Raw genomic sequence first — 51,038 nt, 5'->3', positions numbered from 1 at the left:
GGCGATATGCCGTGGATTGAGCCCCTTCTCTCGGCACACGTCGGCCAGCCGTCTGTGGCCGTCCCATAAAACGTCGATGCCGTGCTTGTTGAAGACATGGTAAAGCTGAGATCGCGTCGCCCATTCTTTCACCGTCCTTTGCAGATCGACGTCCGTCACCGCCTGGGCCCCCTGTCCGCCATCGGGGGGAACTGGCCGGCCGCCATTGCTCGCCGTCGCATCGCCGACTGCATCGCGGTTGTCGATCGCTGGTGAAAGTCGAGGCGGGCGGTAGGCAATGACCGGGCAGTGAGCCGTACGAAGCAGCGTTTCCGCGACGCTTCCGCCCAGCAAGCTGGCAAGGCGCGAGCGGTAATGCGTGCCGACGATGATGGCATCGACGCGCTCTTGATCTGCCAATTTGACGATCTCTTCAGCCGGCTCACCGTGGAGCAAACGGTGCTCGCATGCAATGCGAGGATCGGGCGGTACAACGGCCCGCAACTTTGCCAATTCCTCGTCGGAAGTTTGCGGTTCTTCATCGAATAGCTCTCCAACGGGGTATTGCTCGAGCTGGGAGACATGAGCTACCACGAGCTTGGCGCCCATGTCGCGCGCCAGCGACGCCGCATAGGTCAAGACGTGACCGGTCGATTCCGAATAATCCGTCGCGAACAAAATCTTCTTTTGAGTCGGCATGGCAATCCTTCGGCGTGGATGTCAGGTAATGGTGCAACACGTCGAGGCTGGTGGATCGCTCGCCGGAAACGATTCTTCTGACGCCTCGTCGATCATCGCATCCCACAGCGCTGGCCGCGGACGGTGGGGCTGGTCACGCCTGCCGCTGCAGGACGAAGCGGCCCGCCATATCTCGGCCTCGGCCTGCCGCCAATCGTCAGTGGCTGTCCCTTCGGGACAATCATGACTTTGCCAGATTTGGTAGGCCCGGCGGGCAATGATCTCGAGATCTGGCTGTGCTGATAAGCCTTCCCGTCGTTCGAGATCTTCCGGATTACCGTTGTTCCACGAGTTCATGATTGCCTGTCTTTTTCTGCCGCTCGCATACGCCGTCTTGCAAAATATAGACCCACCGGCCATCTAATTTGCTTTTCGGCCCGATTTTCATCTTTTCGAGCGTGGAAAAGCCGGGTCCGAAGCGTAAAGAGGCGTGGCCAAGATGCGCGGTGCGCTCGGTTGTGCGGCGCGACAAATGCGCGCTGGGCGGATCTGACACACCCCCCCTCGCCGTTAGGAGCACGAGATTGCCGCCGATCATCGCCGTGACTTCTGGGTGCTTGCGGTGGCCCGGTCTGGATTTCGGTGCCGCACGACGCGCGGGCTGAACCTGGTCAGCCGCTGGCTCGCCGAATCCGCGAGACGAACTAGCGCACGGCATCGCAGTTGCAACGAGGGACGTTCGCACCAGCCATCCTTTTGAAAACGCTGACATGCCAAGAGGAGATCTCATGAAGCGCTTTGCAACGGCCTGCATCGTTATTGCTCTCTGCGGAAGCGGTTGTTCCGATTCGCCCCGTAACGGTGGATATATTGAAGAGCAGCCACACACGAATACCGCAACAGGCGGCATTGGCAGCGGAGCCACCGGAACCGGCGGCAGTGAGCCGGCCGATGTCCCGCCCACGGCGCCTTGATTTCAGGTGCGCCCAGCATGTTGTAAGGCGGCATTGTAAGTGAAATCGTACCGCTTCGACCTCACGCCCGTGCCGCCGTTTCGGCTCGATTTCACCGTCTGGGCGTTGCGGCGGAGAAAAGAAAACGCCGTCGACCGGTGGGACGGCGAAACGTATCGGCGGGTGTTGACGCTGGCGGATAAAGCGGTGGTTGTGGCGGTGCGGCAGGTTCGGCCTCCGCAACGGCCCAGGATCGAGGTGCAGGTGAGCGGCGCCGCTGCAAACGACTCGACGAAATCCGCCGTGACCGCCGCGCTCGAACGATTGCTCGGCCTGCGGACCGACCTGTCCGAGTTTTACCGTTTTGCCAAATCCGACCCCCGGCTCGATCGATTGGCGACAAGGTTTCGCGGCATGAAGCCGCCGCGGTTTCTCACGTTGTTCGAGGCGCTGGTGAACGCCATCGCCTGTCAACAGGTAACGCTGAGCTTGGGCATCCAACTTCTCAACAAGGTCGCCGCCCATTACGCGCTTTCGATCGACGGTGGTTCGACTTTTGCCTTCCCGCGTCCGGAGGATCTCGTTGACCGGCGCCCGGACGACTTCCGCCGGCTCGGTTTCAGCCGCCAGAAAGGCCGGGCGATGATTGAATTGGCGCGATCGATCGCATCGGGCGAATCCGACTTGGAAGCATTGGCTGACGAAGAGGACGATGCGGCGATCGAGCGACTGCAAGCGCATCGTGGCATCGGCCGCTGGAGCGCTGAATACGCGCTGCTGCGGGGCCTCGGACGAACGCATGTTTTTCCAGGCGACGACGTCGGTGCCCGCAACCGACTCCAGCGCATGCTCAGGCTACGACAGAAACTCGATTACCCCGCCGTGGCGCGCCGATTGCGACGCTGGCGGCCCTACGCGGGATTAGCTTATTTCCACATGCTGCTGGAGGGGCTGGACGAAGCCGGGCACCTGTCGGAGCCGTCCGACGTTGCGGCGTCAGCGAGCACGTGAGTGCGTAGGGTGGGACAAGCGAGCTTGCGAGCGCCGGCCCACCCTACAGCCCGCGACAAGAAGGAGACGGATACCAATGGCACACAACTTCAAAGTCGGCGACCACGTCGCGTGGAATTCGGAAGCAGGCCGCGTGCGAGGGACGATCCTCAAGAAGATTACTTCCGAGACCGAGTTCAAGGGCTATATCAGGCATGCGTCGAAAGACGAGCCGCAGTACCTGATCAAGAGCGACAAGACCGATCACGTCGCCATGCATAAAGGCTCGGCACTGAAGAAACTTCGCTCTCCGGCCAAGCGGTCTCCGCCGCGCAAAAAAGGCCGGTCAAGGTAGACAGGTGGCAGTCACCATGGCTCAGCTCGAACAAACCGCGATACTTCCGGATAGCGGCGATGCCGACCCGGCTGAAACGGCCGAATGGTTGGCATCGTTGCGATATATTCTCGACGCGGAAGGTCCCGAGCGCGCGCGTTGGCTCGTTTCCATGCTCAACCAGGTGCTCGCCCGCAAGGGGCTGGCGACGCACGGCCCCCTCAACACGCCTTACATCAACACGATTCCGCCTGACCGGCAGCCGCCCTATCCGGGCAACCGCTGGATCGAACACCGCATCGAGAGCATCCTCCGCTGGAATGCGATGGCCATGGTCTCGCGGGCCAATCACGAACATCACGGCATCGGCGGACACATCTCGACCTACGCCTCGACCGCCACGTTGTTCGAGGTCGGGTTGAACCACTTCTTCCGCGGAAAGGGCGACGGTTACTCCGGCGATCTCGTTTATTTCCAGGGCCATGCCTCGCCCGGCGTCTATGCCAGAGCGTTCCTCGAGGGGCGGCTGACGGAGCGGCAGATGACGAACTTTCGTCAAGAGCTCGCGCCGGAGGGCGGCCTGTCGAGTTATCCGCATCCCTGGCTGATGCCCGACTTTTGGGAGTTTTCGACCGTTTCAATGGGTTTGGGGCCGATCATGGCCATCTATCAGGCCCGCTTTAACCGATACCTGACGGACCGCGGCATTCTCGACACGAGCGGCCGTAAAGTGTGGGCCTTCGTGGGCGACGGCGAGTGCGACGAACCCGAAACGCTCGGTGAAATCACACTGGCGGCCCGCGAGCAGCTCGACGATTTGATCTTTGTCGTGAATTGCAACTTGCAGCGGCTCGACGGCCCGGTGCGCGGCAACGGGAAGATCATTCAAGAATTGGAAGGCATTTTCCGCGGAGCGGGCTGGAACGTCATCAAAGTGATCTGGGGCGGCGACTGGGACGCCTTGCTGGCCCGCGACCAATCGGGCCTGCTCATGCGCCGCATGGGCGAAGTCGTCGACGGCGAATTCCAGAAGTACAGCGTGGCGCCGGGCAGCTACATGCGAGAGCACTTTTTCGGCAGGCACCCCGAACTGCTCGAGCTGGCCGCTCACCTGTCTGACGACGAGCTTCACGGCCTGCTGCGCGGCGGGCACGACCCGGCCAAAGTCTACGCAGCTTACAAGGCAGCCGTCGAGACCATCGGCCAGCCCACGGTGATTCTGGCCCACACGATCAAGGGATATGGGTTGGGCGAAGCGGGCGAAGGCCGCAACGTCACCCACCAGCAGAAGCAGCTCAACGAGCAGGAGTATCGCGAGTTCCGTAGCCGGTTCGGCATCCCCATCTCCGACGAAGCGGTCTCGAAGGCGCCCTTCTACCGGCCGCCGGATGACAGCCCCGAAATGCAGTACCTCCGCCAGCGACGACAAGAACTGGGCGGATATGTGCCGACGCGGAGCACCAGGCCGGTGTCAACCAAGACGCCGCGGATCGAAGAATTCCCCGACTCGCTCGCCAGCAGCGGCGACCGCGAAGTCTCGACGACCATGGCTTTCACGCGGCATTTAGGGCATCTCTTGAAGCACAAGGAAGTCGGCCGCTATATCGTGCCGATCATCCCCGACGAATCTCGCACGTTTGGAATGGACGGCCTCTTCCGCCAGTTCGGCATTTACTCGCACGTCGGGCAGTTGTACGAGCCGGTCGATTCCGAGCAGTTCCTCTACTACCGCGAAGCCATCGACGGTCAGATCCTTGAAGAGGGACTGACCGAGGCCGGGGCGATGAGCAGTTTCATCGCCGCGGGCACCGCTTACGCGACGCACGGCGTCAACATGATGCCTTTCTTCATCTTCTACTCGATGTTTGGCTTCCAGCGGGTCGGCGACTTGATTTGGGCGGCGGCCGATATGCGGGCCAAAGGGTTTCTCGTCGGCGCCACTGCGGGCCGCACCACGCTGATGGGAGAAGGCCTGCAGCACGAAGACGGGCACAGCCACCTGCTGGCCATGGCCTACCCGACCATCCGTCCGTACGATCCGGCCTATGCCTACGAGACTTCGGTGATCGTGATGGACGGCATGCGTCGGATGTTCGAGGAAAACGAAACGGCGATCTACTACATCACATTGCACAACGAGAACTATCAAATGCCGGCCATGCCCGACGGCGCGCAGGAAGGCATCGTGCGGGGCATCTACCCGCTGACCTTGCTCGAGGCCGGACACGATCGCCCCAAGGTCCAATTGTTCGGATCGGGGGCGATTCTCCGCGAGGTGCTGCGCGCGCAACAGCTTCTGGCCGATCGCTATCAGGTGTCGAGCCACGTGTGGAGCGTCACCAGTTACACCCAACTGCGGCGCGAAGCGCAAGCAGCGGCGCATTGGAACCTGTTCCATCCCGACGAACCGCCGCGCACTTCCTACCTCGAGCAAACCTTGGCCGGCCACGAAGGACCGTACCTCGCCGCCACCGATTTTGTCCGCGCGGTGGCCGAGCAGATTGGGCCCTGGGTGCCGCGCGGCCTTTTCGCGTTGGGCACCGACGGCCTCGGCCGTAGCGACACACGCGAGCGGCTCCGCCGGCATTTCGAGGTCGATGCCGAGTGCGTTACACTGGCCGCATTGACGCAGCTTGCCGCGCGCGGGCAGTTCGAGAAACAACGGTTGCCTTCAGTGATCAGAGAGCTTGACATCGACCCCGACAAGATCGACCCGCTGCTGGCCTGATTGTCGATCGTCGAAAGAGGTTGAACGCCAACGTCTCGAAAGGTAGACTTGTTTGCACCGCGTCTTTCGCGGGTTTTGCGGGAACGGCAGTGGCTTGGTGCGCGAGCGCGCTGGCCGTGCTCAGATCCCGGCCGCGGAGCGGCCACGGAGTTTAGCCGTGGGTGCCAACCCACGGGAAGATGTCGCAGTGTGAGCGAAAGCCGCGTAGCGGCGGCGGAGTAGTCGGCCCTATTCTCCGCCGCCGCTACGCGGCTTACGACCATTGAGCGACCCGTGAACCGTGGGTTGGCACCCGCGGCTAAACTCCGTCGTCCGGGACGGAGAGCCACGGTCCGCGGAACAAAACTCCGGGGCGGGACTGTGCAAGCTTGTTCGGCGGCCAGGGCTTGTGCATTTTACCAGAAAGCAGCACGATCTCTAAAGCTGGTGACAAAGGATGCAAACGTTCACTCCTCGATGACGGGCATGCTGATGATCAGGCCGGCGAAACGCGGCGACTTCGGTGGCGCTTTGAAAAAGCCGGCATGGCAATTCACACATCCCGAGGTCAGCGGAATAGCGCCGGCGCGGCGGTAATAGCCGTCTTCAACAAGCTCATATTCTTCGTTGCCGTCGGCGGTTTCTTTGGCAGCGGCCTTCTCGAAATCGCTTTTCGGCTTGTGGCTTAAGCTCATAGCCCGAGTGTTCACAGAGATCCAATTGGCCTCGATCTCAGCAGATCATTCTATCGGCGAGCTCTCGACACCGCGCGAACCAATGGCATCGTCGGTGCAGGCCCAGGCCGTGCGCAGATCGCTCGCCACCGAGGCCAAGCTGAGCGTCAGTGCGGCCAACAGCAGGCCGGTACCTGGCTGCCCGAGCCATCGCGCCAACGCAAACAGGGAGAACATGACTGCCACGCCGATCATCAGCATGGATACTCGCCGGTGGAAGCGGCCGACGTCGGTCTCCGCCCAGGCTGCAAGCGGACGATAGAGATGCCGCCCCTCGTCGTGCGGCGTGCAGGATGCTTTCAAAAGGCAGCCGTTGCAACGCGACGCCGGAGCGCGGTACAGGGCCTGGCGGCTCTCGCGCTCGACCAAGTGCAACGTGAGACGCTCTCCCTGCGGACAGCGATAATGATCGGCGCCGGCGTCATATTCAAAGCCAGCCTCGGCATGCCGCCGGGCACGCTCGAAGTGCATCCGCGCCAGGGCCTCAGACAGCCGCGCGCCGGCGAGCACCACCGCCACGTAACCGAGCACCAGCCAAACTTCCAATTCAACCGGCAGACTCAGAAGCATGGGAATCGCGTTCACGCCACACCTCTCTTGCGAATCGGCCGTCACGAAACGGCCGGGCCAGGCGAAACCTCTGTGAATAGCGGGCTAACGACCGCCGTGTGCGAAATCGCCGACGGACCGCTCGGCCGCGAGCAGGAGTGCAGCGCGGCGCGACCCGTCAGACACACCAGCGGAACGACCCCAGCGATGAAAAGCACGTCGCCGGGCAGCCGCAACCACTCAATCATCGCATGATCGTTAAAGAACTCGATGGAACGCGCATGCCAGTAACCGTTCGCCACCGCGTCGCCAAGCTGCAGCACGCCAATGGGGAAGAGGTTGGCGAACACCATCCAGGCCAGGCCCAGATTGAGCGCCCAGAATGAGAAGCCGATCCACCGGTCGCTCCACTCGTCCGGTCGCAGTAGGTAGCGAAGGCAAAAGACGAGCAGCGCAATCGCTAACATGCCGTAGACCCCCATCATGGAGGCATGACCGTGATTGGCCGTCAACTGCGTGCCGATCTCGTAATAGCTGACGATGGGAAGATTAATGAGGAAGCCGAATACGCCCGCTCCCAGAAAGTTCCAGAAGCCAACCGCCGCCAGATATAGCACGGCCCAGCGGTGTGGAAACTCGGCCTCGCCTCCGAGGATCTCTTGCCGCGCTCCCATTTGCAGAAAGGTCCAGGCTTCGACGGTCAGGAAGGTCAGCGGAATCACCTCCGCCGCGGAGAAGAAGGCCCCCAGCGCCATATGTGCGGCGGGCGTGCCGCTGAAGTAAAGGTGGTGCATGGTGCCGACGACGCCGCCCACGGAGTACAGCAAGGCGTCGAAGTAAATGACCCGTGTGGCTGTTCGCTCCGAGACCACGCCCAGCAGGACGAAGACATAGGCGACCATGATGGTGGTAAACAGTTCCAGAAAATCTTCCACCCAGAGGTGAACCACCCAGAACCGCCAGAAATCGGCGATGGCAAAGTTGGTGTGCGGCCGATTGACAAGCCCAACGGCATAAAACAACGGAATGGTCAACGCGCTGTAGAAGAACAGATAGGGCAAGTTGCCGCGACTCTCGCCGACTAACTTGCCGCGCAGGCCGCGATAGAGAATGACGCACCAGAGAACCAAGCCGGCCACCAACATGACTTGCCACAACCTGCCGAGGTCGAGATATTCCCAGCCTTGCGCGCCGACGAGCGGCTTGATGTCATGCGGCAGCCAACCCTTGTAGCTGGCCGCTTCGCCGACCATGCTTCCGACCACCACGACAACCAGTGCCGCCAACAGCAGGAAGGACAAGAACCGCTGTCCGCGCGGCTCGCGGCCGGCAATCAGCGGTGCCAGAAAAATACCCGCTGCAAGATAGGCGGTTGACACGAAAAAAATGGCCAGTTGCAAATGCCAGGTCCGCGTCAGGTTATAGGGCAGCCAACGCGGCAGGTCCACACCGAAGAAGCTGCCCGTCTCCGCGTGGTAATGGGCAGTCGCACCGCCGAGAAGGGTCTGCACGAAGAAGAGGGCGGCGACCGTCAGCAAATACCAAGCGGTAGACCGTTGCGCTGGCGTCAGCGACACTTGTCCGGGCGGCAAAAAACGCAAGCGCTGCGCCTCCTGCGCGTGCCAACCCAACAAGTGCGAGTTGCGTCCGAAGATCGTCAGCATCAGGCCGATTCCGCCCAACAAAGCGATGATCGACAGCGTACTCCAAACCACCGCTTCTTGTGTCAACTGATTGCCGACCAGCGGTTCGGGCGGCCAGTTGTTGGTGTAGGAATAGGGTTGGTCGGGCCGCCGGGCGGACGCGGTCCAGGCGGTCCAGGCGATAAAGGCGACGATGCGGCGTATCTCGTCAGGGTGCGGGATGGCGCCCGGCCCCATGCCCGCCCCGCTACGGCGGCGGTTCAGTATTTCTTCCGTGTAATGTTCGAGGAGGAAGTCGAAAGCATGCGCTTGGCCTTCGGTCCAGGCGAGCGTTTCGGTTTTGGGATCGTAACGGTTTTCCTGGAGTTCTCGTTGCACCCTTTGCTGCGATTCGGCCCCGCCGCCGTAAAAGCTTTGCATTTCGAGGGCCTGACGATGCAAATAGTCGGCGGTGAAGTCAGGTCCAAGATAGGCGCCGTGGCCGTAAATCGAGCCGTACTCCATCAGCCCGTAGGTCAGGAAAGCCTGCTGGCCCTGAAGAATATCTTCGCCGGTGATGATGATTTGCCCTGTTGGCGAAGTCACCCGCTCTGGAACCGGGGCGTGATCCTGATAGACGCGCAAGGCCAGATAGCCCAGCACGGCGAAACCGGCCACGAAAGTGAGAATGACCCCCTGCAGCCACAGCGGCGAGATCACCATTGGCCGACGGGAACCATTTGTCATTGCACTACATCTCACGCACGTTGATTTCACGGTGCTCTGGCAATCAGCCGAACAAATCACGTCGCCAGCCAGTGAACCTGACACGAAGATGGCAGATGAAACGCGATCGGTCAAGCTGGCACACGTGCTGACCGGTCAATACACTTTTACTACCACGCTGCTCGATGGCGGCGACCAACTTTTCGGTGATGCTTCTCACTTCGTTGACGCGGTGCGTCAAAGCGGGCGATTGAATGCCAAGACGCACTGCGGACGCACCTGGCCTCCGGTTCCAGGGCATACGGAGTGTCAATTCGCGTTTGAGCCGACACGCCGCTCGAGCTCGATCGCTCTGGGGAACAGAATGCTATTCTCCTTGTGGACGTGTCGGTGAGTCTCGGCTTCGAGTGCTCGCAGGCCGTCGAGCATGGCCCGAAATGTGTTGCAGGCATCGGAGGGCGGAGTGCTGATGATCAGGCCGGCGAAGCGCGGGCTCTTGGGGGGCGTCTTGAAAAAGCCGGCGTGGCAACTGATGCAGCCGCCGCCGAGCGGGATGGCCCCGGCGCGGCGATAATAGCCGTTCTCGACGATCTCATACTCGTCTTGGCCCGACCCAAGTTTCTCGGCGGCGGCCTTCTCGAATTCCGTGCGCGGCTCGTGGTCGAGACTCATCGCACGCGTGTTCACCGAAATCCACCTCGCTTCCACCCTCGATTGTCGTTCCATCTCGGCGAACACGTCTTCCATTGCCCGCGCCGGCACCACGGCACGATTATTGTGGAAATAGAGCGATCGTGCATGACGTCCAAGGTCGCCGCGTAAATGCGGTGCATCAATTCCGCACGCTCCCGCGCCACGGCGACGGACACGCGATGATCGTCCGCGGCCGGCGCGGGCGTTGGGTCGCCGCTGGGCGTGCCACTGGCATCGCCCGTCGCGTCCTCACACAGGGCCAAAGCGACGCAGAACACGCCGCTAAGAATTCCCCCAACGCAAACGACGGTCAGCAATCTCACCAGCATGACGCCACCACCTTCGATCGGATTGCTTGTCGGTTTCTCGGCCGTTCGCCGCCAAAAGTGGATATGTATATCGACAATGTCATTCAGGGTAGCAAAGGATAACTGGATGTCAATATCCTTTTATTGCGACATCGCCTTCGGAAAGAAGATCTCGTCCTTTTCGTGGACGTTGAGGTGCAGATTGGCCTCGCATGGCGGACCGCTCTCATCCGCCCGGCGTTTTCGCATGTTCGGCCGTTCGCAGGGCCGCCTCATGCCGCAGGGCGCGCGGGAACAGAAAGCGGTTCTCCTCATAGACGTTCTGGTGCAGGTTCATTTCCAGGTCCCAGAGGCCGTCGAGCAGCGATTGAAACGTCTGACAGACGCCGGGTGGGGCCACGAAGCCGTGCGTCAACTCGCGAATCCGCAAGAACTCGGCGTCGAGAGCGTCGTGATCTTGCTCAAGCGAGTTTATCAGGCCGGCCAGACCGTGCGGCCCGGCGGGCGGCCTCGATTCCATCAATTCGCGAATCGCCGGAAACAACTCGCGCTCCTCGCGTTCGACGTGCGATTCGAGAAGCTTCCGGAACGTTCGGAACGCCGACGCGAGGTCTTGCGTATGGGGATGGCTCGCGGCGTAGGCCGTCGCGACTTTTTCCAGCAATGCGGCCAGACGCGGTAGCTCGCGCCGGTAGAAGGCGTGATGGACCTCCTCCAGGTGCTGGCATAATTCCGCCAGCGGCGCGGTGGCCCAGTCGGCGCCCAGCTCGTGGTGCGCCGCGCTGGTCGAGCGATCGAGTTGGGCCTTGACGATCAGCGGATCGAGATTTCTTTCACGGCACAGCGCAGTCACCGACGTTTCGGCGTCGCGGCAAAGATCGACTCCGTATTTCGTGAAAACTCGGGCCAGGCCCGGCCGAAAGGCGAGCCATTCCCGTAACGTGCTATGAACATCAGGGGGTGCCATCTGGTTTATACTCCTGCCAAGGGTCTTTCGTTCAGGCAATTCAATCTTGCAAACGGCAGGCCCTTCGGCTCCGTAGCCGCTTCGCGCCTCCGATTTCATTCTTTCCACTGTGGACATCGCCTCTTCGTGTGCTCAACTGCTGGTCTTAACACCGAATCGATGTGCGAATGTGTCACGACTCTGGTGCGCCGAAACGCGCGCGTGGGCGAATTTGACACGCCCGGCCGGCTGCGGCGCCGTACCGCCAAGGCCTCATTCTCGGCCACGTAAAGTATAACCGCTTGGCTGTCCTGGCCTCCGGCGATTGGCACGCGAGGTGCGGTTGCATCGCCTACGCGATGACTGACTCGTCGCCTGTCAGGGAATTGGTCGCATAGCTTTGGAGGTTCGTTGTGAAACACCGCTGTACACGCCTGCGCGAACGCATGGATTGTCTTATGCACGGGCACCGCGATTTGTCTCGTGCTCCCGCCTACGCCGAAGTTCTGGCCGGTCCGAGCGACAAGGAATTGCATTATTGTGGGGCTTGTGGTGGCGCCGTGTGGGTATCGGTGCCGCACGATACGCGAGGGCCGCGAACATGGGCCGGCATCGGCTTGCCGAATCCGTGATACGTTTCAGCAAAGCGGGCATTCCGCGGCACCGTTCTTGCTCCGCAAGGCATTCGCACCACGACTTGCTCGTGGATACTGGAAAAGTCAGCTTGAAAGGAATTTTGCATCATGGCCATCCATCACGCCGCTGCCGCGGAAGTTATCGACGTGCGACCGTTGGGCGCCGCCTTGAAAGATACCCTTACCAAGACGTTGGTGAAAACCGACACGCTGGAGGTGATCCGCATCGTCCTTCCCGCCGGCAAACAATTGCCGCCGCACCGGGTTGAGGGAGAAATCACGGTCCAATGTCTGGAAGGCCGTCTGGCTTTCGACGTCGAAGGCACCGAACACGAACTGGCGCAAGGCCAGATGCTTTATCTCGCCGGCGGCGCCACGCACGCGCTGCGGGGCATCGAGGATGCGTCGGTGTTGGTCGCGATCCTGTTGAGGTGACATCATGTTCCAGCTCAAACGAGCTTATGATCCGGCCTCGCCCGATGACGGCTGCCGCGTGCTGGTCGAGCGGCTTTGGCCGCGCGGTGTGAGCAAATCGCGGGCAGCAATCGACTTGTGGCTCAAAGACGTGGCGCCCAGCACCGAGTTGCGGAAGTGGTATGGACACGATCCCGACCGCTGGGAGGAGTTCCGCCGCCGCTATTGGGATGAATTGCGCTCCCATCGCGACGCCGTACACGAGTTGCGAGGGAAGGACCGCGAGGGGAAGGTCACGCTGGTCTACGCCGCCCACGACGAGGAGCATAGTGGCGCGCTGGCCCTCAAGCAGTTCCTGGCCGGGCACAAACCACGCGCCCGCCGTTGACGGCTTTCACAACTGCTTCCTTTCGCAGTTTCCCGTTTAATCGATTGCCATCCACCGCGGGCTTATTACGTCCTGATACAATGCGCAATGTGTCGGGAAGACACCCGCGGTCGAGGAGGACGAGACATGCACTATCTTTACGGATCGAAACGCGACGTGCCGCGTAAGCTCGTGGCGACGTTTGACGGCGAACAGCAATTGCTGGCTTACGTGCGCTGGGCTACGTTGTCCGAGCAGGGCGGCGTTTGCAAATTCGAACAGGGCAGTTCGCTGGCGGGCTACCAGGGATGGAGCCACTCGCCGCAACCGCTCAACGACGACGACCCCACCGCGGTCGACCACAATCCCACGCCCAGCATGCTGTAAATGAGCCCGGCGACTGAAGTGAAAAAGCGGCCATTGCGCCGCCACGCCCCGAATCGGCTGGCCGCTTTCTATCGCACCACGGTGGGCAAGAAGCTGGTGATGGCGGTCTCGGGCATGGTGCTGTTCATCTTCGTCATCACGCATCTCGCCGGTAACCTGCAAATCTTTCTCGGCGCGGAGAAGCTCAACGACTACGCCGCGTTGCTGCGGCGCATGCCCGAAGTGCTTTGGCCGGCCAGAATCGGTTTGCTCGCGGCGCTGGTGGTTCACGTGATCGCCTCGGTGCAGATCGTGGTCACCAATCGCCGGGCAAGGCCCGTCCGCTATGCGGTGAAACGCGACGTCGAAACGAACTATGCGGCTCGAACGATGGTCATCAGCGGGCCGCTCGTTTTGCTCTACGTGATTTACCATTTGGCAATGTTCACGTTCCTCGCCACGGGGCCGGGCTACAGCCCTACCGACGTCTACCGCAACGTCGTGCTGGCCTTTCAAGTGCCGGCGATTTCGGGCGTCTACCTGGCCGCCATGGTCTTGCTGGGCTTGCACCTCTATCACGGCACGTGGAGCATGCTCCATTCGCTGGGACTCAGCAGTCCGCATTATCGCTGGCTGCGGCGAGGGTTGGCGCCGGCCGTCGCGGTGGCGATCGCGGCCGGGTACATTTCGATTCCGCTGGCCGTGCTGGCCGGCGTCGTGCAGTGAGGAGTTCCGCCAGTGCAGCTTGATCCCAAAATCCCTTCCGGCCCGATCGAGCAAAAGTGGCAGAAGCACTGCTTCGAAATGAAGCTGATCAATCCGGCGAACAAGCGCAAATACAAAGTGATCGTGGTCGGCACGGGCCTGGCTGGTGGATCGGCCGCTGCGACGTTGGCCCAGCTCGGCTATGAAGTGAGTTGTTTCTGCTTCCACGACAGCCCGCGGCGAGCGCATTCCATCGCCGCCCAGGGCGGCATCAACGCCGCCAAAAACTACCAGGGCGACGGCGACAGCGTCTACCGGCTGTTCTACGACACGGTCAAAGGCGGCGATTTCCGCAGTCGCGAGGCCAACGTCTATCGCCTGGCCGAGTTGAGCATGGCGATCATCGATCAGTGCGTCGCGTTGGGCGTGCCGTTCGCCCGCGAGTATAGCGGCTACCTGGCGAACCGTTCGTTCGGCGGCGCGCAGGTGTCGCGCACCTTTTACGCCCGTGGGCAGACCGGGCAGCAGCTTTTGCTCGGCTGCTATGCCGCGCTGGCCCGGCAGATCGCCTTGCGGCAGGTGACGATGCACCCGCGACACGAAATGCTCGACCTGGTGGTCGTCGATGGCCGTGCCCGCGGCATCGTGACGCGCAACCTGCTTACCGGCGTCATCGCATCGCACGCGGCCGACGCGGTGGTGCTCGGCACAGGCGGTTACGGCAACGTTTACTATCTCTCGACCAACGCCAAGGCGAGCAACGTCACCGCGGTCTGGCGGGCCTATCGCCGCGGCGCACTGCTGGCGAACCCTTGTTTCACGCAGATCCATCCCACCTGCATTCCCGCCTCAGGCGAGCATCAGAGCAAGCTCACGTTGATGAGCGAGTCGCTGCGCAACGACGGCCGCATCTGGGTTCCCCAGCAAGCCGGCGATGCTCGCCCACCGAGCGAGATAGCCGAGGGCGAGCGCGATTATTTTCTCGAGCGCAAATACCCGAGCTTCGGCAATCTCGTGCCGCGCGACGTTGCCTCGCGCAACGCCAAGGAAGTTTGCGACGAGGGACGCGGCGTGGGGCCGGGCGGGCGCGGCGTCTATCTCGACTTCGCGGCCGCCACGGCGCGGCTCGGTGAGGACGTCGTCCGCCAGCGATACGGGAACCTGTTCGAGATGTACGAGCGTATCACCGGCGAAAACCCCTATCGGCAACCGATGCGGGTTTACCCGGCCATTCATTACGCCATGGGCGGGCTGTGGGTCGATTACAACCTGATGAGCAATCTGGAGGGCCTGTTTGTGATCGGTGAGGCCAACTTTGCCGACCAGGGGGCGAACCGGCTTGGCGCCAGCGCCCTGATGCAGGGGCTGGCCGACGGCTATTTTATTCTGCCTTATACGATCGGCGATTACCTGGCCCGCGTTTCGCCCGCCGATCGCCTTTCGCCCGACCATCGTGCTTTTCGCCAGACGGAGCAGGAAGCGGTCGAGCGAATTGCCCGACTTTTGTCGGCCTCCGGCCGGCGCTCGGCCGATTCGTTCCATCGCGAGCTGGGCGAGTTGCTGTGGAACCAGTGCGGCATGTCGCGGAATTCGGCTGGGCTGCAAACAGCACTGGCCCGCATCCCGGAACTGCGGGAGGAATTCTGGAACAACGTCAACGTGCCGGCTGCCGGCGCGGACTTCAACCAGGCGCTGGAACACGCCGGACGAGTCGCCGATTTTCTGGAGTTCGCCGAATTGATGTGCCACGACGCGTTGGACCGCGACGAATCGTGCGGCGCGCATTTTCGCCAGGAGCACCAGACGCCTGAAGGCGAGGCCCTGCGTGACGACGAGCGCTACCGCCATGTGTCGGCGTGGGAGTTTACCGAAATCGGCCGGCCGCCGCTTTTGCACAAAGAACCGCTGGCCTTTGAGTACGTCAAGCCAACGCAGCGGAGCTACAAGTAATGAAGCTGACTCTGAAAATCTGGCGACAAGCCTCGGCAAGTGAAGCCGGCTCGCTGGTGGGCTACTCGGTCGACGACGTCAGCCCCGACATGTCTTTTCTGGAAGTGCTCGACGTGCTCAACGAACGGTTGATCGCGCGGGGCGAGCGGCCGATCGCCTTCGATCACGATTGCCGCGAGGGCATCTGCGGCAGTTGCGGCTTTATGATCGATGGCGTGGCTCAGGGCCCCCAGCGTCTGACCACCGTCTGCCAGCTTTTCCTGCGGCATTTTTCCGACGGCGCAACATTGGTCGTGGAGCCGTTCCGCGCGCGGGCCTTGCCGATCGTGCAAGACCTGGTCGTCGATCGCGGCGCGCTCGATCGGATCATCGAGTCGGGCGGGTTCATTTCCGCCCGCACGGGCAGCGCGCCGGAGGCGAATTCGATCTTGGTTTCGAAGGCAGCCGCCGACCGGGCGATGGACGCGGCGGCCTGCATCGGTTGCGGGGCCTGCGTGGCGGCCTGCCCCAACGCCTCGGCCATGCTCTTTACGGCGGCCAAAATCTCGCATTTCGGGCTGTTGCCGCAGGGGCAGCCCGAACGGCGCCAGCGGGCGCTGCGGATGGTCGACGCCATGTATGATCTCGACTTAGGAAGCTGCACCAACCATGGCGAGTGCGAGGCCGTTTGTCCGAAGGGGATCGGCATCGACTTCATCGCTCGGCTGAACCGCGACTACATGAACGCCAGCCTGATGGCAACAAGAGAGCCGATCAAAAACGTTTGAACGTTCCTCCTGAGACGGCTCCGTTTCGACACGCGCCTCGCAAGCGGACAAAACTCCGCTGCTTCGGAATGTCGCTTTGACAACTCCAGTAGATCGCGGGATTAGTTTTCGTCGTTACCGACACTGGCAACCGCCGTGCGTGGTCGACGCGGGCGCAAACTCGGCACGCGCAAGCGGATGGTCGGTGCTTCCGCCCGAGCTTCTTCAACGCGGCGTCGGTAAACCGAAAGCACATCGCTGCGCGTGATCATTCCCAATACCTTATGCGGCGCCGCCCGCGATACGACGGGCAAGCGCCCGATACCGTGATTGACCATGTGATCGGCGGCCTGTCGCACCGTGCAATCGTCGTAGACGTATTTCGGCGTGCGGGCAATGATCTCGCGAATCCGCTTTCCGTCCGGATCGGTCAGCTTGACCAAGTCGCGGCGCGTCACCACCCCCACCAGCACGCCTAGCTCGTCGATCACCGGGAACCCTTGGTGCGTCGCCCCTTCGCCGCCCGATGCCAGCCACAGGCGAATGGCGGAAAGCGTGTCGTCGGCGTTAAGTGATACAACGTTCGCCGAACAAACCTGTTGCACCATCACCTGTTCGAGCGGATCGGCCACATATTCAGTGGGCGAAGAAATGCCGCGGCGGGCAATCTTCTCGGTCATGATCGAATTCCGCATCAGCAGGCAGGAAACGAGGTACGATGCCGCGCATCCTGCCAGCAATGGCAGCAGACCCAGCGGTTGTAGGGTTGTTTCAAACGCAAACACGGCGGAGGCCAGCAGCGCCCGCGATGCCCCGGCGAACAAGGCCGCCATGCCGACCAACGCCGCGATGCGCACGTCGACACCCGCTTCGGGCACAATCCACACGGCGGCCGCGCCGAGCGCAGTCCCAAGCCCGCCGCCGATCGTGAAAATCGGCGCCAACGTCCCGCCCGACGTCCCGCTTCCCAAGGAGATGGCCCAGGAGACGAACTTCATCCCGCAGAGAAATAGGACAGCCTTGAGCGGCAATCGATCGGAAATAATGTCGCTGATATTCTCGTAACCAACGCCCAAAGTTCGCGGCGCGAAATAACCAATGACGCCCACGGCAACCGCTCCGAAGGCCGGCCACCACATCCAGTGGACCGGCAGACGCTCGAAGGCGTCTTCCACGCCATACACTGCCCGTGTCACGAGAACCGCCGCCAAGCCCATCACGGCTCCGAGCAGGATGTAAACTGCCAACGCCGCCGGACTGGGATGTTCGAGATTGGCCAGGGCAAAGACCGGCCGCACCCCTTCGAAAAGCATGCGAATGCCCGCCGCCGCCGAACTGGCCAACGCGACGGGTATGATCGAACGCGGACGGAATTCGAACAACAAAAGCTCGATGGCCAACAAGACCGCCGACACGGGGCTTCCGAACGTGGCCGCCATGCCGGCCGCGGCGCCGGCCGACAAGAGTGTTTTCCGCTCGCCGGGCGTGGTTTGCACTAACTGGCCAAGCAGCGAGCCGAGCGCGCCCCCCGTGGCGATAATCGGTCCCTCGGCCCCGAAGGGTCCGCCGGTGCCAATTGAGATCGCGGCCGAGACTGGTTTAAGAAACGTCAGCCGCGCCGGAATGCGGCTTTGATTGACCAGCACCTGCTCCATCGCTTCCGGAATGCCGTGGCCCCGAATGGCCTTGGAACCATAGCGTGCCATGAAACCGACGAACAGCGCTCCGATGACGGGCACCGGAATGACCCACAGCCCGAGCGTGTTCGCCGCCGGGGACGCGGTCTCGATACTGAAGCGGCCAAAGAAAGCGAAGTTGGTGATGAAGTTGATGAGACCGATCAAAAGTTGGGAAATGAACCCGGCCGCCACCCCCAGCCCCAGGGCAATCGTGCAGATTGCGATCACCCGGTGATCGACTATAGCGTATTGCGCCGGTACTTGGGCCGCCTCGAGAACCATGTCGAGGGCAGGCGAGACGGTCAGCCCGTCGGTGGTCGCCGATCGCGCCGTTTCGACATTACTCATGCATAACAACCGTTTTGAGGAAGCAGGGGATACTTATCCCTTGTAGAGTGGCAATCAGGAAGCTGTCAATGAGGAAAACGCGGCCAGCCAGGCGCATAAAAAAACCCGCAACCTGGCGAGATTGCGGGCGGAGTATCGTAGACACCGCTGGCAGCAGCGAAGGCGCGCCAACGGCGCTGCAATAGGTATGATCGGCTGCCAAGCGGCCGTTGCTTGAATCTCGACATCAGATCAAGTCACCGAGTCGTACGCGGAATGCGTTTTGCCAACTTGCCGAACACTTTGCGATGCAAGGCGAGGGCTGGTATCATCATGAAATGGCGTCGCGCGTTCCGCGTGGCCGACGAGTAGGACCGATCCGAATGGTGCAGCCAACCGTGCCGGCGACCGCCGGCTTATACGAATTGGACGAGACATCCTGGCTGGAGACAACCGCCGATCTGATCCGGCAAGGGCAGCTCGACTCGGTGGACCTGCCAACCTTGGCGGAGTACCTGACAGACATGGCCCAGCGGGACCGCCGTGAGGTGTTCAGTCGGTTGGTGGGGAGCAAACGGTCGAGCAGATGGACCGCACGGTTGACGGTTTTCCGGAGTCGCGCATGCTGTCATCAATCGGCCTCTTGCAGCCCGAGCAGATTCGCGCCGGCCGAATCCAGCTTGGCCTCGACGAGAAGGCATTTGCAGCGCAACTCGGTGTGTCGGAAGAATCGGTTCTACGATGGGAGACTGGGGCTGTGGCTCAAGCCCGCGCCGCCGACCGCGAGATTCGCCTCTTTTTTGAGTTCCCGTCGGTCCGCAGTGCCTTGTGCCGACTTGAACGGGGCGATCCGATCGGCGAAACCGTCCGTGTCGCGGAGAGAACTTAAAAGCATGGACCACCGATTATTTTTCCGCACGACATTCGATGGTTCGCGTGGACATGTGCCAAATCGCACGATGCAATGGTCGTGACCGCACACCCGCAGAGAGTTTCGTTCAGTGAACCGTGCGAGCCGGCTGCACGGCGCTAAGACGCACCGGCGTTTTTGTTCGCGGCACGCGGGTTGCTTATTGCCTTTTCCACTACCTGCATAGCAGGGAAGTTTCGGCGAAGACAAATCCGCTTTACACGAAGGGATATAAAGGATATACATATCCATATATCTTCAACTAATGCCCGCCATGACCACAGCTTCCTGGCCAGACAGTTCCACACTGATCCCCGAGTTGCTCACCCGGCTTCCGCAAGCACGGAGCGTGCTCGACCGGTACGGGCTGCGCGGTTGCGGCGGCAACGAGGGACCGGTGGAGACGCTCGGTTTCTTTGCCCGTGCCCACGAGGTGCCCATCGCCCGACTGCTCGATGAAATTCGCCATGAACCACGGCGGTCGATCGAGCTGCCCGTCGTGCAACGATCGCAGCCGGGCGACGACATCTATCGCCCGTTCTTCAAGGCCGGCATCGCGGTGGTGCTGTCGCTGGGAGCGGCCTGGGGCGCGTACCTGCTGGCGCGGATCGCGATCGGCGGTTCTTTCACCGCGGCCGGCGTGCAAGAGGTCAATGCCCACGGGCACGCGCAGATTTTCGGCTGGGTCGGGCTGTTCGTCATGGGATTCGCCTACCAGGCTTTCCCGCGATTCAAGCATGCCTCGCTGGCGCATCCGCGGCTGGCGCTGGCAACCTTGTGGATGATGCTGTTGGGACTGGTCGGCCGCTCGCTTGGTCAGGTATTGGCCGCGGATCATCCGCTGGCCTGGTATAGCGCCGTCGGCGCTTCGTGTCTCGAAGTCACGGCGATCGTAGCGTTCGTCGGCATCATCCTGGCCACCTGGCGGCGCAGCGGCAAGCCGCTTGTGTTTTACGATTACTACATTGTCTCGGCGCTCGTTTGGTTTGTCGTTCAGGCGCCCTATGAGAGCGTTTATCTCAGCGTCACGGCCGCGGCCCGCGGAGAACGACTGGTCTCGCTCGTCTCGACGTGGCAAGCGCCGCTGCGCGACGTGCAGATTCACGGCTTCGCCATGTTGATGATCTTTGGCGTCAGCCAGCGGATCTTTCACCACTTTTACGGACTGCCGAAGGCCAACGAGCGGCTGAGCTTGATTGGCCTGGCGCTGATCAACGCCGCCATTGCCGGCGAAATCGCCGGCTTGCTCTTGATGAAGACCGCCGGCCATGCCTGGGCAGCCCTCTGGTATGGCTCGGTGCTGCTGCTGTTGGGCACCTCGGCCTTGCTGGTGAAAAGCTGGCATGTTTTTTCGCACTCCGACGAGGCCGACCGCAGCTTGAAGTTCCTGCGTGCGGCTTACGTCTGGCTCTTCGTGTCGTTGACGATGCTGGCGCTGTTGCCCGCCTATCAGCACGGTCTGCTGGCCACCTTCGCCGCCGACAGCGCCGCCGCGCGGCTGGGTTTCTCGCACGCTTACTACGGGGCCACGCGCCACGCCATCACGGTCGGCTTTATCAGCCTGATGATCGTCGGCGTGGCCGCCAAGGTCGTGCCGACGCTCAACGGCATCGCATCATCGGGCCTTTCGCGCTTGTGGCTGCCGTTCGTGCTCATCAACACGGGCTGCGCGTTGCGAGTGGTCGGGCAAACGCTCACCGACTTTTCACCGCGGGCCTTTGCCTTTGCCGGCGTCAGCGGATTGTTGGAAGTGAGCGGGCTGGCCATCTGGGGCATCCATTTGTGGCGGGTCATGTCGGGACGCACAAAAAACAAATTCAATGAACATGAGAGCGCCAGCCCCGCCGTCGCGGACGGTGCGATCGGGCCAGGAGCCACGGTGGCGGCGGTGCTCGATCGCCATCCGGGTTTGATCGACACGTTCGTGGCGCAGGGCTTCAAGATGCTTTCCAATCCGCGCCTCCGCCACTCGATCGCACGGGTCGTGACCATCGAGCAGGCGTGCCGGCGGATGGACGTCGATTGTCGGCAATTCGTCGAGGCGTTGAACCGCCAACTTGGCGGGCTCTCGCGGCAGGGCGCAGACCAAACCGGCCACCCGACACACGATTCTTGCTGCCACGAATGCGCGGATGGCGCGGCCAAGGCAGAGTAAGACCGATTCCTTTATTTCCATTGCCGGAGCAAACCATGCACTATCGCAAACTGTGGCTGGGCCTCGGCCTGGTTATGGCCGGCTCGTTCGCTGTGTTGGGCTATTTCGGGGGCGAAATCTACCGTCAGGCCCCGCCCGTGCCAGCACGCGTTGTGACGACGGAGGGCAACGTGCTCTTCACCGGCCAAGAAATCAAAGACGGCCAAAATGTCTGGCAGTCGCTGGGCGGGCAACAAGTCGGCTCCATCTGGGGACATGGCGCCTACGTCGCCCCCGACTGGTCGGCCGACTTTCTGCACCGCGAGGCGACCTGGATTCTCGACCGCTGGGCCCAAGACGAACATCAAACCAGCTACGAGCTCCTCGACGCCGAAACTCAAGCGGCGCTGCGGGCGCGTCTGCAGAAAGAGCTGCGCACCAACCGCTACGACGCCCAGTCGGGCGACCTCGTGGTGTCCCCGTTGCGAGCAGAAGCGATCGAGGCCGTCGGCAGGCATTACACCGGACTGTTTGGCGACGCCCCGGAACAGGCAGCGTTACGCGACGCCTACGCGATTCCCGCCAACGCGATCAAGACGCCCGAGCGACAGAAGCTGCTCAATGCCTTCTTTTTCTGGGCGTCGTGGGCCTGCGTGACCGACCGCCCCGGCAGCGACGTCACTTATACGCAAAACTGGCCGGCGGAGCCGCTGGTCGGCAACGCACCGACCGCCGCGATCGTCGTCTGGTCGGTGCTGAGCTTCGTGTTTTTGCTGGCCGGCATCGGCGCATTGGCCTGGTATTTCGCGGTGCAGAATCGCCGGCACACCGACGACTCGAACGGGCTCCCCGAGACCGACCCCTTGCTGGCTCTTTCGCCGACGCCCTCGATGCGGGCCACGCTCAAATACTTTTGGGTCTGCGCCGCCTTGATGGTGCTGCAAGTCGGGCTGGGGGCGGTGACGGCCCACTACGGCGTCGAAGGGTCGGGCTTCTACGGCATCCCCTTGGCCAAGTACTTGCCTTACGCCGTGACGCGCACTTGGCACACGCAGCTCGGCATCTTCTGGATCGCCACGGCCTGGCTCGCCACGGGACTGTTCATGGCCCCGGCCGTTTCGGGCTATGAGCCAAAGTTCCAGCGGCTGGGCGTCAACGTGCTCTTCGCCTGCCTGCTGGTGATCGTGCTTGGCTCGATGGCCGGGCAATGGATGGCGGTGCAACAGCGGCTGGGCCTGGAGATGAACTTCTGGTTCGGGCACCAAGGTTATGAATACGTCGATCTGGGTCGCTTCTGGCAGCTTTTCTTGTTTGCGGGCTTGTTCATCTGGCTGGGGCTGATGGCCCGCGCCATGTGGCCGGCCTTCAAACAACCGGGCGAAGGCCGGCACCTGCTGGGACTGTTTCTGATCTCTTCGCTGGCCATCGCCGGCTTTTATGGCGCGGGCCTGATGTGGGGACGCCAAACGAACCTGGCCATCGCCGAGTATTGGCGTTGGTGGGTCGTGCATCTCTGGGTGGAAGGCTTTTTCGAAGTCTTCGCGACGGTGGTGATCGCCTTTCTCTTCACGCGCATGGGACTGCTGCGAGCGGCGACCGCCACCGCGGCGGTGCTCTTCTCGACGACGATCTTTTTGTCCGGAGGCATCATCGGCACGTTCCATCACCTCTATTTCACCGGCACGCCGACGGCCATTCTCGCCTTGGGCGCGACGTTCAGCGCCATGGAAGTCGTGCCGCTGGTGTTGATCGGCTTCGAGGGCTATGAGAACCTGACGCTCACTCGTGCCCGCCCCTGGGTGGCCGGCTACAAATGGCCGATCTACTTCTTCGTCGCGGTGGCTTTCTGGAACCTGGTTGGCGCGGGCCTGTTCGGCTTTCTCATCAACCCACCGATCGCCCTCTATTACATGCAAGGGCTGAACACCACGCCGGTCCACGGCCATACGGCCTTGTTTGGCGTGTACGGCATGCTCGGCATCGGCTTGATGCTCTTCTGTCTGAAAGGGCTGGCGACGCAGAACGTCTGGAAGACGCGGCTGTTGGGCTTTTGCTTTTGGTCGATCAACGTCGGGCTGGCGTTGATGGTGCTCATCAGTCTGCTGCCAGTGGGCATGATGCAGGCCTGGGCCAGCGTGACACACGGCATGTGGTACGCCCGCAGCGCTGAGTTTTTGCAGACCGACCTGATGGACCGCCTGCGCTGGCTGCGCGTCATCGGCGATACGATTTTCGCCGTCGGCATCGTGGGGCTTGGATGGTTCGTGTTGGGGCTGAAGACGGGCTGGTCGGTGGTGGGCGGGACCGCCGGTGAGCGTGTCTCGCCGTCCTCTGCCGCCGGCCATGTGCCCGCGCAGCCTCGGCCCACGATGTAAGATGCCGTCTTGGAGAAACAGAATGAATCGCAATCGCCGCAGCTCCGATGAATTTCGCCAAACGACCGGCGTAGGGTGGGACCAGCGAGCTTGCGAGCGCCGGCCCACCGATTGCGACGTCGATTACGGTGGGCCGGCGCTCGCAAGCTCGCTTTTTCCACCCTACATCCTGTTAGCGATTTGTCTGGCATTGCACGGCGACCCTGCCCGCGCCGAGCTGCCTTTCGAGTCGGAGCCGATCCATTACCTCACGGCGCCCGTCGACGATCCGGTCTCGCGCTTGCAGGCAAAGCTCGATCGGGGTGAGGCGACCTTGAAGTACGACGATGAGCACGGCTATCTGGCCGACGTATTGCGCGAGTTGGGTATTTCGCAGTCGTCGCAGGTGTTGGTCTTTTCCAAAACGAGCTTCCAGCGGAGCAAGATTTCGCGGCGCACGCCGCGGGCGGTCTATTTCAACGACGACACCTACGTCGGCTTTTGCCAGCAGGGTGAAGTGGTCGAAGTCTCGACGACCGATCCGCGGCAGGGCGCGGTGTTTTACACGCTCCGTCAGCAAGCGGTGGAAAAGCCGGCGTTCCAGCGACAGACGCACGACTGCCTGCAATGCCATGCTTCGTCGAAGACGCAGGACGTGCCGGGCCACCTCGTGCGGTCGGTTTTCCCCGATGCCATCGGCATGCCCGTCTTCAACGCCGGCACCTTCAGCACCAGCCATGAAAGCCCGCTCAAGGAGCGTTGGGGCGGCTGGTTCGTCACCGGCAGGCACGGCCAGCAAACGCACATGGGCAACGTCATCGTCACGAATCGGCAGCGGCCGGAGCTGCTTGAAACCGCGGCCGGAGCGAACATCACCGATCTGTCGGGGCTGGTCGACGCCTCGCCGTATCTGACGCCACACAGCGACATCGTGGCCCTGATGGTGCTGGAGCACCAGGTGAAGATGCACAATCTCATCACGGCCACCAACTATCATGCCCGCATGGCCCTGCACTACGAACAGGCCATCAACAAGGCGCTCGGCCGCCCCGCTGGTTCGCTTTCGGAAAGCACCCAAAGCCGCTACAAGAGCCCGGCCGACAAGCTGCTCCGATACCTGCTGTTTATCGACGAGGCCCCGTTGACGGGCGAGATCGAGGGGACCTCGCGGTTTGCTGAAGAGTTCGTCCAGCGTGGCCCGCGCGATCGGCACGGCCGGTCGCTGCGCGAGTTCGATCTCAGCCGGCGGCTGTTTCGCTACCCGTGCAGCTATGAAATCTACTCTGACGCCTTCGCCGCCTTGCCGGACGTGGCCCGAGAGTACCTTTTCGAGCGGTTAAGCGCGATTCTCTCAGGTCAAGACCACAATCCGGACTTCGAGCGTCTCACGCCCGCCGACCGCGAGGCGATCCAGCAAATCCTGACGGACACCTTGCCGGGGTTCGCCGATCGTAGGGTGGATTATTGAGCTTGCCCGGCGAACCGCTACAGCGGTAAAGTTCAGCATGCCTTTCTCGTGGTTGCTCCTTTCGCTTTTGGCCCCTGCGCAAGTCGACACGGTGGTGGTCTGTCCGCCCGTGCTGCGTGCGGCGATTCGGCCCTGGACCGACTACCGCAAAGCACAAGGGCATCGCATCGCCTTGGTCGATGGCGTCGCCAGCGCCGAGCAGATTCGACAAGAAATCCGCCAGGCCGCCAAAGACGGGCAATTGCGGTTCATCATGCTGGTGGGCGAGGCCGATCTGCCGACGAAGGCCCCGTCGAATGCGAGGTTTTTTTCCGTCCCGACGCATTACGTGCCCGCCAAAGTCAACGTGCATTGGGGATCGGAACCCGATATCGCGACCGACAATTGGTACGCCGATCTCGACGACGACGACGTTCCCGAGGTGGCCATCGGCCGGTTGAGCGCCCGTTCGCCGAGCCAGATCACGGCCATGGTGCGAAAGATTCTGTCTTACGAGGGCCAGATCGCGGCCGATGCCTCGCAGGCCGGCGACCAGTGGCGGCGGCAGATCAATCTGGTGGCCGGTCTGGGCGGCTTCGGAACTCTGCTCGATACGGCGATCGAGACCGCCGCCAAGTCGTTCATTACCGACGGCATTCCCGCCGCCTACCGCACCACGTTCACGCACGCAAGCTGGCGCAGTCCCTACTGTCCGCCGCCTTCCCTGTTCGGCGAAACGGCCCTTCGCCGGCTCGACGAAGGCTGCCTGTTTTGGGTCTACATGGGTCACGGCCAGCCCCGCGAGCTCGACCGCGTGCAGGTGCCCGGCGGCGAGCATCCGATCCTGGAATCCGATGACCTCGACCGTTTGCAGGCCGGCCGCGGCGCGGCGATCGCCTTGTTTTTGGCCTGCTACACGGCCGCTTACGACGCGCGTGGCGACTGCCTGGCCGAGGAGCTGCTCCGCCGAGAGCGCGGTCCCGTGGCGGTCATCGGCGGCTCGCGCGTCACCATGCCTTATGCCATGAGCGTGCTCGGCATCGAGCTGCTCAAGGAATGCTTCGTTTCCCGGCGGCCGACCCTGGGGGAGCTACTGCTGCACGCCAAGCGGAACATGGCGTTGGCGCCCCGCACCGACGAGCGCAGCAAGCGGCTCGATGCGCTGGCCTCGCTGCTCAGCCCGGCCGGCAGCGATCTGGCCGACGAACGGCTGGAACACATCCAGCTTTTCAATCTGCTGGGCGATCCGCTGCTGAAACTGACGCACCCCGGCGAGCTGCAGGTCGTCGCGCCGCGGTCGGCGCGGCCCGGCGAAGCGATTTCCATTTCGGGTACGTGCGCGATCGACGGCCCGGCGACGGTGGAGTTGACGGTCCGCCGCGACCGGCTGACCTTCCGGCCGTTGCTGCGAGAGAGTTACACGGCCTCGCCGCAATCGGACGACGAATATCGGCGGACCTACGCGGCGGCCAACGACAATCGTCTGGTGTCGGTGCGCACGACGGTGGCCAACGGCAAGTTCCGGGCCCGGCTCGACCTGCCCGAACAAGCCGGCGGCGATTGTCACGTGCGCGTCTTCGTGCAGGGCCGCGGCGGCTTTGCCGTGGGCGCCGCGGACATTCACATCGAGTAGCCGCTTTTATACTTCGCGCGGCCGGGAATGAGACGTTGGCGGTGGCTGGGGCAGAGCCTGGCCAAGTTGAGGCTGACACTTAGTTCATCTCGGCGGCCAGGCGGTGCCCCGGTTCGACGCACCGGGGCATCGCTTGGCCGCCACGCTCTTGAACGGCACCAGCCGCTATCTGGCCAAGCTCTGCCCCAGCCACCCTCTCCCTCGCGGCAAAAGGTCTCATTCTTGGCCGCGTGAAGTATAGCGAGCCCGCCCGGTGCATCGCGCCGATATCGCGGCAGAGCGATCAACCGCACCATTGCCGCCCGCGTTGCAATAAGCTCTCATGTGGAGTTGCGGGCGTTGTTTGAACGGTCCAGCCAGCGAAGCATCGAGAAACCATGACGAACACGATCTTAGCAAAGCGACTTGTGGCCGCGGCGTTGCTGACGCTCAGTGGCGTGGCGGTCCGTGCCGACGATTGGCCGCAGTGGCGAGGGCCAAATCGAGACGGCGTTTCGCAAGAGAGGGGTCTCGTCAAGGAGTGGCCCCAAGACGGCCCGAAGCTCCTCTGGCAAATCGACGACCTGGGCGACGGCTATTCGACGCCTTCCGTCAGCCACGGGCGAATCTATGTGATCGCCAACATGGGACTCGACGACGAGTCGGTCAAAGCGCTCGACGCCAACGACGGCAAAGTCGTCTGGGCGACCCGTCTGGGCAAAGTCGGCAAGCCGGACCAAAAACCAAGTTATCCCGCGGCGAGATCGACGCCGACCGTCGAGGGTGCGTGGCTCTTCGCACTTGGCTCCGACGGCGACCTGGCCTGCCTGGAAGCCGCGACGGGCAAGGTCCGCTGGCAGATGAACATCCGCGACGAGTTCTCCGGCAAGCCGGGCAACTGGGCCTACGCGGAGTCTCCCTTGATCGACGGCGAACGGCTGATCTGCACGCCGGGCGGAAGCGAGGCGACGATGGTGGCTCTCGACAAAACGACCGGCAAGGTGATCTGGAAGGCGGCGTTGTCAGAGGCCGACGAGGCAGCCTATTCATCGGCCGTCGTGCTCGAAGCCGGCGGAGTGAGGCAATACGTGCAACTCTTGCAAAAAGGCCTCGTCGGCGTCGACGCCCGGAATGGCAAGCTCCTTTGGCGATACGCCAAGCCGATCAGTCCCTTCAATGCCAACATTCCCACCCCGGTTGTGGCCGGCGGCGAGGTCTACGTCGCATCGGCGGGCACCGGCGGCGGGACCGTGAAACTGACGAAAACGAGCGACGACGCCTTCGAGCCCGAAGAGTTGTACTTTGCGCCGAAGCTGCCCACCGCCATCGGCGGCGTGGTCAAGCTTGGAGATTATCTGTACGGCACGACCGCTCAGGCGATGGTCTGCATCGAGTTCGCCACGGGCAAAATAAAGTGGCAAGAGCGCGCCCTGGGTGCGGCGTCGCTCTGTTATGCCGACGGCCGTCTCTATCTTCACGGCGAGAACGGTGAGGTCGCGTTGGTCGAAGCCTCTCCCGAATCGTATCGCGAGAAGGGGCGGTTCACGCCGCCCAACCAACCCCAGACTCCCAAGTCGATGGGCAAGGCCTGGGCATACCCCGTTGTCGCGAACGGCCGGCTTTACATTCGCGACCGAGACATGCTTTGGGCGTTCGACGTCAAAGATGCCGCGCCGGCGCGTGCCGATGCGGACCGCGTGCGGTTCACCACGGTCACTGCAGGCGCACGGATCAAACCATAAATGACTGGGCGCAACTCCCTGCGATCGTCGCCGAGGTCGGCTGGTGCGCGTCATGCCGTGAATTTGTCTTTTTCCGGGCGTGCCACGGCGGGCACCGCGATTGTACGCCGGCCGCCGCCGATGTCGAAGCTAGCAGAGCGACACGGAATGTCGTTGCTGCGCAGGGGCTTTTCACGGAGGCGAGATGCACGTTCTGATTGCGGATTTCGATCTTTTCCGCACCGTCGGCGGCGGGCAGACGTTCTATCGCGCCGTCATCGAAAAAAATCCCCAAATCGAATTCTCTTATCCGATCGTCAATGAGGCCGTCGATTCGCCACGCCCTGCGAATGCGCGGGCCATCCGCTGCGAGCCGCATTACGTCGAGCGGCAATGGACCGATTACTGCGACCTCGTGCCGCCTCGCTGGTGCCTGCCCGCCTTCCTGCTCGCGAGCAACATCGCCTATTCGGTGCGCGGCCGGTCGTTCGACGTCGTCGATTTGCCCGACTACAAGCAGCTTGGTTATTTCCTGCCCGCCGCCTTGGCACACCACGGCGCCGATGTGAAGCGCGTCGCGCTTTCGATGCACGGCGTGATTTCGACGACGATCAGCATGAACTGGGGCAGCGACGGCGCATTGCCGCAGGAAGCCGTCCGGCAAGAAGAGATGCAGTACCAGGCGGCCGACATCCGCTATGGCTTGAGTGCCGATTATCTCGACGAGTGGCGAGCACGATTCGCGCTCGCCTCGCACTATCTTTGCCCGTTGCGGTTTCTCGGTCCCTACCTGCCAGTACGTTCCGCCGAATCAGCCGACCCGCCCGATCTGAACTTCGTGGGCCGCACGGAAAAGCGCAAAGGGCCCGATGTGTTTGCGGAACTGTGCTGGTGGCTGCCGCCGGCGCTCTACGCCCGCGCGCGGATCATCGGGCCGCCGAGCAACGACCTTTTTGGCACCAGCTCCGAGCAGCATCTGAACGACTATTTGCGCCGTCGGCCGGGCGACAAGGCGATCGAGCTGTGTCCCGCGGCGACGCCCGACGAGTTGCGTCAGCGGTTTGCCGCCCGCAGCATCACGGTGCTCCCCTCGCGTTACGACACCTTCAACCTCGTGGCCGTCGAGTCGCTGTTCTCCGGCTGCCCCACGGCCATCGGCAACGGCGCAGGCGTGTGCCGCTTTCTCGACGAATACTTCCCCGGCGTCCCGTATATCAAGCTCGACATGGACCGGCCGCTGGCAAGCCTGCCGCAGCTGGAAAGCGTGTTGGCCGATTACGATCGTTACCGCGGGCGCCTCGTGGAGTCTCTGGCGGTTGCGTCGCCCTCGGCGCGCGGTCCGTCGCTGGCCGAGATTTACGGCAGCCCGCCGTCGTTTAGCCAAGACGTGCGGCGCGAGGCGTCCGGCTGGTATCAGCGGATGATCGAGCACGCCGGCCGCACGCCAACGGGCATAACCGGCCTGAAGGAATCGGTCCGCCGGCTGGTACGCAAGCACACCAGCCAGCAGTTCCGCGCGGGTGTTCGCAGCCTTCATCCCCGCCGTTTGGCCGCCGCTTGCAAGCCTGCCGTGGGCAAGCGACTGACGCAACGACGCGCGCCGCCCGCGCGCGAGCTGGAGATGCGGGGCAGGGCCGTCGCGGCCCGCTATCATGCCGTCGCTTGGATGCCGGAGCGCACGACTGCCGAGCTTTCAGAGAAGTGGCGGCAGTGCGGCCAGCTTGTCGTCGATTTGCGAATCGACCGGGCGCGGCTGTGGCGCGAGTTGGCGCGCATCGAGTCGCTGCGCGGCAACGGCCTGGTGGCCGCCACCTACCGCCTGCGCGCGATGCGGCTTACCGGCACAGACCAGCACGGCGATCTGCCCACGGTCATGCAAACGCTTGGCGAACACGGCTTTCACCGCGAAGCGGAAGTGGCCGCCGCCATGTACGACGGCCAGCCCGACGGCCAACACCGCTGCCGCGAACTGCTCGATCGCGCGGCCCGCGATCATCGTCGCCCGGCCGGCGCGGAATATGAATTGATCGACGACCGGCGCGGGCCGCGCACCTATCGGGCTACGGTCATCGTCTCGCTCTACAAAGCGGCCGCGAACTTGCCGCTGTTCCTTGACACGCTGTCGCTGCAAACGCTGCTGCGGACACGTCAGGCGGAAGTCGTGCTCATCGACAGTGGCTCGCCCGAAGACGAATATCGCGTCTTCCGCCAGTGGGCCGACCGCACGGGCACGCCGGCCGTTTACGCGCGGTCGAGACACCGCGAGACGATTCAAGCGGCCTGGAACCGCGGCATCGGCCTGTCGCACGGGCAGTATCTCAGCTTCTTGGGCGTCGACGAAGCGATGCTGCCCAACGCCCTGCAAGTGCTCGCCGACGAGCTCGACGCCAACCGCCAGGTCGATTGGGTGCAGTCCAACAGCCTGGTGATGCGCGTCAACGAGCGCGGCCACTGGGTGAGCGACCTCATGACCTACGATCGCAGCGGTTATGCACAGCGGCTGGTCTACCTGGAAACCTGTTACCTGTCGTATGTGGGCGCAATGTACCGCCGCACGATTCACGACCGGCTCGGTTACTACGATGCCAGCTTCGGCGCGGCCGGCGACACCGAGTTCAAGAATCGTGTGCTGCCGTTCATCAAATCGAAGGCCATCGGCCAGACGCTGGGTGTGTTTTGGAACTATCCGGCGGGCCAAACGACGTGCAGCCCTCAAGCAGAGATCGAAGACTTGCGGGCCTGGAACCTGCACCGAACCGCCGCGGGCGTTCGCTACGCGCTGGAGAACGCCGATTTCAGCGAGGCCGAGAATTTGCTGTTCGCGGCCCTGCAGCACCGCAAGTCGTATTGCCGGCACGTCAGCAGCGACATCGAATACGCCTGGCACGTGGCCCGGTATCTCGACGAAGCATATCCCGGCATGCCTAGCGGCCGCTTGTGCGAGAGCATCGGCATTCTGCTGGACGCCTATCGCGATCTCGATCGTTTGCCGCACATCGTGCCGCAAGCGGTGGCCGCCACGCTCGGCCGCGTGGCGCGGCTCGATGCGCAGGTCACCCGCGAGCACCGCCTTCTGACGGAAGGACGCATCGAGCCGGCCTACGATGTCTTTCGCGACAACCGGCACGAGCAGCACCAGAACATCTGGTCGACGGAGCCGGGCCAAACGCTGCCACGCGTCGCGCCCTCCGGCCGTCGGGCGGCGTGATTCACGGGCGAGGACTGAATAACTTCCAGCACGATGCCATAGGTCTTACTAACGCCCAAAGCCTAACGCCTTCTCGTCGCGGCGCAAAAAAAACCCCTCTCGCCGGGCTCGGCGGGGAGGAGTGTCCGGAATAGTGAAGATATCGCGTGAGGAAACCAGCGGGCTCGCCCGTTTCCTCATGCCAACAAACCAGGTGGATCTTGCATTTATGCCTCCCTGTTGTTGAAGGTCCGAAAGGAGTCGTCTCAAGACACTCGTCGTGACCGCGATGCAACTCGGTCGGCTAGTCCGTATTGGGCACACCGGAGCCCCGGTTACGCCATTTTCCCCGTGCTGTGAGGATCTGTCTAGCCGGGCAACCGCGCCGGAGAGTCCGGCGCGATCCGCCAATACAAATCACATCGCTACCGGAATCCTAGCAGATCGCTCGTTCGCCGCAATACTGAACAAAATTATCTGTCGCGGCACCGGCCGGAGCCCCCAGGGCGCTTGGATTTCAAGGCCCCCAAAGCACGAGGGGACGGCCTAATCGACCCATGACAGAGCACTAGGCGGCGGTTTTTTGCGGGCGGCCGAACCGCTCGGCCGTCGTTTTGGCCAGCGCGATAAACTCGCGCAGGGCCTGTTCTACGCGGCGATCAAGATCGTCAAGCTGCTGCAAGGCTTCATCTTGGCGACGTTCAAGCTCGGCGAGCGGGTCGGTCGAGTCGGCGGCAATCATGAGTGAGCGGTTCAGAAGAAGAGCGCGCCTCCTGGAACATGATCGGCAGGCATTGCGTCTGCCCATGAATCCGTCCGGCCCGCCTGGCGCGCCTGCATTTCTCTTTTGCCCGTGTGCCGTAGAATGCAGTGCTGCTTAGAGCGGACCGGATGGCCGCCGGCCGAGATTCTCGGCGGGAGGAAAGTCCGGGCTCCGCAGGACAGGGCGGTGGGTAACGCCCACCGGCCGCAAGGCCAGGGAAAGTGCAACAGAAAGCAAACCGCCTCGTGGAGATTTCCGCGCGGCAAGGGTGAAACGGCGAGGTAAGAGCTCACCAGCAGGCTGGGCGACCAGCCTGGCTAGGCAAACCCCACCCGGAGCAAGACCAAACAGGAAGCAACGCCGGCGGTGCAAGCCGCCGGCGTGCGGGCTGGTTCCGGCCCGCCATCGACTTCCGGGTAGGTTGCTGGAGGGGCCGAGCAATCGGCCTCCTAGAGAAATGGCCATCGCCCCGCGCGGTTCTTGCCGCACGGGGAGACAGAACCCGGCTTACAGGTCCGCTCTAAGCGTTTTTTTCGAGCACGTCGCGCCAGAATTGCGGCATGCCGGCGAACGCCGCGGCGTAGGTCATTTCCAACGGCGTGTCGACGTAATGGCCAGGATCGAGAAACAGCGGCATGTCGGGTAAAGGCGCCCGACGGAAAGGTGTTCGAAGAAGGCCTCCGGCACTTCTGCGGCACGGCAAAGGCGGCCAGTTGCCGCCGCCCCCGTTTACGTTGGTTCGGAAGATCGGTCATTTCAGAGAACAACTCCCCGGCACTCGATGGGCGACTAATTCCTCCACGCGTTCCGTCCCGCAATTCGGGCCAACCCTCATGGTAGCCTGAAACGCCGTGGAGAAAAGCACGTCGCTCTCGATACCCGGCTTAGTAAAGGATCCTTGACTAACACAACTCGCTAGTAAAGAATCCTTTACTAACGAACAACCTGGCAATCGCATTTCGATGACGCGGACCACCGGCAGCTTTCGGGTTTTGAACGTCGGGGGCGAAGAAGTGCGGTCGTTCCAGCCTCGACCCCTTCCGCCGGCCGAGCCTCCGCTCGTGCTCGATGAAAGGCTGCTCGCCCTGCACAACGCCGCACTGGCCGCCGTCGGCCGCCTGGCGGTGGCCGGCGTCATGGTTCCCAGCCCCAATTGGTTTCTGTACGGCTTCGTCCGCAAAGAGGCGGTGATTTCGTCGCAAATCGAAGGGACTCAGGCCACGCTGAAAGACGTGCTGACCTATGAGGCGACGCATGACGCGGATCGTTTGGACGATGTTCGCGAGGTTTGCAATTACGTGGATGCCTTGGCCTTCGCGCGCCGCGAAATCGCTCGGCCCAAAGGCCTGCCCTTGAGCGTTCGTTTGCTGTGCGCGGCGCACAACCGGCTGATGCGCGGGGCGCGAGGCGCCGAGAAACAGCCGGGAGCGATACGCACGTCGCAAAACTGGATCGGCGGAACGCGACCGGGCAACGCCTCGTTCGTGCCGCCGCCGCCCGACGCTTTGCCGCAGGAATTATCGGAGTTGGAGCGTTGGCTCTATGCCGACGATCCCTTGCCGCCGTTGGTGCGCGCCGGTCTGGCGCACGTCCAGTTCGAGACCATTCACCCATTTTTGGACGGCAACGGACGTATCGGCCGCCTGCTCATTGTTTTGCTGCTGGAGCATTGGGGGCTGTTGCAATCGCCGTTGCTCTATTTGAGCTTGGCCTTCAAACGGCATCGCGAGGAGTATTATCGTTGCCTTTCCGCCGTGCGTGCCGCTGGTGACTGGGAAGGCTGGACGGCCTATTTCCTGGAATGTGTGCGTGAAGCGGCCGACGACGGCATCGCCACGGCGACAAGCTTATTTGCGTTGTTGAACAAAGACCGCCAGCGTCTGCTCCGCATGCGCGATGCGACCATCCCAGCCGTCCGCCTGTGGGACGCGTTGCCCGGCCGACCGATCGTGACGCTGTCGGGAGCCATGTCTTTACTCAAAACGACAAAACCGACCGCCGCCAAAGCCGTCGCCACCTTGTGTAGAGCCAACATCTTGCGCGAGACCACGGGCCGCCGCCGGGACCGAGTGTATGCCTACCACGCCTACCTCGACGTTCTGACGAAAGATACCGATGCGTTGCCTTGACGCGGCATCGGTCTCGCCCGACACTCGTAAAGGACGAATCCCTGCTCAAGCGGATCGGAACGATGCCTCTGAAATACCCCACAGCCCGGCGAGGCGATCAGGTCGACGATTATCACGGCGCCAAGCTGCCCGACCCGTATCGCTGGCTGGAAGATCCCGACAGTCCCGAGACGCGGGCCTGGATCGAGGCCGAGAATAAGCTCACCTTCTCGGTGCTCGAAAAGATCCCCCAGCGCGACGCCATCCGCCGCCGGCTGACGGAGCTGTGGAACTACGAAAAGTACGGCGTGCCCGAAGCCCGTGGCGGACGCTACTTTTACACCCGAAACGACGGCCTGCAAAACCAGAGCGTGCTCTACTGGGCGCCGGCCCTCGATGCCGAGCCGCGCACGCTGCTCGACCCCAACGCGCTTTCGAAGGAAGGCACGATCGCGCTCTCCGGCACGGCCATCAGCGACGACGGCAAACTGCTGGCTTATGGCCTGGCCGCGGCCGGCTCCGACTGGCAAGAGTGGCGCGTGCGAAACGTCGAAACCGCCGACGATCTCGACGACCATCTCAAGTGGGTCAAGTTCTCCGGGGCAAGCTGGAGCAACGACGGCCAGGGCTTCTATTACAGCCGCTACGACGAGCCGAAGCCCGACGAGGAGCTGACCGGGCAAAACTATTTTCAAAAGCTTTACTATCACCGCGTCGGCACGCCGCAGTCGCAAGACAAGCTCGTCTATCAGCGGAAGGACCAAAAGGAGTGGGGCTTTCACGGCCAGGTAACCGACGACGGCCGCTGGCTGGTGATCGTGGTCACGCACGGAACCGAGCGGAAGAACAACCTGTTCTATCTCGATCTCAGCCACGCGAAGGCCGAAGTCGTGGAGCTGCTGACCGGCTTCGAGGCCCGCTTCGATGTTCTCGGCAACGATGGTTCGACGTTCTGGCTGCGGACCGATCTCGACGCGCCGCGCAACCGCGTGGTGGCCATCGACCTGGAACACCCGGCCCGCGATCGCTGGCGGGAGATCGTGCCCGAAGCGGAAGATACGCTGGAAGAAGTCCACGTCGTGGGCGACCGCTTTTTCGCCGCCTATTTGCAAGACGCGAAGAGCCAGGTCCGCATGTTCGATCTGTCGGGCAAATCGCTGGGCGGATTGGTTTTGCCCGGCATCGGCAGCGCGGGCGGCTTCACCGGCCGGCAAGCGGACCGCGAGACGTTTTATTCGTTCACCAGCTTCGTCTCGCCCCCGGCCATCTATCGCTACGAGATCGACGCGGGAAAGAGCGAGCTGTTCCGCGAGCCGGAGGTGCCTTTCCAGGCGTCCGACTACGAGACCCGGCAGGTGTTTTACAACAGCAAAGACGGCACGCGCGTGCCGATGTTTCTGGTGCATCGCAAGGGACTGAAGCCCGACCGGCCGCGGCCGACCTATCTCTATGGCTACGGCGGGTTCGACATTTCGCTGACGCCAGGTTTCTCGGTGGGGCGGATGGTGTGGCTGGAGTTGGGCGGCGTGTTCGCCATGCCCACCTTGCGGGGCGGCGGCGAATACGGCCGGGCGTGGCACGAAGCGGGCATGAAGTCGCAGAAGCAAAACGTGTTCGACGACTTTATCGCCGCGGCCGAGTGGCTGATTGACGAAGGCTACACCTCGCGCGACAAGCTGGCGATCGCCGGCCGCAGCAACGGCGGCTTGCTGGTGGGCGCCTGTCTCACGCAGCGGCCCGATCTGTACGGCGCCGCGATACCGGCGGTGGGCGTGTTGGACATGCTGCGGTTTCACAAGTTCACGATCGGTTGGGCCTGGGCCTCGGAATATGGTTCGGCCGACAACGCCGACGAGTTCCCCGCGCTACTGGCGTATTCGCCGCTGCACAACATCAAGCCGGGCACGGAGTATCCGCCGACCCTGATCACGACCGCCGACCACGACGACCGCGTGGTGCCGGCGCACAGCTTCAAGTTTGCCGCCGCTTTGCAGGCCGCGCAAGCCGGCGACGCCCCGATCTTGATCCGCATCGAGACCAGTGCCGGGCACGGCGCCGGCATTCCCACCTCGAAGGCCATCGAAGAGATGGCCGACGGCTACGCCTTTCTGGTGAAGATGCTCGACGTTGACGTGCCCGCGGCCCTCAGCCGCTGACGCTCAAATTCCCCGCGCAGCGCGCTGCGCGTGCCGGTTGATTCTGTTTGGGACGCGCCGCGCGCGGCGCCTGCCGGCAAACTCGGCGGGGACGCGCCGCGCGCGGCGGATAGCGGCAAAAACCGGGCGGGGACGCGAAGCGCGCGTCGCGGTGCCGACGAATTCGACATCACCGGGAGGGCGGTTCGGTAACCATGTTACGGTCGCTTGGCGTCAATGTGGGCTGACCGGTTTTGGCTGCCTCGCGCCGCGCGCGGCGCGGGGCGCACAGATTAGTAGCTTTGGATGGATCGCTGTCATTGCCTTAACCGATTGCCTCACAAAGAGTTAAGAAGGCGCATTGGTAAAGCTTCGCCCAACCCGTTCCCATTTCACACTAACCCGAAGCGCAAGCGAGGATTTCCCGGTTTTTCGTGCTCCTCGCTAGCGCTTCGGGTTGGTGTATACCGGAACCAAGCGATTGTTGACGGTTTTCGGCAGCCAAACCACTCTTCACGAATTACTCCGCGGTTCGCTTTGCAAACGTCCGTAGCGACGGAGCTGCGGCCAAACCGCGGCCACGAGAAGCACCACCACCAGCGTGCCGATGCCGCCGGACACCACGGAAATCGCCGGAGTGAAGAGTTGGGCCACCAGCCCCGATTCGAAGGCGCCCAGTTCGTTCGAGGCGCCGATGAATACGCTGTTGATGGCCGAAACGCGGCCCCGCATGTCGTCGGGCGTGAGAAGCTGCACCAGCGTGTGGCGAATGACGACGCTCACGATGTCGAAGGCCCCGGTCAGAAACAGCATCGCCAGCGAGAGCGGATACGACTGCGAGACCCCAAACACGACCGTCGCCGCGCCGAAGCCCGCCACCACCCACAGCAGCGTCCTGCCCGCGTGCTCGATCGGCGGGCGATGAGCCAACACAAAGGAGAACACCAGCGCTCCGACGGCCGGAGCGGTGCGCAGCCAGCCGAGCCCCTGCGCGCCGACCTGCAAGATGTCTTCGGCATAGATCGGCAACAAGGCCACCGCCCCGCCCAGCAACACGGCGAACATGTCGAGCGTAATCGCCGCCAGCACGATCTTGTTCCGCCACACGAAGCGAAAGCCGGCCAACAGCGCTTTGCTCGTGCTCGCCGACGCCGTGGCGGCATGCTTCGGCACGTGCATCGCCGCCAGCAGCGCGAAAAAGACCGCGGTCGATGCGGCGTCGATCAGATAGACGGGCCAGGCCCGGCCGGAATAGCCGATGAGCTGCCCGCCCGCGGCCGGTCCCAGGATGGCGGCAAGCTGGAAAGCGCTCATGTTCCAGGTCACCGCGTTGCTGAATGCGTCGCGCGGCACAATCTGCGGCAGCAGCGAGGCTTTGGCCGGCTGCAAGAACGCGCGGGCCACTCCGCTCAGCAGCAACAGCAGATACATCCAGCCGATGTCGCCCTGCGTCCGCGAGACCCACGCCAGGCCAAGCGAGCAGCTTGCGATCGACAGCATGGCGATCATGACGATGGCCTTGCGGTGCGAGCGGTCGGCTTCGTGTCCGGCGGGCAACGTCAGGCAGACCACCGGCAGGAACTGCACCAGCCCGACCAGGCCCAGGGCCAAGGGCCAGCGCGTGCGCTCGTAGATTTCCCACTGCACGGCCACCGTCTGCATCTGCATGCCGAAGATGGCCAGAGAGTTGCCCGCCAGGTAATACTGAAAGTTCCGCAGCCGCAGCGCGGTGTATGGGTCGTGCGGCACGGTCAGCAGCGCTTCCGGCTCAGGCTCGCTTTCGATGCTTTCGTCGAAACTCATCGGGCCATTCTAGCGTGCTGTTCGCGCCCGGCCAAAATTCCTATAATAGGGTGCTGCACGGATTGGTTCCGTGCCCGACTGCACCGAGGGAGCACCGACATCATGGCAACTTTGCGACGGCTGACCGTTCTTGTGCTGCTGGCGATCGCGTTCGATTGCGCGGAACCGCTGGGGCCGGCCGCGGCCCAGGTCCCGGCCGTCGTGCAGCTTCCGTCCATTTCGACGTTCGGCGTCAACACCTCCGTTTCGGCTCCCGACCGCGGTTCGGTTTCACTGGGAGGCGTCGGCCGGTCGAGCATGGGTTCCACGGCCTATGGCTCCGGACTGTTTCCGGGCAACCGGTCGTTTGGCCGGAACTTGAGCAGCAGCCGGACCTCGCTACGGGCGACCGTGCAAGACCTCGATGCTCTCGATCATGCGACCCTTGAGCGTGCATCGGCGGGGCGGGAGTCACAAAGGTCGGCCGCGGAAGCGTATCTCGCCAAGCGGCGGCTGGCGATCGCCCGGCAAAGTTCCGCCGGCCAGGTTCCGCCCTCCAGCGTCGCCGAGGCGCGACGGCAGCGAGCGGCCGAGCTTGCCAGCCAGCAGGCCGAAGCAGTGCAAAACGTCAAGCGGGCGCGTGATGCCGCCCAGGCCGGCAAGCCACGCGTGGCCGCGATGTTCTACCAGCTTGCCGCCAAACAGGCCACGGGCGAACTGAAGTTGCAAATCGACAAAGAAGCCGCGGCCTCGGCCAGAGAATCGGCGGCGTCCCGCCTGGCGCAGACCGGCCGCACGTCCGCGAGGCAAAGGCGACCGCTACCCCATTGAGAATCCTGTTGTCTGAAGAGCAGATTCGCGCCGGCGTCGAGCGGCTGGCAGGCGAAATCACCGCGCACTACGGCGACGGGCCGCTGACCATCATCGGCGTGCTCACCGGCAGCGTCGTTCTGCTGGCCGATCTCATTCGCCATCTCCGCATGCCGCTGCGCGTGGGAGTGGTGCAGTGCCGCAGCTATCGCGGCAAGACCACCAGCCCCGGCGCGCTGGCCGTGAACGCCGACCTGCTGCCGGAAATCCGCGGCCATCGCGTCCTGCTCGTCGACGACATCTTCGACACGGGCCAGACGCTGGAGCAGCTCTTGATCGACTTCGACGAGCTCTCGCCGCGGTCGTTGGAAAGCGCCGTGCTGTTGCGCAAGCAGGGACGGCAGAGTGTGGCCGTGCGGCCCGACTACGTCGGTTTCGAGATTCCCAACGAGTTCGTCGTCGGTTACGGCCTCGATTATCACGATGCGTTCCGCAACCTGCCCTACGTGGCGGCCCTGGAAGCCCACGAGCTCGGTCCAGGACCGGCCCAGCACGGACCGGGCCAGCAAGGACCGGCACAGTGACGCCGCCGCGCGTGGTGCTCGTAACACGGCGTTTCTGGCCACTGGTGGGCGGGGCCGAAATCATGGCCGCGCGGCTGGCCGGCGGCCTGCACGCCAAGGGAGCCGCCACCACCATTCTCACCGCGCGCTGGCAGCCGGATTGGCCCGCCGAGATCGAGCACCACGGGGTCCGTGTCATCCGCCTCGCCAATCCGCAAACGCGCGTCTGGGGCACGTGGTGCTACATGCGGGCCGTCGGCCGCTGGCTGCGCAGCCACCGCTCGTCGTTCGACCTGGTGTATGTCTCGATGCTCAAGCACGACGCTTACGCCGCCGTGGCCGCCGCCCAGCGTGGCGGCTTCCCCATCGTGCTGCGCGCCGAAGGGGCCGGCTTGACGGGCGATTGTCATTGGCAGCTTGAGGCGAACTTCGGGCTGAGCATCAAGCGGCGCTGCCAAAAAGCCCAGGCCTTCGTGGCCCCCAGCCCGGCGATCGAGCACGAGTTGATCGTGGCCGGCTACGCGCGGAGCCGCATCCATTACATTCCCAACGGCGTGGCCATACCCGAACCGCGCGACGAGGCGGACCGCGCCGCGGCCCGTGCCGACCTGGCCGAGGCCGACGCCTCGCTGGCCATCGGCAATCAGGCGCCGCTGGTCGTTTATACCGGCCGACTGCACGCCATGAAGGGGCTCGAATACGTGGTGCGGGCCTGGCCCAGCGTGCTCAAGCGGTTGCCCGAAGCCCGGCTGTGGCTGGTGGGCGACGGTCCCTATCGCACCCAGCTCAACGAGCTGATCGGCAATCTTGGCCTGTGGGGATTCGTCTATCTGGCCGGACCGTTCGACGACGTCGAAGAATTCTTGCGGGCAGCCGACGTGTTTGTTTTGCCCTCGCTGGAAGAAGGGATGTCGCTGGCGGTGCTGGAAGCGATGGCCATCGGCCTGCCGGTGGTGGCCAGCGACATCCCGGCGAACCAGGCGATCGTCGAAGATCACGTGAGCGGGCGTCTGGTGCCGCCGCGCGACAGCGATCGGTTGGCCGCGACGATCGTCGAGCTGATCGAGAACCGCGAGTTGGCCGACGCGTTGGCCCAGGAAGCCCGACGACAGGCGAGCCAGCGGTTTTCGCTCGATAAGCTGGTAGACCGGCATCTGGAGTTGTTCCAAAGATTGCTCGATCATTAACGTTATGCCACGGATTCTGCACATTATACCCACGCTCGACCGATCGGGCGCCGAGAAGCAGCTCATGCTGCTCGCCACGCGGCTGCCGCGCGGCGAGTTCGATCCGCACGTCTGCGCGCTCACGCGCAGCGGGCCTTACGAGCACGATTTGCAAGCGGCCGGTGTGCCGCTGACGATCATCGGCAAATCGTCGAAGGTCGATCCCGCGGCGTTCTGGCGGCTTAAGCGGCAGGTGGCCTCCCTGCGGCCCGACCTGGTGCATACCTGGCTGTTCGCCGCCAACAGCTATGGACGCGCCGCCGCGCTGGCCACCGGCGTTCGACGCATTGTCGCTTCCGAGCGGTGCGTCGATCCGTGGAAAGTATGGCACGAGCTGGCCATCGATCGCTGGCTGGCACGGCGGACCGATCGCATCGTCGTCAACAGCAGCGGCATTCGCGAGTTTTATCAGCGGCACGGGATCGCGGGCGAGAAGTTTGTGGTCATCCCCAACGGCATCGAGGCTCCGCCGCCCAGCGAGGTGACGCGGTGCGAGTTGCTGGCCGAGCTTGGCTTGCCGGCCCATGCCCGGCTGGTGGGCGCCGTGGGCCGGCTCTGGCCGCAGAAGCGGATCAAAGACCTGATTTGGGCCGCCGACTTGCTGAAGGTGATTCGCGACGACGTGTATTTGCTGATCGTCGGCGACGGACCGCACCGTCCGCGGTTGGAGCAGTATCAGCGGCAGGTGAGGATCGAAGACAAGGTCCGTTTTCTCGGCCACCGCTCCGACGTGCCGCGGCTCATGCCGCACTTCGACGTGCTGTGGCTCGGCAGCGAATACGAGGGGCTGCCCAACGCGATTATGGAGGCCATGATCGCCGGCGTGCCGGTGGTGGCGACGGACATAACGGGCAATCGCGACCTGGTCGTGGCCGGCGAAACGGGCTATCTCGTCCCGATCGGCGACCGGGCCGCCTTCGCTCGCCACACTCAGCGAGTGCTCGAAGACGCGGAGCTGGCCGCTCGTTTGGGAGCGGCGGGCCGCCAACGCATGCTGAACGAGTTCAGCGTCGAGAAGATGGTGGAGCGACATGGGGCGTTGTATCGCGAACTTCTCGGCTAGCGGCGGCAACGTGGAACCAGCGAGCTTGCTACTGCCCTTGCCGGTCGTGCGCCGATGCCATAAGCTTTTGCGCAAACGTGGCGGTCGCGAGTCAGGGAAGACCGCCGGCAAATACCCGTTGAGGTCGGCATGGAACCGGGCCACACTCTTGCTGCGTTCGCATTCGACAGGACCGCGTCGACAGCGAAATCGGCTGCGCGGGTGCCCGGCGCGGAGGATTTGTTTGGCGAAATCCGCCGGTCAACCGAGCGGGCCGCCGATTGGCTGCGTTCGGCACAGCACGCCGAAGGCTACTGGTGCGGGGAGCTGGAAGGCGACACCATCCTGGAAAGCGAATACATTCTGTTGTTGGCCTGGCTGGGCCGGAATGACACGCTCGAAGCCCACAAGGCCGCCCGATACATCCTGTCGAAACAGCGGCCCGAAGGCGGCTGGACGCTCTACCCCGGCGGCAAGCTCGACGTCAGCTCCAGCGTCAAGGCCTACTTCGCCTTGAAGCTCACCGGGCACCCGGCCAGCGCCGAGCACATGCAGCGCGCCCGGCAGGCGATCCTGGCACACGGCGGGGCCGACGCGGTCAATAGCTTCACTCGCTACTATCTGGCATTGCTGGGCCAGATTTCCTACGAAGAATGCCCGGCCGTGCCGCCGGAGTTCTTGCTGTTGCCGACGTGGTTTCCGGTGAATCTTTATTCGATCAGCTCCTGGAGCCGCACGATCCTGGTGCCGCTCTCGATCATGTCGGCTTTCCGGCCCGTGCGGTCGCTCGCTCCGCGGCTGGGCATCCGCGAGCTGTTTTTGCAGCCGCCCCACCGCTGGCCGCCGCTGCGCTGCCCCGGTCTGAAAGGCGGCACGGGGCCTCTGAGCTGGGACCGTTTTTTTCGCGTCGCCGACGGCCTCTGGAAATGGTGCCAGCGCCATCGCCTGCTGCCTTTGCGGCGACGGGCGATCGACGCGGCGGCGCGATGGATGACCGAACGCTTTGCCGGCAGCGACGGACTGGGAGCGATCTTTCCGCCCATCATCTGGAGCATCGTGGCCCTGAAATGCCTGGGCCACGACGACGATTCGCCCCAGGTGCGTTATTGCCACGAGCAGTTGCGGGGCCTGATGATCGAAGAAGACGACACCTTGCGGCTGCAACCTTGCAAGTCACCCGTCTGGGACACGGCCTTGGCCCTTCGGGCGCTTGCCGGCGCGCGGCAGGCCCAAGACGGTTCCGATCGGGCGGTCGCCTGGCTGCTCGACAAGCAGATACTGCGGTCGGGCGACTGGTCGAAAAAAGTGCGGGCCGAGCCGGGCGGCTGGTGCTTCGAGCACGCCAACGACTTTTATCCCGATCTCGACGACACGGCCATGGTGGCGATGGCGCTGGCCGAACAGTTCGTGGCCTCGGTCGACGACGACCGGCCGGCCGGCGGCGATGGCCCGACGGGCGATCTGCTTCAACGGACGACGAAGGCGATCGCTCTGGCCGAGCGCTGGATGCTGGCCTTTCAGAACCGCGACGGTGGCTGGGGGGCGTTCGACCGCGACAACGACGCCGAGTTTCTTTGCCATGTGCCCTTCGCCGACCACAATGCCATGATCGACCCCAGCACTCCCGATTTGACGGCACGGGTGCTGGAGTCGCTCGGCACGCTGGGGCGTCGCGTGGGCGACCCGGCCATCGACCGCGCAGTGGCCTACCTCCGCTCCTCGCAAGAGGCGGATGGAAGCTGGTTCGGCCGCTGGGGCGTCAACTATATCTATGGCACTTGGCAGGTGCTCACCGGGCTGGCGGCCATCGGCGTGCCCAGCGACGATCCGCTGATGACCGCCGGGGCCGAATGGCTGCGGGCCCATCAACAGCCCTCTGGCGGCTGGGGCGAATCGTGCGACACCTACGCCGATCCCGCGCTGCGCGGCCAGGGGCCGGCGACGGCGTCGCAAACGGCCTGGGCCGTGTTGGGCCTGTTGGCCGCCGGCCGCCGCGACGACCCAGCCACGCTCCGCGGCCTGCGGTATCTCGTTTCGCAGCAGCGCGACGACGGCTCATGGGACGAAACCGCCTTCACCGGCACCGGATTTCCCTTGGTGTTCTATTTGCGTTATCACTTGTATCGGGTTTACTTTCCGTTGTTGGCGTTGGCACGATGGCAGAGGTGATTCTGGATTTTCGATTTTGGATTTTCGATTGAATCCAAAATCCAAAATCCAAAATCGGAGAATTGGCATGTCCGTTCCCCTTTCCCAAATGTGGACCGTCGCGACCTACGTGCTCGGCAAGCGGCTGCGCGGCGTGAAGCGCTATCCGCTGGTGCTGATGCTCGAGCCGCTCTTTCGCTGCAACCTGGCATGCGCCGGCTGCGGCAAGATCCAATATCCCGCCGAAATCCTCCGCCGGAATCTAACGCCGGAGCAGTGCTTTCGGGCGGTGGACGAGTGCGGGGCGCCGATGGTCTCGGTGCCCGGCGGCGAGCCGCTGTTGCACCCGCAGATCGCCGAGATCGTCGAAGGGCTCGTCGCCCGCAAAAAATACGTCTATCTTTGCACCAACGCCTTGAAGCTCCAGGAGTGCCTGCCGCGCTTCAAGCCGTCGAAATACCTTTCCTTTTCCGTACACATGGACGGCCCGCGCGACGAGCACGACCGGGCGGTCTGCCGCGACGGCGTGTATGAGGTCGCCGTGCGGGCCATCCAGGCGGCCATTGCCGCCGGCTTTCGCGTGACGACGAACACCACGCTGTTCAACGACGCCGACCCCCAGCGGTTCCGCGAGTTCTTCGACACGGCGATGGAACTGGGCGTGGAAGCGATGATGCTCTCGCCCGGCTACAGTTACGAGCGGGCGCCCGACCAAGAGCACTTTTTGCGGCGCGAGCAGACGCGGGGACTCTTTTTACGGCTGCTCGCAAACCCCAAGCGGCATTGGCGATTCAACCAGTCGCCGCTTTTTCTGGAGTTCCTCAAGGGCACGATGGAGCTGGAGTGTACGCCCTGGGGTACGCCCACCTACAATCTGTTCGGCTGGCAGAAGCCGTGTTATCTGCTGGGCGACGGCTATGCCGAGACCTTCGACGAGCTGATGCGCACGACCGACTGGCCCGCCTATGGCCGCGCCAGCGGCAACCCGAAGTGTCGTGACTGCATGGTCCATTGCGGCCACGAGCCGACGGCCGTGCGCGAGACGTTCCACTCCTGGCGGGGTTTTTTCAAGACCGCTTGGCTGACCGTGATCGGCCCGCGCCGCGTAAGCGAACTGGAGTTGGCCGCCGCCGCCGAACGCGGTCGGCCGGAAAGGCCGACCTCCCACCCGGAGGCCGGCGGCAAGAAGCCTGCATCGGTTTATGAATTGCCGGTCCTGGCGAGGTGAAGCGCCCGCGCAGTCGAACCATGAAGCTCAACTGCGCAGGGCGTACTCATCAATACGCGCGGTCGAGATTCGGATCGATCGCCGCGTTGCCGGGGCGGCGAGCTTGCATGGGCGGTATTCGACCGGGCTGATCGAACGTCGGCTCGACGTAATCGGGCACAAAGCCGCCACCGACCGGCGCCCCGGCCACAAACTGACCGGTCTGGCCCGTCAGCAGCGCCTCGACGCGATCGTTCCGCCCATTGCGATCGATGTCCAGCGCGACCGCGTCGCCCGGAACATGTCGGGCCACCATCCGCGAAACGTCCTGAGCCGAGTAAATTTCGCGGCCGTTGAGCGCCAGGATCACGTCGCCCACGCGCAGGCCGGCTTCGGCGGCCGGGCTGTTGCTGCGCACGCCCGAAATCCGCACCACGCCGTCGGGCGTCTCACTCATGGTAATGCCCAGGTACGCCCGCTGCCGCGGATAGGGCGGCCTGGCGTAGCCGTCGGCGGCGTAACCGGGGCCGTAGTAACCTGGTCCGCCGTAGACGGGGCCGTAAGCGTAGTAGCCGCCGGGCACGTAATACGAAGAGTATCCAGGATACGCGTAATATCCTGGGTCGAAGTTGCCGAAGGTCCGGGCTTCGGCTCGTCCGATTTGCCGATCGGCACGCGCTCGCATGCGTGCTTCTTGTCGAAACGTCTGTGCTTGGACCACGCGTTTCCCCATCGGCAGCATGCCCGCCACGATGGCCAATGCGAAACCGGTTTGCGAAAGTTTGCTGAACATGGTTCGTCTCCCGTTGTCTAAGGCGCAATGCCCCGCTGACTGGGAATGCAGAAACCGTGCCCATCGGGAGCGACGTGGCCGCTCTACGCGCGGGCCTCGGCCTGCGCGGCAGGCGACACGTTTGTCACGTCCAATGTTCTGGAGTTGGTGCGACTTCGGTTGAATGTCCGTCAGCAGCACGTTGAGGGCGTCGAGTACCTCCAGCAACCTCGTCGAGGGGCGCTTCGTCGATCTCTCGAAGGTCGCCTGCCCCTACCGTTTGCCCGACTACCGCCATCATGCTTTGATCGTTTTGGCTGGTGTTAGCTGCGTCTTTGCCCCCCTCGCTGCTGATTGGCTCGCGAACTGGTCGAAGGCCAAGCAAGTCGAGAGGCAGGCGCAACGATTGGCCGGACAGCAGCGGCGGCGACAGGCGGCAACTGACGCATTTCTGAAGCACAAATACCGCCTGGAAAAAGACATGGCACAGCTCTTCAACGAGATGCAGGAAGAGGGCGCCACGCTTGATGAGATAACGAAGCGGACCAAACAGTTAAAGCAGGCCAACAACAAATCGCTGACGGCCGAGTTGAAACTGCTGGCAGATGAGGAGGCCAGATCGCAGTCACCGTGAGACACCCGCTCGGTGCCGAGACGAGGAAGTCCGCGTGCGTTCCTCTGTAAGCCTTTACGGTTTAACATCTTATGGCGATACTCGCAGGCGGGCGCCCTGTCACGCGGACACGGTGCGCAAAACAAAAGCGACACGCGCGTGTCGCTTTTGTTTTGCGCGAGGGACTCATTTGGTCCCGGCCTTCGACACGGCGCAGAACAAACGCGCCGCGCGCGGCGCTTTTCTCATGGTACGAGGGACTCGTTTTGATTCCGGCGTTCGAGACGGCGCGCCCTGCGAAGGCGCCGCGCGAGGCGCTTTTGTCGCGCACCCGGCGGCCGGTCGTGCGCGAGCGTTTCGACGCTCAATCCGCGCGGCCCGTTGCTTGTCGGCGCCGCGCGGACGCGACACGCGTGTCGCTTCGCGCGCGCAGCCCAAGCCCGGATGTGGCGAGTGCGACAGTTTCCTCGCCAATTCCCGCTGCTTTTTCACAGCCGAAATCGACGGTTTTGCACATGCCTCTCCCACGCTAGGTTGCCTTGGCGGACAGATTCTCACCGACCGCCCGCACGGCGGCCACCAGATCGAGATCCTGCCGCGGGAAAACGGTTCGTAGATCAAGGTAGAGCCGCTCGTCACGAACGCGGCCGACCACGGAGGGCTGCCCGGTGCGCAGACGGGCAGCGAGCCGATCGACGCTGATCTCGGCCGGCGTCAGCGCGACGCACCAGGTGTCGAGCTGCTGCGTCGGCACCGCGCCGCCACCCAGGTAAGTGACGTCGGCAATCGCATCGGCGGCGGCAATCGCGTGACTCGTCGCCATCTGCGGCGCGAGTCGCTCGGCCCGCGTCCGCAGGTTGTCCAGCGACGTGCTCAAGAGCTGCAACAAGGGAAGCCGCCGCTTCGCTTTCTCCAGATCGCGGTACAGCCGCAAGGTGCCCGCCAGGGCCGCCAAGGTCAGCTTGTCGACGCGCAGCGCGCGCGTGAGCGGGTGTCGGGAAATCTTGTCGATCAACTCGCGCCGACCGACGATTACGCCGCATTGCGGCCCGCCCAGCAGTTTGTCGCCGCTGAACAGCACCACGTCGGCCCCCTGCTTGATGCTTGTCGCGGCCACCGGCTCGTCGGCGAAGCCGAACTCGGCGAAGTCGATCATGGCCCCGGAGCCGATGTCGTGAATCACCGGCAAGCTCTTCGATCGGCCGAGCTTCGCCAACTCGGCCAGCGACACGCTCTCGCTGAAGCCGGCGACCACAAAGTTGCTGGGATGGACGAGCATCAGGGCCGCCGTCGCCTCGCCGATCGCCCGATCGTAGTCGTCGAGCCGCGTCTTGTTGGTGGTGCCTACTTCGCGCAGCACGGCGCCGCTGGTGGCCATCACTTCGGGCAAGCGATAGCTGCCGCCGATCTCGATCAATTGCCCCCGCGAGACGATCACCTCTCGGCCCGCCGCCAGGGCCGCCAATGCGAGCATCGTGGCGCCCGCGTTGTTGTTGACGACCAGCGCGGCCTCGGCGCCGGTGAGTTCCGTGAGCAATCCCTCGACGGCCAACACGCGTTGCGATCGCTGCCCGGTGGCCAAGTCGAGTTCCACGCTGGCGTAATCGCGTGCCACGGCGACCATCTCGGCAATCGCCTCCTCGGCCAGCGGCGCGCGGCCCAGGCCCGTGTGCAGCAGCACGCCCGTGGCGTTGATCGCGGGCCGAAGCTGCGGCTTGTCGGACTCCAGGATTCGTTCGGCGATCCGCTGGGCCAGCTCCTTCACGTCGGGAAACTTGACCTCCGCGGCCGTGGCCTGAATCTCCGTCCGCAAATCATCGAGGAACGACCTCACGCGGCCGACGACCACGTTGTGGCTGACGCGCGAGACGAGCCCCTTCAACGGAGGGCTTTCCAGCAGTTCGTTGACGGATGGAAGATTGCGCAGCAAGTTGCTCGGCATGAGTGCGGCTTTCGATGGGTGGTGGTGAACCGACGCGCAATATGACAGCCTTGCCCGATGCGATCAAGATGCGGCGGACTGAAGGTGCATTGCGCTTCGGTTCAGTCAGATGGCACGGGCCAACAGGCTCTCCAGGCGGTGTACGACCATGCCCGTCGTCACCTCCTCCATGCAGATGTGATGATGGTGGCAGTGAGCCAGTTTGCGCAACAGGCAGGGCGAGCACGGCACGTGGGCCTGCACGACGGCGTCGGTGCGGCCGTAGGGGCCGGTCAGCGCGGCGCTCGTGGGGCCGAACACGCTCACCACCGGCCGGCCCAGCGCCACGGCCAGGTGCATCGAGCCGGAATCGTTGGTGACGCACAACTCCGAGCGGCGTACGAGCGAGATCATTTCGGCCAAGGTCGTTTGGCCCGACAAGTCGCACACCGCCGGCGCGAGCGCGGCCACCTGCCGGCAGCGAGCGCGGTCTTTCGGCGCGCCGGCCAGAATCACTCTGAAATCGCGCTGGATCAAATGCCTCGCGACGCCGGCAAAGCCTTCCACGCGCCAATGCTTGGTTTGCCACACCGTGCCCGGCACCAGCAGGGCCAACGGGTGCGAGGCGAGGCCGTGTCGCGACAAAAGATCGTCGACGCGCTCTTCGACCGCCTCCGGCAGATAAATGCGGAAGTCGGGCACGCCCGGCTCGAACCCCAACACTTCGCCCAGCCACAAATATCGATCGACCGCGTGCGCCTGGCGATCGAGCAGCGGAATGTGGTGCGAGTAGACCAGCCAGGCCCCTTCGCGCGCCCGCTCGAAACCGACGCGAAACGGCGCCCCGCTGGCCACCGTGAACAATGCCGACCGGAGTTGACCGTGCAGGTCGACCACCAACTCATATTGCGAACGACGCAGGGTGCGGAGCAAGCCCAGCATTCCCTTGGTGGCAAACCATTCGCGTCCGAACCGCGCATAGCGCCGCCGGTCGAACAGCACCACGTTCGACAGGTCGGGATGGTGCCGCACCAGATCGGCGTTTTCGGGCGTCACCAGCCAATCGATCTGCGCATCGGGATAACGCTCGCGCAGCCGCACCAGCACCGGCAACGTGTGGACGATGTCGCCCACCGCGGACGGCTTGATGAGCAGAATGCGATCGAACGAGCGGGTGAGAAGGGGTTCGCTGCTCATGGCGTTCCAGGCTACGAGGCGGTCCGATACTCCGCCGCCTCCGCCGAGCGGCCGCCGAGCGACAGGATGCGCTTGGTCCAGGCCGAAAAACGGTGCCGCTTGAGCTCGCGGTCGACAATCCGCTGCTCCGTCACCCAATTGAATTGCAAAACGCGACGCTGGCCGACGAACGGCTTGTGCCCGTGGAACGAATTGTTCGACCGGCGGAAACAGAGCAACGTGCCTTCGTCGGGCGGAACTTCGACAAGCACGTCGTCGAGATCGTCGGCCGACCGCAGCAACCGCAGCCGGCCGCCCGGCGCTTCCCAGTTCGAGTTCATGTAGACCAACACGGTGATGATCTTCGAGGGCGTGTCGGTGTGGATGCGGCCGTCTTTGGCGCTGGCACAGCCGCGCACGGTGACCATCGTCGGGCGGCCCGAAAGGTCGATGCCGAACTTCTCTTCGAAGGCCGCGCGCATCTCGTCGCCGTTGAGCTCGGCGACCAGGTTGCCGAACGCCGGGCCGTAGGTCACCTCGCTCAGCGGAAAGCTGCCCGGACGCTCGATCTTGGGGTAGCTGGCGTTGATCGCCGCGCGCGCTTCGGGCCGGACGAAGCCGGGCAGCACCAGGTAGTCGAACGGTTTTCGGACCAACTCAGCGGCGCGGAAGGCCGCGAAATCGAGTGCGCCCATGATTTCAGCTCCTTGTCAGTTCTCGCCAGGCCTGGCCCGCGGCCAAACAACGTCTGTTCGGCCATTGGGGCGGGTGAACTTGAACAAAACGCCGGCTTCTTGGCAAGACGAGTTGGAGTAGGGTTCGGGGTTCAGGGTTCGGGGTTCGGGGTTCAGGGTTCAGGGTTCAGGGTTCGGGGTTCAGGGTTCAGGGTTCAGGGTTCAGGGTTCAGGGTTCAGGGTTCAGGGTTCAGGGTTCAGGGTTCAGGGTTCAGGGTTCAGGGTTCAGGGTTCAGGGTTCAGGGTTCAGGGTTCAGGGTTCAGG

40 protein-coding genes and 1 other RNA gene are annotated in these 51,038 nt (G+C 63.5%); 26 read left to right on the top strand and 15 right to left on the bottom strand.

What is annotated here, in order from left to right; translation table 11 throughout:
- Both VNH11_26235 and VNH11_26230 read right to left on the bottom strand, forming a co-directional pair.
- On the bottom strand, positions 1 to 678 hold a 678-nt coding region (locus tag VNH11_26235; GenBank protein HVA49893.1), incomplete at its 3' end, for a universal stress protein.
- A gap of 313 nt (positions 679 to 991) precedes the next feature.
- Positions 992 to 1,471 (bottom strand): hypothetical protein, encoded by a 480-nt coding sequence (locus tag VNH11_26230; protein HVA49892.1) that lies wholly within the window; start codon positions 1,469 to 1,471, stop codon positions 992 to 994.
- Between the two features lie 199 nt (positions 1,472 to 1,670).
- Between VNH11_26230 and VNH11_26225 the strand changes: the two genes are divergently transcribed.
- From VNH11_26225 to aceE, 3 genes are all read left to right on the top strand, one after another.
- Positions 1,671 to 2,621 (top strand): AlkA N-terminal domain-containing protein, encoded by a 951-nt coding sequence (locus VNH11_26225; protein HVA49891.1) that lies wholly within the window; start codon positions 1,671 to 1,673, stop codon positions 2,619 to 2,621.
- A 76-nt stretch (positions 2,622 to 2,697) separates the two neighbouring features.
- Positions 2,698 to 2,955 (top strand): DUF2945 domain-containing protein, encoded by a 258-nt coding sequence (locus VNH11_26220; GenBank protein HVA49890.1) that lies wholly within the window; start codon positions 2,698 to 2,700, stop codon positions 2,953 to 2,955.
- A 16-nt stretch (positions 2,956 to 2,971) separates the two neighbouring features.
- Positions 2,972 to 5,662, top strand: a complete 2,691-nt coding sequence (aceE, locus tag VNH11_26215; protein ID HVA49889.1) for a pyruvate dehydrogenase (acetyl-transferring), homodimeric type — start codon at positions 2,972 to 2,974, stop codon at positions 5,660 to 5,662.
- 446 nt (positions 5,663 to 6,108) lie between these two features.
- Here aceE and VNH11_26210 read toward each other — a convergent pair whose 3' ends face one another.
- The 6 genes from VNH11_26210 to VNH11_26185 all read right to left on the bottom strand — a co-directional run bounded on the left by VNH11_26210 (position 6,109) and on the right by VNH11_26185 (position 11,240).
- Entirely contained in the window at positions 6,109 to 6,336 is a 228-nt protein-coding gene (locus VNH11_26210) for a hypothetical protein (protein HVA49888.1), read from the bottom strand.
- Between the two features lie 45 nt (positions 6,337 to 6,381).
- On the bottom strand, positions 6,382 to 6,960 hold the full coding sequence (locus VNH11_26205; protein ID HVA49887.1) for a hypothetical protein: 579 nt from the start codon (positions 6,958 to 6,960) through the stop codon (positions 6,382 to 6,384).
- Between the two features lie 26 nt (positions 6,961 to 6,986).
- Positions 6,987 to 9,293, bottom strand: a complete 2,307-nt coding sequence (locus tag VNH11_26200; protein HVA49886.1) for a nitric-oxide reductase large subunit — start codon at positions 9,291 to 9,293, stop codon at positions 6,987 to 6,989.
- A 288-nt stretch (positions 9,294 to 9,581) separates the two neighbouring features.
- The gene (locus VNH11_26195; GenBank protein HVA49885.1) at positions 9,582 to 9,998 is read right to left on the bottom strand and encodes a hypothetical protein; all 417 of its coding nucleotides are present in this window, start codon (positions 9,996 to 9,998) and stop codon (positions 9,582 to 9,584) included.
- Positions 9,956 to 10,294 (bottom strand): hypothetical protein, encoded by a 339-nt coding sequence (locus VNH11_26190; GenBank protein HVA49884.1) that lies wholly within the window; start codon positions 10,292 to 10,294, stop codon positions 9,956 to 9,958. Before VNH11_26190 ends, VNH11_26195 begins: the two co-directional genes overlap by 43 nt.
- A gap of 205 nt (positions 10,295 to 10,499) precedes the next feature.
- Positions 10,500 to 11,240, bottom strand: a complete 741-nt coding sequence (locus VNH11_26185; GenBank protein ID HVA49883.1) for a hemerythrin domain-containing protein — start codon at positions 11,238 to 11,240, stop codon at positions 10,500 to 10,502.
- 722 nt (positions 11,241 to 11,962) lie between these two features.
- Between VNH11_26185 and VNH11_26180 the strand changes: the two genes are divergently transcribed.
- The 6 genes from VNH11_26180 (at position 11,963) to VNH11_26155 (ending at position 16,423) form a co-directional block, all read left to right on the top strand.
- Positions 11,963 to 12,289: a cupin domain-containing protein gene (locus VNH11_26180; GenBank protein ID HVA49882.1), complete on the top strand. Its 327-nt coding sequence runs from the start codon at positions 11,963 to 11,965 to the stop codon at positions 12,287 to 12,289.
- Positions 12,290 to 12,293: 4 nt separating this feature from the next.
- The gene (locus VNH11_26175) at positions 12,294 to 12,656 is read left to right on the top strand and encodes a DUF488 family protein (GenBank protein HVA49881.1); all 363 of its coding nucleotides are present in this window, start codon (positions 12,294 to 12,296) and stop codon (positions 12,654 to 12,656) included.
- 126 nt (positions 12,657 to 12,782) lie between these two features.
- Positions 12,783 to 13,022, top strand: a complete 240-nt coding sequence (locus tag VNH11_26170) for a hypothetical protein (protein ID HVA49880.1) — start codon at positions 12,783 to 12,785, stop codon at positions 13,020 to 13,022.
- Positions 13,023 to 13,727: a succinate dehydrogenase cytochrome b subunit gene (locus tag VNH11_26165; protein ID HVA49879.1), complete on the top strand. Its 705-nt coding sequence runs from the start codon at positions 13,023 to 13,025 to the stop codon at positions 13,725 to 13,727. It begins immediately after the preceding gene.
- A gap of 12 nt (positions 13,728 to 13,739) precedes the next feature.
- Positions 13,740 to 15,656 carry a fumarate reductase/succinate dehydrogenase flavoprotein subunit gene (locus VNH11_26160; GenBank protein HVA49878.1) on the top strand — a complete coding sequence of 639 codons (1,917 nt, stop codon included), beginning with the start codon at positions 13,740 to 13,742 and terminating at the stop codon, positions 15,654 to 15,656.
- Complete coding sequence (locus VNH11_26155; GenBank protein HVA49877.1) at positions 15,656 to 16,423, top strand: succinate dehydrogenase/fumarate reductase iron-sulfur subunit; 768 nt, start codon at positions 15,656 to 15,658, stop codon at positions 16,421 to 16,423. Before VNH11_26160 ends, VNH11_26155 begins: the two co-directional genes overlap by 1 nt.
- A gap of 101 nt (positions 16,424 to 16,524) precedes the next feature.
- Here the strand turns inward: VNH11_26155 and VNH11_26150 are convergent, their stop codons facing one another.
- Complete coding sequence (locus tag VNH11_26150; protein HVA49876.1) at positions 16,525 to 18,429, bottom strand: chloride channel protein; 1,905 nt, start codon at positions 18,427 to 18,429, stop codon at positions 16,525 to 16,527.
- Between the two features lie 601 nt (positions 18,430 to 19,030).
- Between VNH11_26150 and VNH11_26145 the strand changes: the two genes are divergently transcribed.
- The 7 genes from VNH11_26145 to VNH11_26115 all read left to right on the top strand — a co-directional run bounded on the left by VNH11_26145 (position 19,031) and on the right by VNH11_26115 (position 31,794).
- A complete protein-coding gene (locus VNH11_26145; protein ID HVA49875.1) occupies positions 19,031 to 19,297 on the top strand; it encodes a hypothetical protein in 267 nt (88 codons plus the stop codon).
- Between the two features lie 295 nt (positions 19,298 to 19,592).
- Complete coding sequence (locus VNH11_26140; protein ID HVA49874.1) at positions 19,593 to 21,473, top strand: DUF1858 domain-containing protein; 1,881 nt, start codon at positions 19,593 to 19,595, stop codon at positions 21,471 to 21,473.
- A gap of 35 nt (positions 21,474 to 21,508) precedes the next feature.
- Positions 21,509 to 23,827 (top strand): nitric-oxide reductase large subunit, encoded by a 2,319-nt coding sequence (locus VNH11_26135; protein ID HVA49873.1) that lies wholly within the window; start codon positions 21,509 to 21,511, stop codon positions 23,825 to 23,827.
- A 22-nt stretch (positions 23,828 to 23,849) separates the two neighbouring features.
- Positions 23,850 to 25,274: a hypothetical protein gene (locus tag VNH11_26130; GenBank protein ID HVA49872.1), complete on the top strand. Its 1,425-nt coding sequence runs from the start codon at positions 23,850 to 23,852 to the stop codon at positions 25,272 to 25,274.
- Positions 25,275 to 25,311: 37 nt separating this feature from the next.
- Positions 25,312 to 26,886, top strand: a complete 1,575-nt coding sequence (locus tag VNH11_26125; GenBank protein HVA49871.1) for a C25 family cysteine peptidase — start codon at positions 25,312 to 25,314, stop codon at positions 26,884 to 26,886.
- Between the two features lie 377 nt (positions 26,887 to 27,263).
- A complete protein-coding gene (locus VNH11_26120) occupies positions 27,264 to 28,607 on the top strand; it encodes a PQQ-binding-like beta-propeller repeat protein (GenBank protein ID HVA49870.1) in 1,344 nt (447 codons plus the stop codon).
- 184 nt (positions 28,608 to 28,791) lie between these two features.
- Positions 28,792 to 31,794 (top strand): glycosyltransferase, encoded by a 3,003-nt coding sequence (locus VNH11_26115; protein HVA49869.1) that lies wholly within the window; start codon positions 28,792 to 28,794, stop codon positions 31,792 to 31,794.
- A 547-nt stretch (positions 31,795 to 32,341) separates the two neighbouring features.
- Here VNH11_26115 and VNH11_26110 read toward each other — a convergent pair.
- Positions 32,342 to 32,515, bottom strand: a complete 174-nt coding sequence (locus tag VNH11_26110; GenBank protein HVA49868.1) for a hypothetical protein — start codon at positions 32,513 to 32,515, stop codon at positions 32,342 to 32,344.
- Positions 32,516 to 32,652: 137 nt separating this feature from the next.
- On the opposite strand from VNH11_26110, the gene rnpB reads away from it, so the two are divergent.
- From rnpB to VNH11_26095, 3 genes are all read left to right on the top strand, one after another.
- Positions 32,653 to 33,062: RNase P RNA component class A (rnpB, locus tag VNH11_26105), an RNA gene on the top strand.
- Between the two features lie 436 nt (positions 33,063 to 33,498).
- Positions 33,499 to 34,665, top strand: coding sequence for a Fic family protein (locus VNH11_26100; protein ID HVA49867.1), 1,167 nt, complete (start codon positions 33,499 to 33,501; stop codon positions 34,663 to 34,665).
- A 62-nt stretch (positions 34,666 to 34,727) separates the two neighbouring features.
- A complete protein-coding gene (locus VNH11_26095) occupies positions 34,728 to 36,800 on the top strand; it encodes a prolyl oligopeptidase family serine peptidase (GenBank protein HVA49866.1) in 2,073 nt (690 codons plus the stop codon).
- A gap of 492 nt (positions 36,801 to 37,292) precedes the next feature.
- Here the strand turns inward: VNH11_26095 and VNH11_26090 are convergent, their stop codons facing one another.
- Positions 37,293 to 38,582 carry an MFS transporter gene (locus VNH11_26090; GenBank protein HVA49865.1) on the bottom strand — a complete coding sequence of 430 codons (1,290 nt, stop codon included), beginning with the start codon at positions 38,580 to 38,582 and terminating at the stop codon, positions 37,293 to 37,295.
- A gap of 102 nt (positions 38,583 to 38,684) precedes the next feature.
- Between VNH11_26090 and VNH11_26085 the strand changes: the two genes are divergently transcribed.
- The 6 genes from VNH11_26085 to hpnH all read left to right on the top strand — a co-directional run bounded on the left by VNH11_26085 (position 38,685) and on the right by hpnH (position 45,578).
- Entirely contained in the window at positions 38,685 to 39,392 is a 708-nt protein-coding gene (locus VNH11_26085; GenBank protein ID HVA49864.1) for a hypothetical protein, read from the top strand.
- A gap of 8 nt (positions 39,393 to 39,400) precedes the next feature.
- Positions 39,401 to 39,955: a hypoxanthine phosphoribosyltransferase gene (hpt, locus tag VNH11_26080; protein HVA49863.1), complete on the top strand. Its 555-nt coding sequence runs from the start codon at positions 39,401 to 39,403 to the stop codon at positions 39,953 to 39,955.
- Positions 39,952 to 41,121, top strand: a complete 1,170-nt coding sequence (locus VNH11_26075; protein ID HVA49862.1) for a glycosyltransferase family 4 protein — start codon at positions 39,952 to 39,954, stop codon at positions 41,119 to 41,121. Before hpt ends, VNH11_26075 begins: the two co-directional genes overlap by 4 nt.
- A 4-nt stretch (positions 41,122 to 41,125) precedes the next feature.
- The gene (locus tag VNH11_26070) at positions 41,126 to 42,223 is read left to right on the top strand and encodes a glycosyltransferase (GenBank protein ID HVA49861.1); all 1,098 of its coding nucleotides are present in this window, start codon (positions 41,126 to 41,128) and stop codon (positions 42,221 to 42,223) included.
- A gap of 201 nt (positions 42,224 to 42,424) precedes the next feature.
- Entirely contained in the window at positions 42,425 to 44,371 is a 1,947-nt protein-coding gene (gene shc, locus VNH11_26065; GenBank protein ID HVA49860.1) for a squalene--hopene cyclase, read from the top strand.
- 67 nt (positions 44,372 to 44,438) lie between these two features.
- Positions 44,439 to 45,578, top strand: coding sequence for an adenosyl-hopene transferase HpnH (gene hpnH / locus VNH11_26060; GenBank protein HVA49859.1), 1,140 nt, complete (start codon positions 44,439 to 44,441; stop codon positions 45,576 to 45,578).
- A gap of 49 nt (positions 45,579 to 45,627) precedes the next feature.
- Here the strand turns inward: hpnH and VNH11_26055 are convergent, their stop codons facing one another.
- A complete protein-coding gene (locus VNH11_26055; protein ID HVA49858.1) occupies positions 45,628 to 46,350 on the bottom strand; it encodes a PDZ domain-containing protein in 723 nt (240 codons plus the stop codon).
- A 259-nt stretch (positions 46,351 to 46,609) separates the two neighbouring features.
- On the opposite strand from VNH11_26055, the gene VNH11_26050 reads away from it, so the two are divergent.
- Complete coding sequence (locus tag VNH11_26050) at positions 46,610 to 46,963, top strand: hypothetical protein (protein ID HVA49857.1); 354 nt, start codon at positions 46,610 to 46,612, stop codon at positions 46,961 to 46,963.
- Positions 46,964 to 47,471: 508 nt separating this feature from the next.
- Here VNH11_26050 and selA read toward each other — a convergent pair.
- From selA to VNH11_26035, 3 genes are all read right to left on the bottom strand, one after another.
- A complete protein-coding gene (gene selA, locus VNH11_26045) occupies positions 47,472 to 48,884 on the bottom strand; it encodes an L-seryl-tRNA(Sec) selenium transferase (GenBank protein HVA49856.1) in 1,413 nt (470 codons plus the stop codon).
- Between the two features lie 105 nt (positions 48,885 to 48,989).
- Positions 48,990 to 50,060, bottom strand: a complete 1,071-nt coding sequence (gene waaF, locus VNH11_26040) for a lipopolysaccharide heptosyltransferase II (GenBank protein ID HVA49855.1) — start codon at positions 50,058 to 50,060, stop codon at positions 48,990 to 48,992.
- A gap of 11 nt (positions 50,061 to 50,071) precedes the next feature.
- Entirely contained in the window at positions 50,072 to 50,734 is a 663-nt protein-coding gene (locus VNH11_26035) for a 2OG-Fe(II) oxygenase (protein HVA49854.1), read from the bottom strand.
- Positions 50,735 to 51,038 lie beyond the last annotated feature (304 nt).

It is taken from the genome of Pirellulales bacterium (assembly GCA_035533075.1).
Taxonomy (GTDB): Bacteria; Planctomycetota; Planctomycetia; order Pirellulales; family JAICIG01; genus DASSFG01.
Note: the sequence above shows the minus strand (reverse complement) of the source record. Positions and strands in the feature narration are given on the sequence as shown.

What these genes read in the sequence shown, in the direction of transcription:
- VNH11_26140 (HVA49874.1), top strand. Translation starts at nt 19,593, where the DNA reads ATGACCACAGCTTCCTGGCCAGACAGTTCCACACTGATCCCCGAGTTG.
- VNH11_26150 (HVA49876.1), bottom strand. Translation starts at nt 18,429, where the DNA reads ATGAGTAATGTCGAAACGGCGCGATCGGCGACCACCGACGGGCTGACC.
- VNH11_26190 (HVA49884.1), bottom strand. Translation starts at nt 10,294, where the DNA reads ATGCTGGTGAGATTGCTGACCGTCGTTTGCGTTGGGGGAATTCTTAGC.
- VNH11_26200 (HVA49886.1), bottom strand. Translation starts at nt 9,293, where the DNA reads ATGACAAATGGTTCCCGTCGGCCAATGGTGATCTCGCCGCTGTGGCTG.
- VNH11_26070 (HVA49861.1), top strand. Translation starts at nt 41,126, where the DNA reads ATGCCACGGATTCTGCACATTATACCCACGCTCGACCGATCGGGCGCC.
- VNH11_26100 (HVA49867.1), top strand. Translation starts at nt 33,499, where the DNA reads ATGACGCGGACCACCGGCAGCTTTCGGGTTTTGAACGTCGGGGGCGAA.
- VNH11_26110 (HVA49868.1), bottom strand. Translation starts at nt 32,515, where the DNA reads ATGATTGCCGCCGACTCGACCGACCCGCTCGCCGAGCTTGAACGTCGC.
- VNH11_26055 (HVA49858.1), bottom strand. Translation starts at nt 46,350, where the DNA reads ATGTTCAGCAAACTTTCGCAAACCGGTTTCGCATTGGCCATCGTGGCG.
- VNH11_26230 (HVA49892.1), bottom strand. Translation starts at nt 1,471, where the DNA reads ATGCAGGCCGTTGCAAAGCGCTTCATGAGATCTCCTCTTGGCATGTCA.
- selA (HVA49856.1), bottom strand. Translation starts at nt 48,884, where the DNA reads ATGCCGAGCAACTTGCTGCGCAATCTTCCATCCGTCAACGAACTGCTG.
- VNH11_26220 (HVA49890.1), top strand. Translation starts at nt 2,698, where the DNA reads ATGGCACACAACTTCAAAGTCGGCGACCACGTCGCGTGGAATTCGGAA.
- VNH11_26155 (HVA49877.1), top strand. Translation starts at nt 15,656, where the DNA reads ATGAAGCTGACTCTGAAAATCTGGCGACAAGCCTCGGCAAGTGAAGCC.
- VNH11_26180 (HVA49882.1), top strand. Translation starts at nt 11,963, where the DNA reads ATGGCCATCCATCACGCCGCTGCCGCGGAAGTTATCGACGTGCGACCG.
- VNH11_26090 (HVA49865.1), bottom strand. Translation starts at nt 38,582, where the DNA reads ATGAGTTTCGACGAAAGCATCGAAAGCGAGCCTGAGCCGGAAGCGCTG.
- VNH11_26120 (HVA49870.1), top strand. Translation starts at nt 27,264, where the DNA reads ATGACGAACACGATCTTAGCAAAGCGACTTGTGGCCGCGGCGTTGCTG.
- VNH11_26085 (HVA49864.1), top strand. Translation starts at nt 38,685, where the DNA reads ATGGCAACTTTGCGACGGCTGACCGTTCTTGTGCTGCTGGCGATCGCG.
- VNH11_26130 (HVA49872.1), top strand. Translation starts at nt 23,850, where the DNA reads ATGAATCGCAATCGCCGCAGCTCCGATGAATTTCGCCAAACGACCGGC.
- VNH11_26035 (HVA49854.1), bottom strand. Translation starts at nt 50,734, where the DNA reads ATGGGCGCACTCGATTTCGCGGCCTTCCGCGCCGCTGAGTTGGTCCGA.
- VNH11_26135 (HVA49873.1), top strand. Translation starts at nt 21,509, where the DNA reads ATGCACTATCGCAAACTGTGGCTGGGCCTCGGCCTGGTTATGGCCGGC.
- VNH11_26175 (HVA49881.1), top strand. Translation starts at nt 12,294, where the DNA reads ATGTTCCAGCTCAAACGAGCTTATGATCCGGCCTCGCCCGATGACGGC.
- VNH11_26165 (HVA49879.1), top strand. Translation starts at nt 13,023, where the DNA reads ATGAGCCCGGCGACTGAAGTGAAAAAGCGGCCATTGCGCCGCCACGCC.
- VNH11_26095 (HVA49866.1), top strand. Translation starts at nt 34,728, where the DNA reads ATGCCTCTGAAATACCCCACAGCCCGGCGAGGCGATCAGGTCGACGAT.
- VNH11_26115 (HVA49869.1), top strand. Translation starts at nt 28,792, where the DNA reads ATGCACGTTCTGATTGCGGATTTCGATCTTTTCCGCACCGTCGGCGGC.
- waaF (HVA49855.1), bottom strand. Translation starts at nt 50,060, where the DNA reads ATGAGCAGCGAACCCCTTCTCACCCGCTCGTTCGATCGCATTCTGCTC.
- VNH11_26185 (HVA49883.1), bottom strand. Translation starts at nt 11,240, where the DNA reads ATGGCACCCCCTGATGTTCATAGCACGTTACGGGAATGGCTCGCCTTT.
- VNH11_26145 (HVA49875.1), top strand. Translation starts at nt 19,031, where the DNA reads ATGCTGTCATCAATCGGCCTCTTGCAGCCCGAGCAGATTCGCGCCGGC.
- VNH11_26170 (HVA49880.1), top strand. Translation starts at nt 12,783, where the DNA reads ATGCACTATCTTTACGGATCGAAACGCGACGTGCCGCGTAAGCTCGTG.
- hpnH (HVA49859.1), top strand. Translation starts at nt 44,439, where the DNA reads ATGTCCGTTCCCCTTTCCCAAATGTGGACCGTCGCGACCTACGTGCTC.
- aceE (HVA49889.1), top strand. Translation starts at nt 2,972, where the DNA reads ATGGCTCAGCTCGAACAAACCGCGATACTTCCGGATAGCGGCGATGCC.
- VNH11_26210 (HVA49888.1), bottom strand. Translation starts at nt 6,336, where the DNA reads ATGAGCTTAAGCCACAAGCCGAAAAGCGATTTCGAGAAGGCCGCTGCC.
- VNH11_26195 (HVA49885.1), bottom strand. Translation starts at nt 9,998, where the DNA reads ATGGAACGACAATCGAGGGTGGAAGCGAGGTGGATTTCGGTGAACACG.
- VNH11_26125 (HVA49871.1), top strand. Translation starts at nt 25,312, where the DNA reads ATGCCTTTCTCGTGGTTGCTCCTTTCGCTTTTGGCCCCTGCGCAAGTC.